Genomic DNA, 54,248 nt, shown 5'->3' on the forward strand with positions numbered 1-54,248 from the left:
CGAGGGCGTCAAGCTGGTCTGGCGCTCTTCGCAAGGCCTGATGGACGAAGCCCTCGACCCCGAGACCCTCGCCACCGTGCGCGCCACGCTGGACACCTTCGTCGCCCGTGTGCCCGAGGGCCCGCAACTGCGCTTCGACGACATGGTGACCCGCAGCGCCGGCCAGCGCCGCTTTGCCGACCTGCACATGCACGTGCCCGGCGATTGGACCCTGCTGCACGCCGCCCACATGCGCGACCAACTCGAACAAGCCCTGATGGACGCCGTGCCCGGCCTGCGCGTCACCATCCAGCTCCTGCCACTCACCATGGAAGCCCGCGCCACCCAGGCCGGGGAACATCACCCTTCATGAAAGCTGTTCTGCAACGCGTATCGAACGCACGCGTCGACATTGCCGGGCGCACCGTCGGTGCCATCGACGTGGGCCTGCTCGTGCTGCTGTGCGCCGAGCGCGGCGACACCGACGCGCTGGCCGACCGCATGCTCGCCAAGATCCTCAAGCTGCGCATCTTTTCCGACGACGCCGGCAAGATGAACCGCAGCGTGCAGGACATCGGCGGCGGCCTGCTGGTGGTGAGCCAGTTCACGCTGGCGGCAGACGTGAGCGGCGGCAACCGCCCCAGCTTCACCCAGGCCGCGCCGCCCGACGAAGGCCGCAGGCTCTACGACTATTTCGTGGCGCAGGCGCGCGCCGCGCACCCGGTGGTGGCCACCGGCGAGTTCGGCGCCGACATGCAGGTGCACCTGCTCAACGACGGCCCCGTCACCATCCCGCTGCAGATGACGGCGTAGCTGTCGATTTACTTGCCGTACGGGCTGCGAATGCCCATTTCCGCGAGGATCTCGATCTCGTAGGCTTCCATCTCGTCGGCGTCGGCCTCGCTGGTCTCGTGGTCCCAGCCCTGCGCATGCAGGGTGCCGTGCACCAGCAGGTGGGCGTAGTGGTGGGCCAGGGTCTTGCGGTTTTCCTTCGCCTCGCGCGCCACCACCGGCGCGCACAGCACCAGGTCGGCCATCACCAGCGGGCTTTGCGCGTAGTCGAAGGTGAGCACGTTGGTCGCGTAGTCCTTGCCGCGAAACTCGCGGTTCAGGCGCTGGCCTTCGTCGGCATCGACGATGCGCACGGTGATCTCGCCGTCGATGTCCAGCGCATGGCGAATCCAGCGCGTCACGCTGTGGCGCGGCAGGGCGACGCGGTGGCGCTCCACGCCCTTGAAACGGCCGAACTGCAGCGACAGCGACAGCGCCGGAAGCCTGGATGCCGCCATCTCAGTGGACCCCCGTCCGCTTGCGCTGGCCGTCGTAGGCGTCCACGATCTTCGCCACCAGCGGATGCCGCACCACGTCCGCGCTCGTGAAGTGGGTGATGGCGATGCCGCTCACCCGCTTGAGCACGCGCTCCGCATCGATCAGCCCGCTCAGCTGCTGCTTGGGCAGGTCGATCTGGCTCACGTCGCCGGTCACCACTGCGCGCGCGCCGAAGCCGATGCGCGTGAGGAACATCTTCATCTGCTCGGGCGTGGTGTTCTGCGCCTCGTCGAGGATCACGAAGGCGTTGTTCAGCGTGCGCCCGCGCATGAAGGCCAGCGGGGCAATTTCGAGTGCGTTGCGCTCGAAGGCCTTCTGCACCTTCTCGTGGCCCATCAGGTCATACAGCGCGTCGTACAGCGGGCGCAGGTACGGGTCGATCTTCTGCGTCAGGTCGCCCGGCAGGAAGCCCAGGCGTTCGCCCGCTTCCACCGCCGGGCGCGTCAGCACGATGCGCTGCACCGACGCCCGCTCCAGCGCATCGACCGCGCAGGCCACCGCCAGGTAGGTCTTGCCGGTGCCGGCCGGACCGATGCCGAAGGTGATGTCGTGCTTGGCGATGTTGTCGAGGTAGAGCGCCTGCGTGGGCGTGCGCGCGCGCAGGTCGGCGCGGCGGGTGACCAGCATGGCCGCGTCGTCGTCGCCCTCGGTCATCGAACCGTCGCCCGCCAGCGTGAGCTGCACCACGGCCGGGTCGATCGTGCGCTGGGCTATTTCGTAGAGCGCCTGCAGCACGTCCATGGCGCGCCGCGCCGTGGCCTTGGGGCCGTCGACCTTGAACTGCTCGTGGCGGTGGGCGATCTTCACGCCCAGGGCTTCCTCGATGCGGCGCAGGTGCGCGTCCAACGGTCCGCACAGGTGGCCGAGGCGCGCGTTGTTCAGGGGGGTAAAGGTGTGTCGCAGAATCACTCGATATCCATTTCCATCTATTTGGCAGACCTATGCAAGACCAGCCGTGCTCGAAAAAACGCAATCCAGCGCGGGCAACACTGCGGAACCGGCTTTGCCGGGCCGCCGGTGTTGCCCCCTCTAGGGGGGAGGCGGCTACACGAAGTGAGCAAGCAACGGGGGTGGGCCGATGATAGGCAAACTCACCGGCATCCTCGCCGAACGCAATCCACCGCAGGTGGTGGTCGACTGCAACGGGGTCGGCTACGAGGTCGACGTGCCCATGAGCACGTTCTACAACCTGCCCAGCCTCGGCGCGAAGGTGTCGCTGCTCACCCACTTCGTCGTGCGCGAGGACGCGCAGATTCTCTACGGCTTCGGCAGCGCCGAGGAGCGGGCGGCCTTTCGCCAGCTCATCAAGATCACCGGCGTGGGCCCGCGCATGGCGCTCGGGGTGCTCTCGGGCATGAGCGTGGGTGAGCTGGCGCAGGCCATCACGCTGCAGGAGCTGGGCCGGCTGGTGAAGATTCCGGGCATCGGCAAGAAGACCGCCGAGCGCCTGCTGCTCGAACTCAAGGGCAAGCTGGGCGCCGACATCGGCATGCCCGCGCATGCGGCCTCCGACGCGCAGGCCGACATCCTGCAGGCGCTGGTCGCTCTGGGCTACAGCGACAAGGAAGCCGCGCTGGCGCTGAAGGCGCTGCCGAAGGACGCGAGCGTGAGCGACGGCATCAAGATGGCGCTGAAGGCGCTGGCGAAGTGAACCTTCGCGGGGCGTGGTCGCGCGTGGAAGCGCTGCGCCACGAGTCGGTGCGCAGCGACGAACTGCTGCTGCGCGCGGCCCAGATCGGCTGCGTGCCGATTCTCCTGGCCTACGGGTGCGCGGGCCTCGTGTACGGCAACCTGCCGATGTTCACGCCGTTCGGCCTCATCGACATGCCGGGCGCCTGCGCATGGCTCACTGCCGCCATGGCCTTTGCGCTGGCGATCTTCGCCGCCGACTGGCTGGTGCGTGGCGAGCTGGCGGTGGCACCGCCGCCGGTCACGGTCGTGACGCGGGTCTGGCGGCCGGGGAGCTTGCCGTCGCCCGCGTTGCCGCCGCATGTCTTTCTGCAGCCCCGCTCGTCCGTGTTGCGCATCGCCTGCCTGGGCGTCGCGGCCGTGGCTTGCGCGTCCGCGCTGGTGGGGCGCGCCACGCTCGCGCTGGGCTGGCAGGCCTTTGCACGGCCGGGCGGCATCGCGCCGCAGGCCGAATGGCCGCTCTTTCCGCTGCAATGGGCCTGGCCCTGGCTGCTGCCGCTGACGCGCCGGCCCGTGGTGCTCGGCCTGCTCGGCGTGGGCGCGGTGCTGCTGGCCGCGGCCTATCTGATGAACTGGCGCAAGGTGCGCGGCGCGTGGTTCCCGTTTTTCACCGTGCTGCCGATGCTGGTGACGCTGAACTTCCTGGGCGACGCGGGCTTCGACTACGCCGCTGCACGGGGCTTGGGCGGGCTGGACGAGCCTGAGCTGGTGCGCGCCCTGGCCCAGTACCCGGGGCGTTACAACGTCTTCACGTTCCTCAGCCTTTGGGGTGCCATCGGCTTCGGCACCGTCGGCATGATCCTGGGCTTCTGGTTCGGCCGGTCGCGGGTCATGGACGAGGACTGACCGGTCATTCGAGCGGTTTCATCGCATTGCCGCGGGCACCCGAGGGCGCTCAGGGATGGATCTTCTCGCCCCTGGCCAGCATCTCGACGAACTTCCCGATGCGGCGCGCGCGGGTCTCGGGCTTCTTCGCACCTTGCGTGCGGAACAGCACCGCGAAGCGGTTGCGCGCGTCGAGTGCGGCGAAGAACTGCGCAGCCTTGCGGTTGGCGTCCAGTGCGGCCTGCAGGTCGGGCGGCACGGTGGCCGTGCGGCTGGCCTCGTAGGCCGCTTCCCAGCGGCCATCGGCCTGCGCGCGTTCCACCTCGGCCAGCCCGGCCGGTTGCATGCGGCCTTCCTCGATGAGCCTGAGCGCCTTGTCGCGGTTGATCTGCGACCAGGTGCTGCGCTTGGTGCGCGGCGTGAAGCGCTGCAGGAAGTACGTGTCGTCGTCGCTCTTGCGCTGCCCGTCAATCCAGCCGTGGCACAGCGCCTCCTCCAGCGCCTGCGGATGGTCGATGGAGGCCACGCCGGAGCCCTTCTTCGCCATGCGCAGCCACACGCCGGCGGCGCTCGCATGGTGCTTGCCTAGCCATCGCTTCCATGCGGCGACGTTGGCGCACTCGACCGGGTCGTCGTGCGCCACGCGCGCCGCCGGGCTCACGGCACCCACCAATAGCGCAGCGCGTGAAAGTAGATAGGCGCCGCGAAGATCACCGAGTCCAGCCGGTCGAGCATGCCGCCGTGGCCCTCGATCATCGAACCCCAGTCCTTCACGCCGCGATCGCGCTTGATGGCCGACATCACGAGCCCGCCGAAGAAGCCCATCAGGCAGATGGTCAGCGCCATCAGCGCGGCCTGCCACGGGTTGAAAGGCGTGGCCCAGTACAGCGCCGCGCCCAGCGCGGTGGCGCTCGCCACGCCGCCGACCAGGCCTTCCCAGGTCTTGGAGGGCGACAGCTCGGGCGCCACCTTGCGCTTGCCGAACAGCTTGCCCCACACGTACTGCAGCACGTCGCTGCCCTGCACCACGATGACGAGGAATGCGATCAGCAGCAGGTTGCGGCCCTCGAAGCCCGGAATCTGCAGCGTGAGCAGCGCAGGCACGTGGCTGATGCAGAACACGCACACCATCAGCCCCCACTGGATCTTGGAGGTGCGCTCCAGAAAGCGCTGCGTGTCGCCGCCCACGGCTGCCAGGATGGGCAGGATCAGGAAGGCGTAGACCGGGATGTAGATCGAATACAGCCCGTACCAGTCGATCCAGATCAGGAAGTACTGGCCCGGCAGCGCCACGAAGAAGGCCAGCGCGATCGCCCCGTGGTCGCCGCGCCGCGTGTAGGCCAGGCTGATGAACTCGCGCAGCGCGTAGAAAGAAATCAGATAGAACAGCACGATCACGCCGCCCTTGCCGAAGGCGAACGCCAGCCCGATGACCGCCACCATCACCCACCACGCGTTGACGCGCGAGTTGAGGTTGTCGATGACCGAGTGCGGCTGGCCGTGCGCCACGCGCCACTTCAGCACCGCGCCGATGGCCGAGGCCAGCACCAGCACGCCGAAGACGCCGCCGAAGAGCTTGAGCGTGGTCAGCGCGAAGGGAGAGAGGTCGATCATGGCGCGGTCCCACCGTTCTGGCTGTTGTGGCCGTTCGTGTCCGGCCGGTCGTATTCGGGGCGCATGTCGAGCATGGCGGCGCGCGCGCGGGCCAGGAACGACACCTTGTCCTCGCCCTCGGCCAGCGTGATCGGCGCGCCGAAGCGCACCGTGCAGGCCAGCGGAATCGGCACCAGCACGCCCTTGGGCAGCACGCGCTTGAGGTTCTCGATCCACACCGGCACCAGCCGCACGTGGGGGCAGGCGCGCGCCAGGTGGAAGAGCCCGCTCTTCAGCGGCAGCAGGATGTCGTCGCCCGTGTTGCGCGTGCCCTCGGGAAACATGATGAGCGAGTCGCCGCCCTCCAGCGCCTCCTTCATCTGGTCGACCGGGTTGCCGCCCTGGCCCGATCCGTCGCGACGGATCATCAGTGCGTTGAACACGTCGCGGCCGATGAAGTTGCGCAGCTTCGAGGCCTCCCAGTAGTCCTGCCCCGCGACCGGCCGCGTGAGCGCGCGCAGGTCGGGCGGCAGCGTGGCCCACAGCAGCACGAAGTCGCCGTGGCTGGTGTGGTTGGCGAAGTACAGCGTCTGCTCGGCCTTGGGGCTCGTGCCAGACCAGATGGCGCGCACGCCGGTCAGCAGCCCGGCCGCGCCGATGATGAGCTTGCCCGCCACGATGGCGAGCCCGCGCCGCAGCACGGTGCTCTGCGGCTTGTCGTCGTTCTTGTTGTTGTCGTCGGTCAAGAGAGGTCCTGTGTCATCAAGGCGAGGAGAAACATGGCGCTCTGGCAGGCGACCACGATGCCGTGGCGCTGCAGGAGCTGGCGGGTGCCCTGCACGCGCGCGTCGAGCGGGCGTGTGGCTTGCTGGGGTGCCGGTTCGCGCAGCCCCAGGGAAGAGAGCGCCTTGTCGAGCGCGTCCAGCGAGGTGACGGTGCTGCGCGCGAGCCCGTCGAACAGCGCCTCGTCGAAGCGCAGGCGAAAGGCGAAATAGCGCTCCAGCGCACCCAGGACCACGACCGCGCCGAAAGCCATGGCCGAGGTGCTCGACAGCGAGCGCAGCGTCAACGCGAGCACCAGCGCCGCGATGCAGCTGAGCGCGAAGCCCCACAGGGCCAGCAGCGCCGCGGCGCGCAGCAGGCCGGCCAGTGCGGCGCAGGTGGTGCGTTCGGTGTCAGTCATGGCGCGGAACCTCCGGCAGTTTCGAAAGAGGCTCCAGCGAGGCCAGCCATGCGCCGCGCAGCACGATCTGCGGTCGTGCGCGGCGCACGGCGGCTTCGGCCTGCGCCACACCGCCGGCCGCGCCGTAGCGCCCCAGCCAGGCGATCGCCGCCGCCGCGCTGCGCGAAAAGCCGAGCGCGCAGCAGACCCACACCGGCGCACCGTCGGCGTTGCGGCGCTGGCCCTCGATGACGGCCGCCGCGCGATGCAGCCGCACCGTCGGCGGCACCGTCAGGTCGAGCAGCGGCACGCAGCGCGCATGCGGCACGCCGGCCGGCACCTGCAGTTCGGCGCACAGGCTCACCAGCCGGGGCTGGCCGGCGGCCAGCCATTCGGCGCGCGTCGGCCGGCGGCCCAGCCGCAGGCCCGGCACCACCTCGACCGAGGCCGGCAGCTTGCGGGTCCACAGCCGGGCGTTGATGGCCGCACCGAGCCGGTAGGGCGCGAACAGCCAGCGCGCCGCCCAGCCCATGCGGCCGTGCCCGTCCATCTGGAAGCCGCGCGCGCCGAAGCCGATGTAGTTGAGCGCCACCAGCGCCAGCGATGCGGCCGGCCAGCACAGCCACAGCGCGATGCCGCCGCCGTACAGCGCGGCCGCCAGGCACAGCGCCGCACCTGCCGCATAGAGCCCCGCCAGCTTCCAGCGCCGGGCGTCGTGCGTGCGCTGCCAGGCGCGCGGCATCGACACCACGCGCTCCAGCGGCCACAGCCACACGCAGAACAGGCCGAGCAGCGCGCCGGTCGGGATGTCGATGAAGTGGTGCTGCCACGTCGTGAGCACCGACGCGCAGATGGCGAAGGCCCACACATGAAGCACCAGCCGCGCCCACAGCGGCCCGATGAACTGCCGGTACCAGTCCCACAGGATCACGGCCAGCGCAATGTGCAGCGAGGGCGCCTGGTTGAACGGCTGGTCGAAGCCGCGCAGCGCGTTGAACAGGAAGGCCGGCGCGCCCTCGACCGGCGGTTGCCCGAAGCTGAAGTGCAGCGGCCACGCGATGAAGCAGGTGCAGGCCACGAGCGTGGCCGTGACCAGCCGCAGCGCATGCCGGTCGAGCGTGTGCCGGCTGCGCGCCAGGAACAGCGACAGCGCGTAGAAGACGTTGATCGTCCAGTACGGAAAGATCGTCCACGGCCAGAACGGCACGTGCCGCTCCCAGTCGAAGGCCATCGACGGCACATTCGCGCGCGTGGTGGCCCACCAGTTGGCGAAGCCGTAGGTCGCGTAGAACAGCGGCCCGAGGAACACCAGCCATGCGGCGGCGCGCTTCCAGGGGCGCTGTGCCAGCCAGGCGCTCATCGGAAAGCCTCCGTGCTGCGCACTGCGGCGCGAGCTTGCTTGGGGCGGCCCGGCGCGGCGCTCATCGCCCGGTGCGCACCGCCAGGGAGACCGTGAAGATGCCCCACTCGTCGACCCGCTGGTCGATCTTGCGGAAGCCCGCTTCTTCCACCAGCTGGTCCATCTCGACCTGGGTGCGGCGGCGCATCACCCAGGCCTCGCCCTGGCGGTGGCTGGTGAGGGCGCGCGCGATCATTTCCAGCTGCGGATGCCACGGCTGCCCGGTGTACACGAGGTAGCCGCGGTCTTCCACCGCGTCGCCCACGCCCGCGAGCGAGCGGCGCACCATCTCGTTGTCGGGGAACAGCTCGTACAGGCCCGACACCACGGCCAGCGTGGGCCGCGGCATGACGCTGGCCAGACTGATGCGGTCGAAGGCGTCGGCCTGCACGAACTGCGCAACGTCTTCCAGGCCCTTCTCGGCGATGAGCGCGCGGCCGTCGCGCACGTTGATGTCGCTGTAGTCCCGCAGCAGGATCGAGGCGGCCTTCACCGGGCTGGCCAGCACCGCGTCGAGCACGTAGCGGCCGTGGCCGGCGGCGATGTCCATCACGCGCACCTCGCGGTGCATTTCGGCCAGGCGTTCCATGGCGATGCGCAGCAGCTCCTCGACGTGGATCTTGCGCTGGCGGATGCCGCGCCAGCCGATGGAGTTCAGGTAGGTGTTGTCGATGGAGCGGCCGATGGCCGAGCTGCCCCTGGGCTGGTTGCGGTACACGTAGTCGAGCGTGCTGCCCGAGTCGAAGCCGGTGTCGTGCCCCAGCTTGATGCCTTCGGACATCGTGCCGCCCAGCTTCAGGCTGGCGCGCGTCACGGCCCAGTAGGCGCCGCGTGGCGACAGCGTCGACAGCGGCTCGGCCAGCGCGCGCGACTCGTCGGCGGTGTCGCCGCTCAGGTGGGCCTCGCGGCGGTCGACCGGCACGGCCGGTTCGTCGAAACGCTGCAGGATGAATTCGCGGATCTGCGCCACGGCGCTCGCGCGGTCTTTCTCGCCGAGGGTGTCGTGGAAGAAGCCCGGCAGTTCGGTCTTGGTCTTCACCGCGCTGCCCAGCCGCTCGAAGAACCGGTGCTGCGGCTTGTGGTGCACCACCCAGTCGGCACCCGAAATCAGCAGTTGCACCGGCAGGGTGATGGCGTTGGCGTCGGCCACCACGCGGTCGGCCGCTTCGTACAGGCCCAGCAGGATGTTGACGGCGATGGGCCGCGAGATGAGCGGATCGCTCTCGTAGCTCGCGATGCGCGCGGGGTCGTGCGTGAGGAACTTGGCCTTCACGTAGCTGTTGACGAAGAACAGGCCGCGCAGCTTGTGCATCAGCCCGAGCCCTGCGCGCGCGAAGGGCACGTACAGCTTCACCTTGAAGGCCGGCGAGGCCAGCGTGAGGCCGCGCACCTTGGGGGCGTAGTCGTGCGCCCAGGTGGCGATCAGCACCGCGCCCACGCTCTGCGCGACCACGTGCATGTCCTGCTCGGGCACGCCGTGCGTGGCGGCGATGTGCTGCACGAAGGTCTGCACGTCGCGCACCGAGGTGCCGAAGCTCGGGCTGTAGCCGCGCTGGCCGGGCGAGCGGCCGTGGCCGCGGGCATCCCAGGCGTAGAAGTCGAAGTCGGGCAGGTCCAGCTCGTCGACCAGGTGCGCCATGCGCGCGCCGTGCTCATGGCCGCGGTGGAACAGCAGGATGGCGCCGCGGCGCGTGGCGCCGGTGGCGGGCCATCGGCGGTAGAACAGCGATTCGCCGTCGTGTGTCTGGAACTGGCGTTCCTCGGGAACGCGTGAAGTGATGTCTGTCATTGAACCCCTGTGAATTTTTTATTGGTTTGTGCCGGATGGCGTCGGGTCAGCGTGGCGTGACCGGCTTGGCTTCGGCTTCCGCCAGCGCCCGGCGGACGCGGTTGACGACCGTCCAGGCCACCAGCACCGCCAGCAGCGGCATCAGCCAGGCGGTCCAGCCCGGCAGCGGCCAGCCCAGCGCCACATAGAGACCGAGCGCGCCGAACACGAAGGCCCGGTCGCTCTTGCCCAGCGGGCCGTCGTAGCGGCGCGAGGCCCCGACCGCGGGCCCCAGCGCGCCGGCGAATTCGCTCAGGCCCGCGAGCACGATCACCGTGCCGACCCAGAAGCCGCTGAACGGCGCCACGAGCGCAAATGGCAGGTACAGCGCCGCGTCGGAAACCACGTCGGTCAGTTCGTTGAGGAAGGCGCCCAGCCTGCTTTGCTGGTGGTGCTCGCGCGCCAGCATGCCGTCGATGGCGTTGAAGGCCATGCGCAGGAACATCCACAAGGGAATGAGCGCGAAGGCGGCCGGCGATGAAAAGGAGGGTGCCGCGAAGAAGAGCCACAGCCCGAGCGCGACCGACACGACGCATGCCGCCATCGTCACCTGGTTGGCGGTGACGCCCATCGCATGCAGGCGGACCACCATCGGCCGCAGCAGGGCCTGGAAACGCGGCTTCAGTTCGTAGATCGACACGTGCTGGCTTCCCCTCGTTTGTTATATGGCCACACAGGTGGCCGGAGCATTCTGCCAGTGTGGCAGGCACTAAACTCGTAGTCGAAGAACCCCTCTCATGACCATCCAGACCGACGATTTCGCACCCGCCCCCCAACGCGTGGTGTCCGCCGCGCCCGCCTCGCCCAACGAAGAGGCAATCGAGCGGGCCTTGCGTCCCAAGCTGCTCGACGAGTACGTCGGCCAGGCCAAGGTGCGCGAGCAGCTCGAGATCTTCATCGGCGCGGCGCGCAAGCGCAAGGAAGCCCTCGACCACGTGCTGCTGTTCGGCCCGCCCGGCCTGGGCAAGACCACGCTGTCGCACATCATCGCGGCCGAACTGGGCGTGAACCTGCGCCAGACCTCGGGCCCGGTGCTGGAGAAGCCCAAGGACCTGGCGGCGCTGCTGACCAACCTGGAGCCCAACGACGTGCTCTTCATCGACGAGATCCACCGGCTGAGCCCGGTCGTCGAAGAAATCCTGTACCCCGCGCTGGAGGACTACCAGATCGACATCATGATCGGCGAAGGCCCCGCGGCGCGCAGCATCAAGCTCGACCTCCAGCCCTTCACGCTGGTGGGGGCCACCACCCGTGCCGGCATGCTGACCAACCCGCTGCGCGACCGCTTCGGCATCGTGGCGCGGCTGGAGTTCTACACGCCCGAAGAGCTCGCGCTCATCGTCACCCGCAGCGCGCGCCTGCTCAAGGTTGAGACCGACGCCACCGGCGGCTTCGAGATTGCCCGGCGTTCGCGCGGCACGCCCCGCATCGCCAACCGGCTGCTGCGCCGCGTGCGCGACTACGCCGAGGTGAAGGGCAACGGCCGCATCACCGAAGACATTGCGCACAAGGCGCTGGCCATGCTGGACGTCGACCCGCAGGGCTTCGACCTGATGGACCGCAAGCTGCTCGAGGCCGTGATCCACCGCTTCGACGGCGGTCCGGTCGGCCTGGACAACGTGGCCGCCAGCATCGGCGAAGAGCGCGACACCATCGAGGACGTGATCGAGCCCTACCTCATCCAGCAGGGCTACCTGCAGCGCACGCCGCGCGGGCGCATCGCCACGCTGGCGGCGTACCGCCACCTGGGCGTGACCCCGCCGTCGAGCCGCGCCGACGGGCAGGATCTTTTCGGAGCCTGAACACACCATGCACACCCATGACCTGAGCGCCTGGAAGCACGACCACCACTTCGGCGCCGACACCGCCTCGGCCGAACGCAGCACGCGCCTGGTGATGTGGATCACCGCCGTGATGATGGTGGTCGAGATCGGCGCGGGCTGGTGGTTCAACTCGATGGCGCTGCTGGCCGACGGCTGGCACATGAGTTCGCACGCGCTGGCCATCGGCCTGAGCGCCTTCGCCTATGCCGCCGCGCGGCGCTACGCACGCGACCCGCGCTTCGCCTTCGGCACCTGGAAGATCGAGGTGCTGGGCGGCTTTGCCAGCGCGCTGGTGCTGCTGGGCATCGCGGCGCTGATGGTGGTGGGCTCGCTGGAGCGGCTGTGGTCGCCTTCGGCCATCCACTACCCGGAAGCCATTTCGGTCGCGGTGCTGGGGCTGGTGGTGAACCTGGTCTGCGCGCGGCTGCTGGGCGGGGCGCATCACCACGACCACGGGCATGACCACGGGCATGACCACGGGCATGACCACGATCACGCCCACGGGCACGGGCACGGGCACGGGCACGACGACCACGGGCACGACCTGAACCTGCGCTCCGCCTACATCCACGTCGTGGCCGATGCCGCCACCTCGGTGCTGGCCATCGCGGCGCTGCTGGGCGGCTGGTTCTACGGCTGGGCCTGGCTCGACCCGGCGATGGGCATCGTCGGCGCGGTGCTGGTGGCGGTGTGGGCCAAGGGTCTGCTGAAGGACACGGGCAAAGTGCTGCTGGACCGCGAGATGGACCACCCCGTCACCGAGGAAATTCGCGAAGGCGTCGAGACGATGCTGGCCGCGTCCGAAACCCGCGTGGCCGACCTGCACGTGTGGCGCGTGGGGCGCGACGCCTACGCCTGCGCGCTGACGGTGGTGACGCATTCGCTCACGCTGACGGCGGACGAGGTGCGGGCGTGCTTCTCGATGCACGAGGAAATCCGCCACTCGACGGTCGAGATCCAGCGCTGCGTCGATTAGGTATTCGCTCCTTCCCCCGCTGGGGGAAGGTCGGGATGGGGGCAGGCAGTGCGTTCATCGCGATCGCCGCTTGCCCCCACCCCAACCCTCCCCCAGCGGGGGAGGGAGCAAGACAAAGTCAGGCGGCCGGACGCACGTGCCGCACGATCAGTATCTGCGCCGCGTAATACGTTCCCAGCACCCACAGTGACGCCAGCGGCAGCGGTGACACGAACCGGTTCGTCGCCAGCAGCGCATCGCTCAGCATGAAGAAGCCCGCGCCCACGGCCACCCAGCGGGAGGGCGCATCGCGCAGCACCGCCGCGCGCCCGACGGCCTGTGCCGCCATGCAGGCGATCACCACCACATACACCCCGACCGGAATGCGCAAGGCCACGGGCAGCCCGCCCTGCCAGAGAAACGCGTACATCCCGGCGCCGATCAACAGCGTCACCGCCAGCGCCCCGCGCCGCGGAAACGTGCCCACGCCGATGCGGAACAGCGCGATGTAGGCCAGGTGCGCCAGCAGAAAGCACACCAGCCCCGGCACGAACAGCTTCGCCGGGCCCATCAGCAGCACGTCGCCCGCCAGGGAAGCCACCAGACCGGTCAGCAGCAGTCCGTCGAAGGTCTTCACCCCACCACTCATCTTCGCCCGCCGCGCAGCGAAGAAGATGGCGATCGCCAAGGCCAACGGCTTGCAGACGTGGTGCAGCCACGCGATGTCCAGCGCCGCACTCGCCGTGGCCAGCGCGGCCGCCTCGACCAGCAGCACCTCGGTGACCGAAATGCGCCCCTGCAACACCGCGCCGATGGCCCACAGGCTGGCCGTCAGCGCCGCAAGCCACACGGCCGCACGCGGCAGCGGCACGGCATCGGAGAACCACAGGAACACCGCCACGCCTGCCAGCAACAGCACGAACTGCACGCCCGCAAACCACTGCGCGCCCCGGCTCACCTCGGGTTCGTAGCGCGTCACCTGCGCCATGTCGAAGGCCGGCTTCGGAAACCGCGCCGCCACGTCCGCCGGCCGCCAGCCCGGCGGCTTGAACCACACGCGCAGCTTGTCGGCCCAGCGGCGCGTGTGCCATGAATCCTTTGCCAGCGCCCAGTACACCTCGGCATTGGCCCACAGCGGGTCCCAGCTGCGCAGCGCGCCGCGCGTGCCGTACACGCAGCGCTCGTCCTCCTCGCGGAAGGTGCCGAACAACCGGTCCCACACGATCAGCACGCCGCCGTAGTTGCGGTCGAGGTAGCCGTCGTTCACCGCGTGATGCACCCGGTGGTTCGACGGCGAGCAGAACCAGCGGTCGAACCAGCCCAGCTTGCCCACCTGCTCGGTGTGCACCCAGAACTGGTAGAGCAGGTCGACGAGCGCCACCACGCCGAACACCAGCGGCGGCACGCCCGCCACCGCCATCGGCAGGTAGAAGAGCCAGCCGAACAGCGCGCCGCTTGACGTTTGCCGCAGCGCGGTCGACAGGTTGTAGTGCTGGCTCTGGTGGTGCACCACGTGCGCCGCCCACAGCACCGCCGACTCGTGGCCCATGCGGTGCAGCCAGTAGTAGCAGAAGTCGTAGAACACCAGGGCCAGCAGCCAGCCGTACCAGGTGGTCCAGAAGTCGCGCGCCGCCTCCTGCGGAAACAGCGCGACCGCCGAATACACCGCCGTGTAGATGCCGATGCGCAGCAGCCCCGTGAGCACCGCGCTGATCTGGCTGAGCATGCCCAGGCCGATGCTGTTCACCGCGTCGGCCAGCCGGTAGGTGTCGTGGCCGGTGCCGCGCCGGGCCCGCACGCGCCCCACCGCGAACTCGATCGCGATGAGAAGAAAGAACACGGGGGTTGCAAGAACGATGATCTGTCCGGGGCGCATCGCGGCATTGTGGCGTTGCCTGCCGGCCACGCGTCATCGGGATGTCACGGGTATGCCATTGCGCCGTCATGCGTCAGTGGGAGCCTACTGGTCCATGCAACGCGACGACGCTTTCCTTCGCGCATGGCGCGACACCGCAAACCCGTCCACGGACCCGGAGGACGAGGAACGCCTGCGTCCACCGCTGCAGTTCCGCACGCTGTGGATCTCGGACCTGCACCTGGGAACCCCGGGCTGCCAGGCCCGCGCGCTGCTCGACTTCCTGAAGCACACCGAGTGCGAAACGCTCTTTCTTGTCGGCGACATCATCGACGGCTGGCAGCTCAAGCGCCACTGGTACTGGCCGCAGGCGCACAACGACGTGATCCAGAAGCTGCTGCGCAAGGCGCGCAAGGGCACGCGGGTGATCTTCATTCCGGGCAACCACGACGAGTTCGCCCGCAAGTACCTCAACCACAACTTCGGCGGCATCGACGTGGCCGATGAATGGATCCACGAAACGGCCGACGGCCGCAAGCTGTGGATCATTCACGGCGACCTGTTCGACGGCGTCATTCAATGCGCCAAGTGGCTGGCCTACGTGGGCGACTCGCTCTACGAGTTCACGCTCAAGCTCAACCGCCACCTCAACTCGCTGCGCGCGCGCATGGGGCTGCCGTACTGGTCGCTGTCGAAGTACCTCAAGGGCAAGGTCAAGCGCGCCGTGAGCTACGTGGGCGACTTCGAGGCCGCCGTGGCGCGCGAGGCCCGCAACCGCGGCGCGCAGGGGGTGGTGTGCGGCCACATCCATCACGCCGAGATGCGCGACATCGACGGCATTCTTTACTGCAACGACGGCGACTGGGTGGAAAGCCTGACGGCGCTGGCCGAGCATGCGGACGGCACGCTGGAAATCATCGACTGGGCAGAGCACATGCCGGTGGCCTCAAAGGCGACGCCGTCGCGCGAAGCCGTGGCCGCCTGAGCCCGCGAAAACGAATTCAGCCGCGGCGCGTCGGGCCTTTGGTCGAGTGGTCGAAGTGCTCCCGCCAGGCGTCGTAGTGGCGCCACATGCTCTTGTTCACCTCGTCCATCCACAGCCACCAGTTCAGCGCGAGCTTCCCGGGGTCGTGGGTAACGGGTGACACAGGCGTGGCTGGCGCATTGCGGGCCGGCGGCTCGGGCAATTCGTAGTCGCACAGCCGCTCGACGCTGGCGTGCGAGAAACCGGGTGTGTGGGTCGCGTGCATGGTGCTCTCCGTTGAGCGCAGCGCATTCTCTGGCGCACAGAACAACTCCCGACTGGCAATTTTGCGTGGTCGTCCGGCGGCGCCGCTGAGGGCTATCCCGGGTGTGCACACAACCTACGGAAAGCGGTGAGCCCTCGTCCGATCCGACGATGCCGTCGCCTCGCCCCCGGTGCACACTCGCCGCTGCATTCCAACGGAACCCCACCATGGCCTGGACACTCAGCGCGGCTGAAACAGCATTCCGGAACGATGTTCGCGACTTCCTCTCGCGTGAGCTGACGCCCGCGCTGCGCGCCGCCGGCCGTCGCTGCTCGGGCATCTTCACCGACTACGAATTCGGCAACCGCTGGCACCGCATCCTCGCCACGCGCGGCTGGAGCGTGCCCAACTGGCCGGTCGAGCACGGCGGCACCGGCTGGACGCCGATGCAGCACTACCTTTTCGCCAGCGAACTGGCCGCCGCCGACGCGCCGCCGCGCGCCCCCATGGGCCCCGGCATGGTCGCGCCGGTGATCATCGCCTTCGGCACCGAGGCTCAGAAGCGCGCCTGGCTGCCCGGCATTCGCTCGGGCGAGGACTACTGGTGCCAGGGCTACTCGGAGCCGCAGTCGGGCTCCGACCTGGCCTCGCTGCAGTGCAAGGCGGTACGGGACGGTGATCACTACGTGCTCAACGGCACCAAGATCTGGACCACCCACGCGCAGTACGCCAACAAGATGTTCTGCCTGGTGCGCACCACCTCGGGCGGCAAGCCGCAGCAGGGCATCAGCTTCCTGTGCTTCGACCTGCCGGCGCCGGGCGTCACCATCCGCCCGATCATCAGCATCTCGGGCGACCACGAGCTCAACCAGGTGTTCTTCGACGACGTGCGCGTGCCGGCCGATGGGCTCATCGGCGAAGAGAACCAGGGCTGGACCATCGCCAAGTACCTGCTGCAGCACGAGCGCGGCGGGGCCTGGGCGCCCATGCTGCGCGCGCGCCTGCGCCGTCTGCAGGCGGCGGCCGATGCGGCCTTCGGCGCGGCGGCACACGACGCGCACGACACCCACGAGGCTCAAGACATGGCGCTGCGCTTGGCCGATGCGGCCTGCGCCATCGACGCCATCGAGGCGACCGAGCTGCAGTCGCTGCGCGCACAGGCCCGCGGCGAGCAGCCGGGCATCCGCCCCTCCATGGGCAAGGTGCTGGGCTCCGAACTGCGCCAGCGCCTGACCGAGCTCGGCGTGGAAATCGCCGCCCACTACGCCGCCGCCGACCTGCCGCTGGACGACAGCCTGCAGGGCGATCTGCCCATTCCCGAAGAGGCCGTGTTCGCCATGTCGGCCTACCTCAACGACCGCGCTGCGTCCATCTATGCGGGCTCCAACGAGGTGCAACGCAACATCATCGCCAGCAGCCTGCTGGCGAACTGAGGTTCCAGCCATGCGCATCCTCACCGAACAAGACCACACCCTCGCGATGCTGCGCGACAGCCTCGCGCGCTACCTCGACGACCGCCACGGCTTCGAGCAGCGGCTGCATGCGCTGCGCCACGCCGACGACGCACCGCCGCCGTTCTGGCAGGGTCTGGCGCGCGAACTCGACCTGCTGGGCGCGGCATTGCCCGAAGCGCACGGCGGTCTCGGCGGCGGCATGCCTGCGCACCTGGCCCTGATGGAAACGCTGGGCGGTGCGCTCGCGGCCGAGCCCTACCTGTCGACCATGGTGATCGGCGCGGGCCTGCTGCAGCGCCACCCCGGCGCGCAGGCCGATGCGCTGCTCGCGCGCATCGTCGCCGGCCAGGCCGTGCTGGCCTTCGCCCACGCCGAGCCGCAAAGCCGGCACGACCGCGCCGACGTGCAGGCCGAACTCGTGCGCGACGGCGAAGGCTTCGTGCTGACCGGCCGCAAGTCCGTGGTGCAGGCCGCGCCGTGGGCCAGCCACCTGATCGTGAGCGCGCGCAGCGGTGCCGGCCTGTCGCTGCTCGTGGTGCCCAGCGGCACGCCCGGCGTGCGCCTGCGCGCCTACCCGACCCGCGACGGCGGCCGCGCTGCCGACATCGCCTTCGACCGCGTGCGCCTGCCCGTGGATGCCCTGCTGGGCGGCGAGGGAGGTGAGGGCGGCGCGCTGCCGCAGATCGAGCAGGCCCACGACGAGGCCACGCTCGCCATCTGCGCCGAGGCCATCGGCGTCATGCGCCGCCTGATGCGCGACACGCTGGCCTACGTGCGCCAGCGCAAGCAGTTCGGCGTGCCGATTTCCAGCTTCCAGGTGCTGCAGCACCGCCTGGCCGACATGCACATGGCGCTGGAGCTGGCCGCCGCGCTCACCGCCAGCGTGGGCGAGGGGGTCGATGCCGCATCGCCGCTCGAGCGAGCGCGCGCCGTCTCGTCGGCCAAGGTGGCCGTCGCCAAGGCCTGCCGGGCGGTGGGGCAGGGCGCGGTGCAGCTGCACGGCGGCATGGGCATGACCGAGGAACTGGCGGTGGGCCACTATGTGCGCCGCGCCACGCTCATCGAGGGCCAGTTCGGCTCCGCCGCCTGGCACCTGCGCCGCGTGGCCCAACTTCGCACGGCCTGAGCGGCCCCGGGCCCCGCATTCGTCGCTTTCGACGATGCACCCCCGGCGCCCGCGCGCCAAGATGCCTCCACACGGTGGCCGCTGTTGCGGCGCCCAAGGAGACACACATGCCAGGTCCGTTGCAGGGGTTGCGGGTGATCGAGATGGCGGGCATCGGCCCCGGGCCGTTCTGCGCGATGCTGTTCGCCGACATGGGCGCGGAGGTGGTCCGCATCGAGCGCCCGGGCACGCGCACCGCGCCGCACGACATCCTGGCGCGCGGGCGCAGCACGCTGCAGGTCGACCTGCGCGCGCAGGGCGCCTCGGCATCGGTGCTCGGCGCCATCGAGAAGGCCGACGTGCTGATCGAGGGCTTCCGCCCCGGCGTCATGGAGCGCCTGGGCCTGGGCCCCGCCGAATGCCATGCGCGCAACCCGCGCCTGGTGTACGGCCGCATGACCGGCTGGGGCCAGCACGGGCCGCTGTCGCACGCGGCGGGCCACGACATCAACTACATCGCGCTGAGCGGCGCGCTGCACGCCATCGGCCGCGCGGGCGAGCCGCCGGTGCCGCCGCTCAACTACGTGGGTGACTTCGGCGGCGGCGCGATGCTGCTGGCCTTCGGCATCCTGGCCGCGCTGCACGAGGCCAAGGGCTCGGGCCAGGGCCAGGTGGTCGACGCCGCCATGACCGACGGCGCGGCGCTGCTGTCGGCCATGATGTACGGCTTCAAGTCGGCCGGCCAATGGAGCAACCAGCGCGGCGAGAACATGCTCGACGGCGGCGCGCACTTCTACGACACCTACGCCTGCGCCGACGGCAAGTACGTGGCCGTGGGCGCCATCGAGCCGCAGTTCTACGCGCTCATGCGCGAGCGCTGCGGCATCGCCGACGACCCCGCCTTCGACGCCCAGATGGACGCCGACCGCTGGCCGGTGCTCAAGCTGCGCATGGCCGACGTGTTCCGCACCCGCACGCGCGACGAATGGTGCGTGCTGCTCGAAGGCAGCGACGCCTGCTTCGCGCCCGTGCTCGACTGGGACGAGGCCCCGGCGCACCCGCACAACGTGGCGCGCGGCACCTTCGCCACCGTGGGCGGCGTGGTGCAGCCCGCGCCGGCGCCGCGCTTCAGCCGCACCGCGCCCGTGGTGCCGCCGGCCACGGCAAGCGACGACGGCCCCACCGTGCTGCGCCGCTGGGGCGTGGCGGCGCATGCCACGGCGCCGCTGGGCGCTGCCTGAACCACGACAAAGACGGAGACGACACCCATGTTCCTCACCCAAGCCCTGCACAAGGGACGCCGGGAAAAAGCCAGGGCCACCGCCGTGGTCTGCGGCGACACGCGGCTCGACTACACCGCCTTCACCGACCGCGTGGCGCGCCTGGGCGCTGTGCTGAAGCAGCTCGGCATGGCCTCCGGCGAGCGGGTCGGCATGATGAGCCTCAACTCGCACCGCTTCGCCGAGTACTTCTTCGGCACCTGGTGGGGCGGCGGCGTCATCAACCCGGTGAACATCCGCTGGAACCCGAAGGAGGTCGCGTATTCGCTGGACGACTGCGACACCCGCATCCTGCTGGTGGACGACCTGTTCGCGCCCATGGTGCCTGCGCTGCGCGGGCTGTCGAAGTCGCTGCGCACGGCGGTGTATTGCGGCGGCGGCCCGGTGCCCGACGGCATGCTGGGCTACGAGGCGCTGCTGGCCGCCACCGCACCCATCGACGATGCGCCGCACAGCGGCGACGAGCTCGCCGCCATCATGTACACCGGCGGCACTACCGGCCAGCCCAAGGGCGTGATGCTCACGCACGGCAGCCTGTGCATCAACGCGCTGGGCACCGTGGCCGCGCTGCCGCGCGACACGCAGGACGCCGTGGCCATCGTCGCCGCGCCCATGTTCCATGTGGCCGGCTGCGGCATCGCCCTGCAGAGCGTGCTGCGGCTGGTGCCCATGCACGTGGTGCCGATGTTCGACGAGCTCGCGGTGCTGCAGACCCTGCAGTCGGCCCGCGTGACCGAGATGTTCCTGGTGCCCACCATGATCAAGCGCGTGATCGAGCATCCGCGCTTCGCCGAGTTCGACCTGTCGGCCCTGCGCCTGCTGTCCTACGGCGCGGCGCCCATCGATGCCGTGCTGCTCGACCAGGCCATGCGCGCCTTTCCAGGGACCGCGTTCGCGCAGGTGTACGGCATGACCGAGCTGTCGCCCGTGGTCACCGCACTGCCGCCGCACTGCCACCTGCCCGGTCCCGACCGAGAGCGCCTGCTGCGCTCCGCCGGCGTGCCCATTTCGATCGCCGAGGTGCGCATCGTCGACGGCGAAGACAACGAGCTGCCCCCCGGCCAGGTCGGCGAGATCGTTGCGCGAGGCCCCATGGTCATGAAGGGCTACTGGAACAAGCCGACGGAAACCGAGGCGGCGCTGCGCGGCGGCTGGATGCACACCGGCGATGGCGGGCGCATGGACGAAGACGGCTTCGTCTACGTGGTCGACCGCATGAAGGACATGATCGTCAGCGGCGGCGAGAACGTGTATTCGGCCGAGGTCGAGAACGCCATCGCGCAACTGCCGCAGGTGCTGATGTCCGCCGTCATCGGCGTGCCCGACGACCGGTGGGGCGAGCGCGTGCACGCGGTGATCGTGCGGCGCGAAGGCATGGCGCTGGAGGCCGCGCAGGTCATTGCGCACTGCCGCGAATTCATCGCCAGCTACAAGTGCCCGCGCAGCGTGGAATTTCGCGATGCGCTGCCGCTGTCGGCGGCGGGCAAGCTGCAGAAGTTCCAGTTGCGCGAGCCCTTCTGGGCGGGCAGGGAGCGCCGCGTCGGCTGAGCTTTTTTCTCTGATTTCTCTTTCCACGAATACAAGCAAGGACGACAACATGGCCCTCGATTTCCGCCGCTCCTGGAGCGACGAAGACCTCGACCTGTACCGCGACAACGTGGTGCGCTTCATCGAGACCGAGATGGTCCCTACCGACGAGGCGGCGCGCAAGCGCGGCCACGTCGGCCACGAGATCTGGCGCAAGGCCGGTTCGCTCGGCCTGCTGTGCGCGGACATTCCCGAAGAGTTCGGCGGCGGCGGCGGCGACTTCCGCCACGAGGCCGTGTTCTACGAGGAGGCCGCGCGCCGCGGGCTCAACGGCATGAGCACCTCGGTGCATTCGATCGTGGCGCACTACTTCCTGAACCACGGCACTGACGAACAGAAGCGCCGCTACCTGCCGCGGCTGGCGCGCGGCGAGCTGGTCGGCGCCATTGCCATGACCGAACCCGGCGCCGGCTCCGACCTGCAGGGCGTGCGCACCCGCGCGGAGAAAGACGGCGAGGGCTACCGCATCAACGGCTCCAAGACCTTCATCACCAACGGCTTCCTGGCCGGCGTGGTGCTGGTGGTGTGCAAGACCGACCCGGCGCAGGGCGCCAAGGGCACGTCGATCCTCATCGTGGAGACCGAGGGCTGCAAGGGCTTTCGCGTGGGCCGGGTGCTCGACAAGATCGGCATGAAGGCGCAGGACACCTCCGAGCTCTTCTTCGACGACGTGCGCGTGAACGAAGACGCGCTGCTCGGTGGCCAGGAAGGGCAGGGCTTCTTCCAGCTCATGAGCGACCTGCCGTACGAGCGCACCATCATCGGCCTGAGCGCGCTGGCCACCATGGAAGGCGCGTACCAAGCCACGCTCGACTATGTGCGCGACCGCAAGGCCTTCGGCAAGCCGATCGGCGAATTCCAGAACACCAAGTTCAAGCTGGCGGAAATCGCCACGCAGATCAAGGTGGGGCGCGCCTTCATCGACCGCTGCGTGGAAGACCTGGTGGCCGGCACGCTCGACACCGCCACCGCCTCCATGGCCAAGCTGTGGGGCTCGGAAACGCAGGGCCGCGTGCTCGACGAGTGCCTGCAGCTCTTCGGCGGCTACGGCTTCATGAGCGAGTACATGGTCGCGCGCATGTACGCCGACGCGCGGGTGCAGCGCATCTACGGCGGCACGAACGAGATCATGAAAGAGGTGATTTCGCGCGCGCTGTGAACCCGCGTGCCGGCCTCTTCAAACTCAGGACAGCCGGCGGATCTCTGCGCGTGCGATCTCGCGGTGCGGGTACGACGGCGACAGGCCGATGAACTGCGTGTACTTCTCGCGCGCGGCGTCGGTGTCGCCCGCATCTTCCAGCGCCAGCGCTTCGATGGTGAACTGCGTGAAGAGCCGGCTGGCGTCGTCCTCACGCGCCGAGGCGGCCAGCGTCTTGGGCTGCAGCTCGGGCACCTCGGCATAGAGTTTCCGCTGCACTTCGAGCACCTCGATCAGGGCGCGCCCGATGCGCTGGATGTTCTGCGGCACGGGGTCGAGGTCCGACGCGCGGATTTCCGTCGCCGCCTGGTCGAGCAGGTGCGACGCCACGCGCAGCAATTGGTGAAGGGACTTGTGAGTCATGGAGGAGCCGCCGCCGGGGCGGGCTGGAAGAGGAATGAGGCAGGCGATGGCCGAGCCGCTTCGCCGGGTCGGCGAAGCCGTGGCTGCGTGTGGCCAGGCCATGGGTCAGTTGCGGCGCTTGACGCCGGAGGGACTGCGCCCGGCCGTTGTCCTGGTTGTGCGGGTCTTCGCCGTTGTGCGCCGCGGGGCCGGCGCCGAAGCGTCGGCCTGCAGTTTTTCCGCCAGTTGCCTGTGCCGCTCGGCAATGGCCAGCGCCTTGGCGACGTCGTGGCCGTGGTCCTTCACGGAGAAGGCCTTGCTCACGCTGCCCCGGTGGCTGCTGAAAGTGATGGCCAGCCAGTAGCCCGGATGGTTGGGGTTGGGCGTCTTGAAGTGCACGCCGCTCACGCCGCTGGTGTTGTTGCGCCGGGTGATTTCAGACTTCGAGCGCTTGCCCTGCCGCAGCCCCGGTGCATGGGCCGACAGACCCATGCGGATCGCCTCTTCGGCCGGGTGCAGCCGCGACAGTCCCGTCATGCGATCGAGCTGCTGCGCGCGCTCGCGAACGGCCAGCGTCCGCGCGGCGTCGCCCAGCCCGTCGACCGGAAAGTCCGCGCGCAGGATCTCGTCGGGGGCGATGTAGGTCTTGGCGAACCAGCCGCGCACCCGGCCCGCCGGCGACAGCCGGTGAATGACCCCGGGCACGCCCGTGCTGTTCGCGCGGGGCTTTTCGGCGCGCGTGCGGCGCGGCACCGGGTGCACGCTGCGCACGATGTGGTCGCGCCAGTCCTGGGCCTGGAGCAGGGCCTGGTCTTCGCCGCCGTAGCTGGCCTTGCCGAACTGCTTGTAGTGGCGCTCGCCATTGCGCACCAGCGACACCTCGAAACCCCACGGCCTGGCGCAAATGCCATACATGGCGGCGGAATTGGGAACACCTTTGGGCATGTTCGACGTACTGCGTTGCTTGTCGGCGGCGGTGCGGCGGCCGATGTCAGTGGGCTCCCTGACGCGTTCGAGGCTCGTTGGCGCCCGTTTCTGGCCGCCATTCTGGCCCAAGACGCATGACAGGCCCGCCACGGCGTTCCCGTGGCCCCCCCGCCTCACTGCCCCGGCCTCGCCTCTGCGGCGGCCGCGCCGTGCGGGCGGCGGTCCTTGCTGGAGGGCATGGCGAGCGCGTCCGCAGCGTTGCGGGTGTACATCAGCTTCTGCTCGAGCTGGCGTTCGCGCTCCTCGATCGCCATCTGCTTGGCCAGCTCGGGGCCGTGTTCCTTGATGGAGAAGGCCTTGCTCACGCTGCCCTTGCCGCTGGTGTAGGTGATGGCCAGCCAGTAGCCCGGGTGGCCGACGTTGGGCGACTTGAAATGCACGCCGCTCACGCCGCTGGAGTTGGTGCTGCGCTTGATCTCGGACTTCGAGCGCTTGGGCGAGCGTTGCTCGTCGCTGGCCGACGCCGGCGCCGTGCGGATCATCTCTTCCGCCGGGTGCAGCCGGGCCAGCCCCGCCATGCGCTCGAGCTGGCGTTGCCGCTCCTCGATGGCCAGCGCCTGCGCGGCGTCGCCCAGCATGTTCACGGCGAAGTCGGTGCGCAGGATCTCTTCCTGCCCGAGGTAAGTCTTGGCCACCCACGCGCGCACCTTGCCGCTGGACGCGACCTGCGCGAACACGCCGGACACGCCCGTGGTGTTGTTGACGCGAAGCTTCTCCGCCCGCGTGCGCCGTGGCACCGGCGGCACGCTGCGCACGATGCCGTCGCGCCAGTCCTGCGCCTGCAGCAGGGCCTGCGCCTCGCTGCCGTAGCTGGCGCGGCCGAACTGCTTGAAGTAGCGGTTGCCGTTGCGCACGATCGACACCTCGAAGCCCCACGAACGAGGATAGATGCCATACATCGCGGCCGGGTTGGGGATTCCTTTGGGCATGGTGGCTTCCGCTCGACGGCGCTCTCTGTTGACGTGGCTCCCTTCCCGGCGGGCTCTGTAACCTCGCCGGGCGCAAAGCCCCTCCAACGTCGTGTGCCAGGGGCTATCGCGGCTGTTGGAAGTCTTTGAACTCTTGGAGGGAATGCTAGGGATTGCGCGGCGTCGCGGATATCACCGGAATCGGTAGTCGTGGGGCTTGCCGGCCACACAGGCCCAAGGGCGTTCCCGGGGTGCGCTAGCGAATCACACCCAGCTTGCGTGCAATGGCCACCGCCTGCGTCCGGCTCTTCGCGTCGAGCTTCATGTTGATGTTGCGCAGGTGCGTGCGCACCGTGCTGTCCGACACGAACAGCTTCTCGGCCATCGCGCTGTTCGAGTAGCCCTCGGCCAGCAGCTGCAGCACGCGGATTTCCTTGCGCGTGAGCGGCTCCGCCATCGTGTCGCCGGTGGGCGCCTCGGCTTCGCCGGCGGCCGGCGGCCCCACGGCCTGCAGCAGCCGTTGCAGGCAGTCGGCCAAGATCGGATCGTTGCTGCTGCCGCGCGAGCCTTCATGCTGCGCCGCCGCATACCGGTGCACCAGCGGCCCCACGGCCGGCCCTTCGTCCAGTATCAGCCGCATGAAGCCTTCCTGGCTCGCGGTCCGCAGCACCTCGCGGATCTCGTCGATCGCCGCGGCCATGTCGCCGGTGCGCTGCAGCGCCAGCGCGCGCAGCACCTTCAGCGACAGCGCGCGCCGGCTGCGGGCAGAGGCCAGCGCGGCGTGCAGCTCGGCGTCGATCACGCCCAGCGCGGTGCGTGCGTCGCCGAACGCGATGTCCCAGCGAGCGCGGGCCAGCGCAAGGTAGTCGAGGTCGTGCGCGGGCAGGCGCTGGCGCCGTTCGCGCGCCCACAGCGCGGGGTCTTCGGCGCGCAGCAGTTCGTCGTGCGACGCGGGCCCGTTGCCCTGCAGCAGCAGCATGCGCGAGCGCTCCAGCTTGGCGCCGGCCACCACGCGCGGCAGCTGGCGGTGGTGGCCCAGGTATTCGAGCTCGGTCAGGGCCTGGAAGGCCGCGTCGATGTCGCCCGCATGGAACGCCAGGCGCGAGCGCATCACGTGGCTCAGGATCATGTGGTCGGGCAGGCCCACGTCGCGTGCCAGCGGCAGGTACACGTTCAGCAGGTGCTCGGCCTGCACGAGCTGGTTGGTCTCGTACACGGCGCCCGCGTACAGCACGCCGGCCCAGGCGTTGCCGTGGCTGTGGTTGTACGACACGGCATGGGTCGAATCCACCGCCATGCGCAGCCGTGCGGTGGCCTGCCGCAGCCGGCCTTCCTGCAGGTCGAACAGGCCGGCCAGCGACTCGGTGTACATGCGGTTGAAGGCGCTGTCGCCCTGCTCGCGCCGCGCCACCTCGAGCATGCGGCGCGCCTCGTGCGGGTCGCCGCGCACGGCCAGGATGTGTGCCATGGCGTTGAGCAGCACGCTGTCTGCAAAGGCCAGGCCGGTGGGCAGGCGCGCCATGGCGATGCGCCCGGCCTCGTAGGCCTCGTCGTGCCGGTCCTGCATGGCCAGCAGCAGCGGCACCAGCGTGTGGGCGCTGGCGCGCACTTCGGCGATGGGGCTGTCGAGGCAGCCCGACGCGTCGAGCTGGCGCATCGCGTCCCACGGGCCGTGCGTGAAGCAGGTGGCCCACAGCGCGATGGGCTGCAGGAACGGGTGCGCGCGCAGCTGGTGTTCCGGAATGGCCGCGAACCAGCGCGCCAGCATGCGCATGCGGCCCTGCTCGAGGAACCGGGCGGCATGGCTGTCGAGCAGGGTCAGCGCATACGGGTGGTCGCCGCCTTCGATGGCGTGGTCGATGGCCGGCACCGGGCGCCCGTTCGACTCGTACCAGCCCGAGGCCGCAAGGTGCAGGCGCGCCAGCTCGCCGGGCTGCTCGCGCACCAGCTGCGCGCGCAGGAAGTCGGCGAACAGGCTGTGATAGCGCCATGCATCGCCGCCGTCCTTGCCGTCACCCTTGCCGTCTTCGCTGCCGCCCACGCGCGTGACGAACAGGTTCGACGCAGCCAGCCGCTCGAGGATGGCCGCGCAATCGGCGCGCGGGCACAGCGCCTGGCACACCGATGCGTCGAGCTGCCGCAGCACGCTGGTGCGCAGCAGGAAGTCGCGAACGTCCTGCGGCTGGTGCGCGAGCACGTCTTCGGCCAGGTAGTCGGCCACCGCGCGGTCGGAGCCCGAGAAGCGCTCGACAAAGCCGGTCTCGGTGCCGTGCCGCTCCAGCGCCATCGACGCGAGCCACAGCGCGGCCACCCAGCCTTCGGTCTTGCGGTGCAGCTGCGCGAGCATGTCGGCGGGCAGCGCGCTGGCGGCGTGCGCCATGCGCAGGCTGAAGAAGGCGCTGGTTTCCTCGAGGCTGAAGCGCAGGCGGTCGGTGTCGATCTCCATCAGCTGCCCGCGCGCGCGCAACCGCCCCAGGGCCAGGTCGGGCAGGCTGCGCGAGCCGATCACGATCTGCCCGCGCCGCGGCAGGTGCTCGACGATCTCGCGCACCAGGCCCAGCACGGCCGGCTCCTGCACGCGCTCGAAGTCGTCCAGGAACAGGGTGAAGGGCGAGTCGTGCGCGGCCAGCGCCGCCACCGCGTCGAACGGGCCGTGGGGGCCGGGTGTGCGGGGCGCTTCCACGCCCAGCCGCTGCACGGCCTCGGCCAGGCAATGGAGAAAGCGCGAGACGTCGTTGTCGGCCAGGTCGAGCGTGAGCCACGCGGTGGCGGTGCCCTGCGCCTCCATGCGCTCGCGCATCTGCGCCATGGCGGTGGTCTTGCCGAAGCCGGCCGGCGCGCGCACCAGCACCAGCTTCACGGCCGCCGCGGCCATGCCGTCGCCGAGCGCGGTGCGCGGCACCTGCGTGGCGACGAAGGCGGGCGGGTTGAGCTTGGTTTCCAGAACCCGGGGGATCGGGGGCGTGGCCGGCAGGGAGGGCGCGGTGTGTGTGGGGGACTGCATGCGGGGCGGCTGAAATCCCGTCGTTTCCGACGATGCGTGCGGGCGATTCTGCTTCCTAAACTGGCCCCGGACAAACCCGCACAAACCCCGCATAGCCTTCGCCGGACACCTCAAGGACATTCAAGAGATGCAACTCGATTCCAGCATTGCCGCCGTCGTCACCGGCGGCGCCTCGGGCCTGGGTGCCGCCACCGCGCGCCGCCTCGCCAGCCACGGCGTGAAGGTCGCGCTGTTCGACCTGAATTCGGAACAGGGCGAGGCCCTGGCCAAGGAGCTCGGCGGCGTGTTCTGCAAGGTCGACGTCACCTCCGACGAACAGGTGGACGCGGCCTTCGCCAAGGCCCGCGCGGCGCACGGCCAGGAGCGCGTGCTGGTCAACTGCGCGGGCACCGGCAACGCGGTGAAAACCGCCAGCCGCGACAAGGCCACCGGCGAGATCAAGCACTTTCCGCTCGCCAACTTCGACCGCATCATCCAGATCAACCTGGTGGGCACCTTTCGCTGCATCGCCAAGTCGGCCGCCGGCATGCTCACGCTCGACATGGGGCAAGACGGCGAGCGCGGCGCCATCGTCAACACCGCGTCCGTTGCCGCGCAGGACGGGCAGATGGGCCAGGCGGCCTACACCGCGTCGAAGGCGGGCATCGTCGGCATGACGCTGCCGATTGCGCGCGACCTCATGAGCGAAGGCATTCGGGTGAACACCATCCTGCCGGGCATCTTCGACACGCCGCTGCTGCAGGGCGCGCCCGACAACGTGAAGGCCGCGCTGGCCGCATCGGTGCCGTTCCCCAAGCGGCTGGGCAACCCGGCGGAGTACGCAACGCTGGCCGAACTGATGATCACCAACGGGTACTTCAACGGCGAGAGCGTGCGGCTGGACGGGGCCATTCGCATGGCGCCGCGCTGAGCGTCGGTCCGCGGGTGTTGGCCGGCGTTGGCCGGCGTTGCGGAACCCCGAGGGGCAATGCCAACATAATCGGGCTTCATGGGAGCCTCGCCATCCATCCTCGATCCCCGCTCCGTCATCGTGCTGGCCGGCGTCATGGGCCTGATGATGGCGCTCGTGGTGTTCTTCATGCGCCGCAGCTACCCGCCGAGCATTCGCGGGCTGAGCGAGTGGGCGCTGGCACCGCTGGTGGCCTTCGCGAGCACCATGCTGTTCGCGGGGCGCGACTTCCTGCCGGACTTCGTCACCATCGTCGTCGCCAACTTCGTGCTGTTCCAGGCCTGCATCCTTTATTACGCAGGCAGCCAGAAGTTCCTGCTGGGGCGCAGCGACACCCGGGGCTGGACGCTGTTGAACGGTTTCCTGGGGCTGGCGATGTTCTGGTTCAGCGCCATCCAGCCCGACTTCCAGGCGCGCCTGCTGCTGGTCACGCTGGCGGTGTCCGCGCTGTTCTTCTTTCATGCCTGGCTGTATATCGGCCACAAGGGCCGGGTGTTCGGCAAACGGCTGATGACCGGGCTGCTGCTCGTGCAGTCGATCGTGGCCGCCTTGCGCTTCGCGTCGGCTGCGATGGGCATGGCCGGCAGCACGCTCATGGACGCCAGCTGGATCCAGTCGCTGTACATCAGCATGTACTCGTTCACCGTGCTGCTGCTGTCCATCTCCGTCATCCTGATGGCCACGGACCGCGTGCACACCGAGTTCGAGTACCTGGCCTCGCGCGACCCGCTCACGGGGGCGCTCAACCGCCGCGCGCTGCTCGACGCCTGCAGCGCCGCCTTTGCCTCGGGCCGGCGGCGCGCGGCCTTGCTGATGGTGGACCTGGACCACTTCAAGACCGTGAACGACCGCTTCGGCCACCTGATGGGCGACGCGGTGCTGCGCGAAGCCGTCGGGCGCATGCAGCGGGCCGTCGGCGATGAGGGCGTGCTCGGGCGCTATGGCGGCGAGGAGTTTGTCGTGCTGCTGCCCGATGCCGGCAAGCCCGAGGCGATGGCCATCGCGGCGCGGCTCAAGCAGGCCATCGACGAGCCGTTCGCGGCCGATTCGCCGATGGCCGTGGTCGGCGGGATCGCCGTCAGCATCGGTGTGGCGGCCAGCGAAGACGGCACGCGTGTCGACGAAGTGCTGGCCCGTGCCGACGCCGCGCTGTACCGCGCGAAGGCCATGGGGCGCGACCAGGTGATGGCGGCCGCCTGAATCGTTGCGGGGGGGCTTCAGCCGATGTTGTTCCAGTCGCAGCGCAATCGGCGTTGCGCGCCTGCGTAGGTCAGCGTGCCCCTGGTCTTCGACACGTTCAGCGTGACCTTGCGCGACGGCCTTTCGAGTGCCGTGCCCGTGATGCGCATGGCCTGGCGCTTGTGGTCGACGAAGCGGTGCCGCAACGCGAAGCGTTCGGACGAGGGTTCCGCGCCGTCGGTTCGCGCAATGACCAGCTCTGTCGGTTCGCCGGTGGACAGGCGCAACTGCACTTCGGCTGAATAGGGCGCGCCTTCGCATTGCATGCTGCCGTTGGCGAAGGCGCAGGGTGCGCACAGCAGCCACGCGGCGCAGGCCAGCGAACGCATCGGCGTGACGCGCCTTGCCGACGGCCATGCCGTTGCCATTACCGCTTGTCTCCCCAGCGCCACCGCGGCGGCTCACCCTTGAGCCAGCAGACGGCGACGAGGGTGGCACTCAGGCCCATGACGGCCAGCACGAAATGAACCGGTTGCCGTTCCGGGCGAATGGCCACGATCGCGCCGACGAGCAGCACGAGGTACACCGCGATCACCGCCCAACCCTGCCAGCAGGTGGGCATGCCCCAGCCCCAGCCGTAGCGCTTGGCAGGGAACCAGTAGGACCGGTCGGGCATGGTGTTCACTCTTGTTGGGTTGGTGGTGTGCTGTCGCCGAAAGGCGCTCAGACGATGCGCAGCATTCTGCCCGCCGCACGAACCGCTCGACCCCCTTACATCGATGGCAGCGACCTCTTCGCGCCGACCCGCACCGCACCACTCGCCAGCACGATCCCCGGCACCACCAGCGCCAATGCCACCAGCACCGCACCGGTGAGCGGCTCGTTCATCCAACATGCGGCGCCCAAGGTCGTCAGCACTGGCACCGCCGCGGCGGACAGCGACGCGCGCGACGCACCCAGCCGGGCGACCGCCACCATGTAGACCACCAGCCCCAGCAAGCCCGCGACCACGCCTTGCGCCGTGGCCTGCAGAGCGACGTCGGCCCACGGTGCGGTGAGCAGGCGCGGCGCGCCGGCAAAGGCCAGCACCGGCAGCAGCAGCAGCGCCGACCAGCCGTTCACGAACGCTGCGCCTTGCCACGGCGTGAGCCCGCAGTGTGCGAACGCGAGCGAGTGCATCGCCCACAGCATGGCCGCCGCCAGAAAGAGCAGGTCACCGCGCCAACTGAGCGAACCGCCGCTGAAACTGCCCGCCGCGAACAGCACCATGCCCAGTGCGATGCAGCCCAGCCCCAGCAAGCGGATGCCGCCGACCTTCTGCCCCTTGTGAAGCCACGCGCCGATGGCCGTGAACAGCGGCAGGCTGCCTGCCATGAAGATGCCCATGTGGCTCGCGGGCGCCCATTGCGCGCCGGCCAGCACCAGCAACCCGAAGGGCAGGCCGCCGCCGACGACCAGCAGCATGCGCGCCAGGCGCGACGCCTTGGGCGCGATGCGCTGGCGGCCGAACCACAGCGGCGCCAGCAGCAACGCCGGGATGCCGTAGCGCATCAGCGCCAGTTCCATCGGCCCGAGCGTGGTGGTCACGCCGTGGCGCGAGACGAGTTGCCATGCGCTGCCGACAAGGGCAGCGGCCAGCGCGGCGAGCAGGCCGGTGGAGAGATTGCGATCCATCGCGGCGAGTCTCGCGACCGCGCCGCGCGGCGGCTATCAAATTCGTGCGGCCAGCGTGCGCCGGGCTTCGCCCAGCGTCACACCCACCTCGCGCCGGAACACCGCGCCCAGGTGGCTCTGGCTGCAATAGCCGAGGTCGTGCGCGATGCCGGCGAGGTCGGCGTCGCCTTCCACCAGCCGCTCCATGGCCGCGGCCAGCCGCAGATGCTGGCGGTACTGATGCAGGCTCAGCCCGGTCTGCTGCCGGAAGCTGCGCGCCAGGTGAAACGGCGAGCGCGACACGGCGTCGGCCACCTCGTGCAGCGACAGCCGCACCTCCCTGTCGGCGGTTTCCGCGAGCAGCCGCTTCGCGCGTGCAACGGCACCCCTCGACGGCCCCTGTTGGCGCGACATGCCGAGTTCATCGACCAGCGCAGCGATGGCGTCAGCGCCCGCGTCGCCCGCGCGAAGCAGCCGTTGCGCCGCATGAACCCGGTACAGCGACCGGGGCGACAGCAGGCAGAACAGGGGCGCTGCGTTCGCGCGGGGCGCCGGATGCCTGCATGACCACCATGCTGCGACGCACCGCGCGCGCCGCGAGACGCAGCTGGTAGACCGTGGCGTCGCCGAAGTGCATGGCGGTCAGGTCGTCGACGAGCCAGGTGCTGTCGCCTGAACGCACGTCGAGCAGCGTGCGCCCCGTCGGGAAGATGATGCGGCGCGACGCCAGGGTGTAGGGCGCGCTCCAGTCGGCCCCTTCGTGCGCATGGGCGCGCACATGCTCCACGGTGAACTCGTGTCCGGTGTAGAGGAGGGTGCGTTCCTGGGGCATGGGGTGTGCGGTGTTCGGCCGCATTCTGCGCGCCTGAAGGCCGGCCGGCCGGCCGCTTCGTCAGGCAAATGGAAACGGCCCCTCCATCGTTCCGATGTGGCTCACATGGCTCACCATGCCGTGCGCCTCGCTCCACAGATGCAGCATGCAACCCGGGCGACCCATGTAGGAGGTCGGTGCGGCATCGGGGGCCAGCCGCAGCGCAATTTCCGTCGTGCTGCTCGGGCACGAACACACGACCGTGCCCGCCCAGCGCCGCAGCATCGTGCGGTGCACGTGGCCGCACAGCACCAGTTCGATGTTGTCGAACGCGCGCAGCACGGCCTCCAGCGGCGCAGGGTTCATGTAGCGGTAGGTGTCCATGTACGCAATGCCGCTCACGAAGGGCGGGTGGTGCAGCATCAGCAGCGTGGGCTTCGTGCGGTCGGCCTCCAGCGTGCGCTGCAGCCATGCGAGCCCTTGTGCATCGACATCGCCATGGTGAAGCCCCGGCACGCAGGAATCGAGCGCCACGATGCGCACCGGGTAATCGTCGATGCAGTAGTGCAGCGCGCCTTCGCCCGGCAGGTACGCGTGGTCCGCGAAGGCCGCGCGAAAGTTCTCGCGGTGGTCGTGGTTGCCGGGAATCACCAGGTACGGAATGGCCAGCTTCGCCAGCAGGCGCCGCACCTGTGCGTATTCGGCGGGCCGGCCTTCGTCGACCAGGTCACCCGTGAGCAGCACCAGGTCGGGCCGGCGGTCGAGCGCGTGCAGGTGGTCGATGGCGTCTTCGAACATGCGGTTCGAATCGGCCACGCCCTGGTAGAGCTGCCCGGCGGGGCGGACATGGGCGTCGGAGATATGGGCAATGAGCATGGGCGCCTCGGGTTTGCAGTGCAGCAAGCAGGTTTCGTTCCCTTCACGCCTTCGAGCGCGCTCAATCGTCCGTTCCGACGATGCGGCGCGCCGTGGCCGCTGCCTACGATGCAGCGCGCGTCGCGCCCAAAGAAGGAGACAGGCCATGTTCGGATTGATGCAAGACCGCCCGCTGCTGATTTCGTCGCTCATCGATCATGCGGCCACCTTCCACCCGCACGCCGAGGTCGTGGGCCGCTCCGTGGAAGGCCCGCTGCACCGCACCAACTACGGCGAGATACAGCGCCGCGCCAAGCAGGTGGCCCATGCGATGAAGGCGCTCGGCATCCAGCCCGGCGACCGCGTGGGCACGCTCGCGTGGAACACCTGGCGCCACCTGGCGCTGTACTTCGGTGTCTCGGGTGCGGGCGCGGTGCTGCACACGGTGAACCCGCGGCTCTTTGCGGAGCAGATCGACTACATCGTCAACCACGCCGAAGACAAGGTGCTGTTCTTCGACGCCAACTTCGCGCCGCTGGTCGAGAAGCTCGCGCCGCAGCTGAAGACGGTGCGCGCCTTCATCGCCATGACCGACCGTGCGCACATGCCCGCCATCGACGTGCCCCAGCTGCTGTGCTACGACGAACTGGTGGGCACGCAGAGCGAGGTGTATGAATGGCCCGAGTTCGACGAGCGCACTGCCTCCTCGCTTTGCTACACCTCGGGCACCACCGGCCATCCGAAGGGCGTGCTGTATTCGCACCGCTCGACCGTGCTGCATTCGCTGATGGAATGCGCGCCCGACACCTTCGGCGTCAACTCGCAGATGACGCTGCTGCTCGCCGTGCCCATGTTCCATGCCAACGCCTGGGGCATGCCGTATGCGGCGGCCATGGCCGGCGCCAAGCTGGTCATGCCCGGCCCGCACATGGACGGCCAGAGCCTGTACGAGCTGATGCGCGACGAGAAGGTCGGCTTCTCGCAGGCGGTGCCCACCATCTGGCTGATGCTGTTCCAGTACTTCGATGCGCATCCCGAGATCGACACGCGCGCCATTGGCCTCAAGCGCATCGGCGTGGGCGGCGCGGCCACGCCGCGCAGCATGATCGAACGCTTCGAGCGCGACTTCGGCGCCGACTTCGTGCAGGGCTGGGGCATGACGGAGACCAGCCCCATCGGTGTGATCGGCAACCTGCTGCCCAAGCACCTGTCGATGCCCAAGGAAGAGCAGCTGCGCGTGAAGATGCGCCAGGGCCGCGGCGTGTGGGGCGTGGAGCTGAAGATCGTCGGCGAGGACGGCCAGCGCCTGCCGCACGACGGCAAGGCCTTCGGCCATCTGCATGTGCGCGGGCCGTGGATTGCGAGCGGCTACTTCAAGGGCGAGGGCGGCTCGGTGCTCGATGCCGAGGGTTTTTTTCCGACCGGCGACGTCGCCAACATCGACGAGGACGGCTATGTGCAGCTGGTCGATCGCGCAAAGGACGTCATCAAGTCGGGCGGCGAATGGATTTCTTCCATCGACCTGGAGAACGCCGCGAGCGCGCACCCGGCGGTGGCCGAGGCGGCGGTCATCGGCATCGCGCATCCGAAGTGGCAGGAGCGGCCGTTGCTCATCGTGGTGAAGCGCGCAGGCGCCGAAGTCACGCGCGAGGAACTGCTCACTTTTCTTTCAGGGCGCGTGGCGAAGTGGTGGCTGCCGGACGACGTGGCTTTCGTCGACAGCCTGCCGCATACAGCCACCGGCAAGTTGCTGAAGACGAAGTTGCGCGAGCAGTTCAAGGGTTATGTGGCCGCGACGTCTCTTTGACAGTTCCGTGACTTGTTCGATTTTTCTGTGGACAACTCTGTGGGTTGTGCGGGGAGGCGACCTGGCGAAGCCACGGCTGGCGTGGGTTTCCACCACGTTGCCTGTTGAATAGGCAGTACCTCGACGAGGGTCGAAAAGAGGGCTATCGCGGCGTGGGGAATGCGAAAAATCGTGTTAGGTCCTGGGCGTTCGTGTAGTCGTGGACGTGTGCGTTGTTGCGTTGCGCTTGTCGGTTGACTGCGGCGGTGCGCGCCGCTACATTCCAGTCCGCCTTGCGATGAGTGGGGCCGGGTTTGACAGCCTGAAAGAACCGCGGTGAAAGCCGCATACCGCAATGGTGTTGCGGCTTTTCTGTTCCAGCTTCCTTTCAGGCGGCTCGGATGGGAGGGCTCGCGCCCTGCCGGTTTCGCCTAGCGGTTCCCGGTCTGTCAACCTGTTCGAGCCGCCGCCTTCGTTTGACAGCGTGGGCGACGGTTGTAGCAAAGCTGAACCGACAGGGAGGGCCACATGGCCGATTCAAAAAGTGCTGCGCATGACAGCGCGCAATTCAAACCGTTCGTCTGGAATTGCGTCGAAGGACTCGACCACGAGGCACGCGCGCGTGCTTCTTTTCTCAACGACGCGCGCGATGTGGTGGACGGTGCGCATACGCTGATGCAGTTGCTCGCGTGGGATGAAGAGCAACGCGATGAAGCGAACGCCGCCAATGCACGAGCGCCTCTTCTCGATGCCGTGCATCGCGCCTCGCTTCAGCGGTTCGTGGTGGCGGCGCTGGGCAGGTTGCACGCCGACATCGAAGGCCAGTGCGAATCGCTGGACGCCATGCGGCGCTAGCCGCGCCCGACGCCGCGCCATCCGCACAGGGTGCGCAGCGCGCTCAGGCTACTTGCGCCCTGCCAAGCGCGCCCGGCCCAGCGGTGTGATGCGCTTCACGATCGCCAGCTCCTGCGGATGGTCGCTGCCCTTCCACATCAACGCGGCGCTGATCGCTGCATCGACGAAGCCGGCGAGCTTCAACGCCTCGATGCAATTGATCTCCTCGTGGTCTTCCACGCGAAGCGGGAACGACGCGTCCTTGATGCGGCGCAGGTAGTCGAGCGGCTCGATGCCTTTCATGTCGACGGCCTGCCTCGGTGCTTCGCTGCGGCCTGTGCGCATCTTCTCGATCTCGGTATGCCCGTCGTCGGTGATGCAGATGATCAGCGCCGCTTGCGCGAGCCGGTAGTTGCCCCCCGGGTCGAACGCGGGGTCGATGGCGGCCTCGATGAGGCCCGTTGCTTTCAGCACGGACACGCGCCTGACGTCTTGTGGGTCGGTCACGTGCATGGGCAAGCGGACATGCGCCAAATGGAGAAGGTAAGTAAGCGGCACCAAAGATCCCTGTCTACGCCTCCATGCTGTCGTCGATCCCGCCGCGAGCCGCCCAGCCGAAGCAAGGCTTTCCTTGGTGAGACCGCCGCCCCCTCTCCTGAGCAATCCATCGCCCGGACGACACCACCCGCGAAGGGGTGGTCGCCGAAGCCCGAATTGTGAGCATTTGTTATCAGTTGCCCATTTTGTAGGCAAAGGGACTGTGCGCTATCCCCCGAACTGGGTATTTAGGGGGCCTTTCGCACACTTTCGGTGCCTTCTTCGTGCGGACTCGTTACCTTTCTGGCCGGCCCATGGGGTGCCGGCATTGCCGTTTCAGTGCTTGTGCTCGCCGTGCCCGGCCGCCGGCTGCGCGGATGCATTGAGCGCGCGCACCGGCGCCTTCACCTCGACGGTTTCGCGCCGGCCGTCCTTGCCCTCGAACACCAGCGTGAGCGGCACGGTGTCGCCCTCCTTCACCTGCTGCTTGAGGTCGAGCAGCATCACGTGATAACCGCCGGGCTTGAGCTCGACGGTCTTGCCGGCGGGCACGTCGAGCGCGGGAATCTGCCGCATGCGCATCACGTTGTCCTGCATGGCCATCTCGTGCACTTCGACGAGGGGCGTGACGCTCGAGCTGGCCGACACCAGCCGGGTGTCTTTCGCGGCGCTGAGCTGCATGAACGCGCCTGTGGCCTTTTGCTGCGGCACGGTGGCGCGCACCCAGGCGTCCTTGACGGTGACCTGGGCGTGGGCGTTGGCTGCGAGCAGGGCTGCCGAAGCGATGAGGATGCGTGCGATGGGTGTCATGAATGAGGCTCCTTGGTTTTGAAATGAAGGTCAGGCCGCTGTGGCCGCGAGGATCTGGCGAAGGTCTTGCGCGCATTCCTCCGCGCTCTGCTCGTGGCGCAGCACGAGGCGGATCTTTCCCTTGGGGTCGAACACGTAGCTGAAGGCCGAGTGGTCCATGGTGTACGACGAGCCGGTGGGCACTTTCTTGTAGAAGACCTTGAAGGCCCTGGCGGTCTCCGCGGTCCTTTGCAGGTCGCCGTACAGGCCGATGAAGCTCGCGTCGAAGGCCTGGGTGTAGGCCTTGAGCACCACGGGCAGGTCGCGCTCGGGGTCGACGGTGACGAAGATCACCTGCAGCCGGTCGCCCTGCGCACCGAGCAGCCGCTTGATCTCGGCCGCGCGCACGAGCGCGGTGGGGCACACGTCGGGGCACTGGGTGAAGCCGAAGAACATCATCACGGCCTTGCCCTTGAAGTCGGCGAGCGTGCGTTCGCGGCCGTCGGGGTCGGTCAGGCGGAAGTCCTGCGCGTAGCTGGCGCCGGTGATGTCGACGCCGTTGTAGCTGGCGGGCAGCACCTTGTCGCAGGCTGCGAGGGAAAGCGTGGCGAGGCCGCCGCCGGCCAGCAGCAGATGGCGCCGCGTGAGATGGGGTGTGTGGGTCATTGAAGCAAAACTCTCTTGGCGGCACCGCTGCGGGCGCCGCCGCATGACAGGAGCGCGTGCGATGCGCCTCGCCCGGAGGTCGCATCCCATGCGCACGAACTGAAGAAGCGTCAGGAGAGCGAAGGAGGCCCGCGCGCCGGCATGGGCGCGGCGGTGGCCGCGGCGATGCGCGCAGATGGAATCGGCTGCACCGCATGGGCCAGCGGCAGGGGCGTGGGCAGCGTGACGGTGGGCGTCGCGGGCGGGGCGCCTGCGAGCACGCACAACGGGCAGTCCATGTGGCCGGCGCCTAGCTCTTGCGCGCCGTCGTCGGTGTGCACGACGGCCTTGACCGAGCCGGTGCTGGCGCACACCAGTTCCAGCGTCTGCGGATGCACCACCGGCGAGGCGATGGCCGCGCCCAGCGACAGCGCGAACCACAGCAAGACCCAGCGGATCAGGCTTGCACCCGGACGCCGCAGGCTCGCGCGGGGCGTTGTGAGCGTTGTGGGCTTCGGTGCGGTGTGCGGGGGCATCGGCGCGGATTATCGGCCAGCCACCGTCAGGCAATGAAAAAAGCCTTGCAAGTCGTTGACCTGCAAGGCTTTTGTTGTTGGTGGCTCTTCACGGATTCGAACCGCGGACCTGTGGATTATGATTCCATCGCTCTAACCGACTGAGCTAAAGAGCCGTTGGTGCTGTGCAGCACCAAGCCCAAAATTATAGCCCAGCATTTGGGCTCATTTCAACCACCTGTGGGCAACTTGCCCAATTCCTCGGAAACCAGGCGCACGATCAGCTTGTCCAGCGTCTGCACCGAGTAGTTGCCGACGTCGTGCACGGTCTGCGTTCCGGGGCCGCTCGCAGGGTTCGCCGCCTCCTTGTAGGTCAGGAAAACGAAGCGCCCGCCGGTGTACTGCGCGATCTGGCGCTGGATGTATTCGCCCTGCTTGTCGAGCCCCGACGCGCCCACGCCCAGCACCTTGATGCCCTTGCCCAGCGCGGCCACCATGTCGTCGTCGTACTGGGGGCCGCCGTAGTCCAGGTGCGGCGGCGCGTCCGCCAGCAGCACCACGAGGCGGGTGGTGCCGTTGCCGCGCCAGCTGAGCCGGTGCACGGTTTCGTTCAATGCCTCGTTCATGGCCTCGGGGTAGTCGCCGCCGCCTGCGGCCTGCAGCTTGTCGAGCACGCCCTGGAAGGCGTCGAGGTCGTTGGTGAAGTCGTGGCGCCGCACCAGGAAGTCGTCGCTGCGGTCGCGGTACGCCACCAGGCCGAAGCAGGTGTCGGGGCGGCTCGGCAGCCGCGCGACCTGGTCGGCGATGGTGCGCAGGGTGGTCTTGAGCCTGGCGATCTCGTCGTCCATGGAGCCGGTGGCGTCGATGAGAAAGACCAGGTCGAGCTGCGCGCGCTTCGGCTGGGCGCCGGGCTTGTCGAGCACCACCTCGACCGCGTTCTTCTGGCCGCGCTGCAGAAAGGCGGTGCTCTGCCGGCCGTTCTTGCGCACGGTGACTTCGTACACCGGGCTGCGCGCCTTGTCGAAGGCGTTGGGATGCAGCCAGGCGCGTCCGCCCGCATCGGTGCGGGCCCACATGGCGGCGCCGCTCGCAGCCTGCACGGCCACTTCGGCGTCGGGCACGACCGCGCCGCGCGCGTCGCGCACCTGCAGCAGATAGCGCGCGCTGATGTCGCGCTCGCGGTGCGTGACCTGGGTGCGGTCGCGGAAGGCGAGGTACTCGCCGAAGTCGGCGTTGTCGTCGACCATGCCGGCGGTGACGGGCTCGTTGGCGGGGCGCGGGGCCTGCGCCGGCGGAGGGAGGGCGACGCGTGGCGTGGCAGTGGCGGCAGTGGCGGCAGGGGCGGCAGGGGCGGCAGGGGAGGCAGGGGAGGCAGGGGAGGCAGGCGCGGGCACGGCGATGGCGGCGGGCGCAGCTTCGGCGATCGGCGCGGCGGGCGCCACGGACGCAGCCAGCCCGCCGCTGGCGCCAGCGTAGGCCGCCGAAGGCGACGGTTTGCGCAATGCATGCGGCACGGGCGCCTCGTCGGCGAGCGCCCGCCTGTCGCGGCCCTCGCTTCTTTCAAGCCGCGCGGCGCGCGGGAGGCCCGGCGTTTCATGCGTCTGGATCGGCCGCGCGCAGTTCGTGGCGGACGGCGCCTCGAAGTTCGGCACGGCCTGCGTCATCTGCGCGTGGCTGTCGGGCGCCGGCGTTGGCCATCGCACGCCGGAGGGAGCGGCTGAAACCGCAAGGGGCTCGGTGGCGCCGCAGGCCGTGAGCAGCAGTTGGGCGCACAGCAGCGCGGCGAGCGGGCGGCGAAACCGGGGAGCGAAAGGCTGGGTCATGGAAGAACTCCGGGTGGTTGGATGCAGGCTGATACGGCGGCCCACCGGCAACGGGGTTAAACCCGTGTCGTCTTTTTTTGCCGGCCCGAACCCCGATGCCTTCGGCCGCCCGTACAAGCTCGGGTGAGAATCCCTCGATGTCCGCGCTTCCCCGCGCCCCTTCCGCCAAGAACGCTCCAGAGCGCCAGGCCATGCCCGACGACCAGTTGATGCTGGCCTACGCGCAAGGCGACGCCGCCGCGTTCGACGTGCTCTACGCGCGCCACGAAGGCGGGCTGTTCCGTTTCGTCAAGCGGCTGCTGGGCGCGCGGCTCGCGGCGCAGGCCGACGAGGTGTTCCAGGACACCTGGGTGCGCATCATCTCGGCGCGCGAGAGCTTCTCGCCGCAGGGCGCGACCTGGCGCACCTGGGCCTTCACCATTGCGCACAACCTCGCCATGGACCGCCTGCGCGTGAGCGGGCGCGAAGTGACGCTCGACGCGCATGCGGACGACGGCGGCGACGCCGTGCCCACGCTGGAGCGCGGCGTGCGTGGCGCGCTCGATGCGGCCGCGCATCCGTCGGCCGAAGAGCTTGCGTTCTGGCGCGCTGCCGGCCGCCGCCTGCTGGCCTGCCTCGACGAACTGCCGGCCGACCAGCGCGCGGCCTTCCTGCTGCACCATGAAGACGGGCTGACCGTCGAGGCGCTGGCCGCGAGCCTGGAGATCGGATTCGAGACCGTGCGCAGCCGGCTGCGCTACGGGTTGCAGAAACTGCGCGGCTGCATGGCGCGCTATCTGTTGGTGCTGGAGCAACGGGCATGAGCGGCAATCGCACCGAATTCGACGAAGACGATGACCTGCGCGACCCGGCATTACGCCGCGCGCTCGACCACGCCCCCGACCGCGATGCGGCGCCCGATGCGCGCACGCGTGACGCGATCCTGAAGATGGCGCACAACCTGGCTGTGGCGCCGGTCTCGGCAACGGGCGCTGCCGCCAACAGCGCGCGTGCGGTGTCGTGGTGGCGTCGCCTGTTCGGCGGCGGGGGCGAGCCGCGTTCGCGCATGCCGTGGAACGCGGCCTTCGCCACGGTGCTCGTCGCCGCGTTCGTCACGGTGCTGTGGCGCAGCGAGCCGGTGCCCGATGCGCGGCTCGATGGCGAGGCCCGTGTCGGCGGGGCCGCTGCGCCTGCAGCTGAAGCACCTGTGGCACCTGTCGCGCCTGTGGCACCTGTCGCGCCCGAACCCGTGCCGCCGCCGCCGGTGGCGGCACAGCAGGCACCGACTGCTCCGGCCCCGGCTGCGCCCGCGGCCGAACAGCGCGCCAACGTGCTGCGTGATTCATCGTCCGCCAAGGAAACTGGGCGTGCCCAGCCGGCGCGCAAACAGGCGGCTCCGGCGCCCGCCGCGGCGGCACCTGTCGCGCCTTCTGTGCCTTCTGTGCCTTCTGTGCCTTCTGCGCCCCCCGCCGTCGTGGCCGAGCCCTCCGTGCCCGCACCTGCACAGGACGAACGTCGTGAGGAGCGCGTGGAAAACGAACGCCGCCGCGCCGTCGCGCCGCCAGCGCCTGCTGCGCCCGCTGCATCCGTCGCGCCGCCGCCGGCCATCGCCGCCGCACCGCTCTCGCGCCCATTGCCGGATGCATCGGCGCTCGCCAGCCAGGGCGGTGCCAATGCGGACGCTTCCGGTGCGTTGCGCGATGCCGCGCCGCGCGCAGTTGCCAAGGCTGCACCGTCCCGCGTCGCTGTGCCGCCGTTCGCCGCATTGGAGCGATGGACGTCGTTGAGCTTCACACGCGCGGGCGCCGAGATGCGCCGCGAGCGCGGCGATATCGAAGGGTTGCCCGCGTTGGTGGGCACGGTGGCGCGTTCTGCCACGGCACCCGATGCATCGCTGGACGCACCGGTCGAGGCGCGCCTGGCCCTCTACCGCGGCGGCGCGCTCATCGCCGTGCTGGAGATCGCCGGCGACCAGGTGCGCTGGACACCGCAGCCCGGCGGCGCAGCGCTGGTCGGCACGCCGCCAGCCCAGGCGCTCGACGCCTTGCGCTCGGTATTGACGCGTTGACCGGCGCGCCGCTCAGGCGTTCTTGAAATCCGGTGCGCGCTTGTTCAGGAAGGCGTCCATGCCTTCCTTCTGGTCGAGGGTGGCGAACAGCGCGTGGAACAGCCGGCGCTCGAACATCACGCCGTCGCTCAGGCCGCTCTCGAAGGCGCGGTTGACCGACTCCTTGGCCGCCATCACCGAGATCTGCGAGTAGCCGCAGATCACCAGCGCCGCGCCCAGCGCCTCGTCGGCGAGCTTCTCGAAGGGCACCACGCGGCTCACGAGGCCCGCGCGCTCGGCTTCGGCGGCGTCCATCATGCGAGCGGTGAGCACCATGTCCATGGCCTTGCTCTTGCCCACCGCGCGCGGCAGGCGCTGCGTGCCGCCGGCGCCGGGGATCACGCCGATCTTGATCTCGGGCTGGCCGAACTTGGCGTTGTCGGCCGCGATGATGAAGTCGCACATCATCGCCAGCTCGCAGCCGCCGCCCAGCGCGAAGCCGGCCACCGCGCCGATCACCGGCTTGCGAATGGAGCGGATGCTTTCCCAGTTGCGCGTGATGTAGTCGCCCTTGTACGTGTCGATGAAGCTGTACTTGGCCATGGCCGCGATGTCGGCGCCCGCCGCGAACGCGCGTTCGCTGCCCGTGAGGATGATGCAGCCGATGGCGTCGTCCGCGTCGAAGGCCTTCAGGGCCTGGCCCAGTTCGGTCATGAGCGCGTCGTTCAGCGCGTTCAGGGCCTTGGGGCGGTTGAGGGTGATGATGCCGACCTTGCCTGCTTCGGTGCGTACTTCGATGTTTTCGTAGCTCATGGTGTCTCCGGGGGGGTATCTGGGGATCGGGGGAACTGGGGGGAAAACGCGCTTCACTATACCCAGCATGCCGGTGGGCCGCACGTGTGCGCACAGCCGCGAGAGGGCGTCAAATTCCGCTGCGAGTCCCTGCGCAAGGCGCAGGGACTCCCTGGGCGCAGGTGGCGCTGCGCACCGGGTTTCCCTAGAGTGCCCGGCCATGACATCCAACTACGCCTACCTGTTCGTTGCCATCGTGGCCGAAGTGATCGCCACCAGTTTCCTGAAGGGCTCCGACGGTTTTTCGAAGCTCTGGCCCACGCTGGCCGCGGTGGCCGGCTATGCGGTGGCCTTCTTCTTTCTCTCGCTGACGCTGCGCACCATTCCGACGGGCATTGCCTATGCGATCTGGTCCGGCGTGGGCATCGTGCTGATCTCGCTGGTGAGCTGGCTGTGGTTCGGCCAGAAGCTCGACGGGCCGGCCATCGCGGGACTCGGGCTGATCATCGCGGGCGTGGTGGTGGTGAACGTGTTCTCGAAGTCGGTTTCGCACTGAGCGGCAACGTTCTTTAGTTGAGAATTGTTCTCATCTAGAATGCCCGCCATGGAGTTGCCGATGCAAGAACATGCCGTGTTGCTGCGGGCCTATGCCCGCGTGCAGGAGCGATGCTCGCGCCTGCTGGTCGAGCAGGCCGCGCGGGTCGAGAGGCTCGAGGCGCAGATCGTCCGCTTGCGCGGCGCGCTGGTGGCACGCGACTCGGCCATTGCCATCGTGCGCGAAGAGCTGGCGGTGCGCGCAGCCGTGGGCGGGGCGCTGCCCAAGCGGCTGAACACCTTGCTGTCGCCGGGCAGGCGCCGTCATCTGATGGCGCCGCCGCAGGTGCAGGTGCCGGCCGACCTGCGTGAAAAGGCCGTGCTGTGCGTGGGCCAGGAAGAAGAAGCGCCGTCGCTCGCACGGCAGCTGGTCGAGATCGCCGGCGGCCGCTACCTGCACCACGACGGCGGCGACAACGCGGACGACCCCGCGCTCGAAGCCAGCCTGCGCGCGGCCGACCTCGTGATCTGCCAGACCGGCTGCGTGAGCCACGGCGCCTACTGGCGCGTGCAGGACCACTGCCGGCGCACCGGCAAGCCTTGCGTGCTGGTCGGCGAGCCGCAGCCGATGCGCTTCGTGCGGCACCCTGCCGCCGCTGAAAACGCCTAGCCCTTCAGCCAGCCCGCCAGCTTGGTGGCGTCGTGCGCGAACAGGCGCCAGGTGGTCACGCCGGCCGGCAGCACCAGCGGCAGCCTGATCAGCTTGCGGTCGCGCGCCACGATGGCCGTGAACTTGGTCGTGTCGCCCAGGTACAGCGCCAGGTCGTCGAGCTTGGCGATGCGCCAGGCCTGCGCCGGCCGCTGCTGGCCGCGCTTGGCGACGGCGGGCAGCTCGATGCCGATCCACTCGTCGTTCGCGGAAAAGCCGGCCTTCTCGGCCGCGCCGCCGCGCAGCACCACCTTCACCTGCACGCTGCCGCCGGTCTCGGCCACACGCAGGCCGAGCACCTGGGCCTGCTGCGACGGGTCTTCCAGCGTGGCCACGCCGTGCGCGCGCAGCAGTTGCGCGAGCGGAAGCTCCTCGGTCGAATGCACCCAGCGCGCCAACTCGTCGGCGTACGAGCGGCCGCTTACGGCCTCCAGCGCGGCGGCAATGTCGGCCTCGCTGATCGGGCCGCCGTTGCCGCTGTGCGTCCACAGGTGGCGCATCACGTCGTCGAGCGTGCCCTTGCCTTCGTGGCGCAGCGTGAGGTCGAAGCACAGCGCCACCAGCGCGCCCTTGGTGTAGTAGCTCACCGTGCTGTTGGGCGTTTGCTCGTCCTGGCGGTAGTACTTGACCCAGGCGTCGAAGCTGGCGTCGGCCACCGGCTGCACCAGGCGTCCCGGCGTCTGCATGACCTGGTTGAGGGTCTTGTTCAGCAGGCGCAGGTAGGCGCCGTCGTCGATGCGTCCGGCGCGGCGCAGCAGCAGGTCGTCGTAGTAGCTGGTGAAGCCCTCGAAGAACCACAGCAGCTGCGTGTAGTTCTCGCGGCCGTAGTCGTAGCGCGCGAACTCGGCCGGCCGCATGCGCTTGACGTTCCAGGTGTGGAAGTACTCGTGGCTGATGAGGCCCATCAGCGTGATGTAGCCCTCGGGCTGCTTCTTGGCGCCGCGCTGCGGCAGGTCGCGGCGGTTGCAGATGAGCGCCGTGGAATGGCGGTGTTCGAGGCCGCCGTAGCCGTCGTCCACCGCGTTGAGCATGAACACGTAGCGGTCGATGGGCAGCTTCGGCCCGCCGCGCTTGCCGGCCTTGTCGCCGTGCCAGAAGCGGATTTCGGCTTCGCAGATGGCCTGGGTGTCGGCAATGAGCTTCTCGCCGTCGAACGAGGCGGCGGCGCCAGCGATCACGAAGCGGTGCGGCACGCCGCAGGCCTCGAACTCGGCGCTCCAGAAGGCGCCCAGCTCGACCGGGCTGTCGGCCAGCTCGTCGTAGCCCGAGGCCCGGTAGCTGCCGAAGCCGTGCCCGTCGGTCTTGACCGGCACCAGCGCGGTGGCGCAGGACCAGCGCGCGGCGCCGGCGGCCAGCGCCGGCGCGACGATGTCCAGCGCATGCGGCGCTTCGGTCTGGCCTTCCACCCGCAGGCACACGCTGGTGCCGTTGAAGAAGCCGCGCTCGGCGTCGAGCCAGGCGGTGCGCACCGAGTTGTCGTAGGCGCAGACCTGGTAGTTCAGCACCAGCGGCTGGCCGGGCGTGCATTCGACCAGCCAGCTGCATTTGTCCAGCTGCGTCAGCGCGGGCTTGCGGCGGCCCTGCGTGGCGCGCAGGCCCTGCAGGTTCTTGGAGAACTCGCGCACCAGGTAGCTGCCCGGAATCCACACCGGCAGCGTCAGGCGCTGCTGGGCGTCGGGGGCGTCGATGGTCAGCGTGACGTTGAACAGGTGCGCATGCAGGTCGGCGCACGCCACTTGATAACGCACGCCTGCCTCAGGCGCTGCCACGGCCGCGCGCCGAACGGGGGTTTTCGTCGCCATCAGCTGGACGAGGCGGCGAGTTGCTTCTCGACCTGCTCTGCGGGAATGGCGCCGGGGGTGCGCGTGCCGTCGCTGAAGATCAGCGTGGGCGTGCCGGTGATGTTGTACTTGCGGCCGAACTCGACGTTGCGCTGCAGCGCGGTCACGTCACAGCTGCCCGAAGCCGTGGCCGGCTTGGCGCTGGCTTCCATCCAGTCGCCCCAGGCCTTGCCCTTGTCCTTGCTGCACCAGATGTCGCGCGACTTGACGGTCGAATCGGGGCCGAGCACCGGGTACAGGAACAGGTACACGGTGACGTTGTCGACCGTCTTCATGTCCTTCTCGAAGCGCTTGCAGTAGCCGCAGTTCGGGTCTTCGAACACCGCCAGCTTGCGCTTGCCGTTGCCGCGCACGATCTTGATCGAGTCTTTCAGCGGCAACTGGTCGAAGGCGACGGCGGTGAGCTTCTCGACACGCTCCTCCGTCAGGTTCTTGCGCGTCTTCACGTCGATCAGGTTGCCCTGGATCAGGTAGTTGCCCTGTTCGTCGGTGTAGAAGATCTGCGAGCCGTTCACGCGCACTTCGTACAGGCCCGGCAGGGGCGCCTTCGACACCTCGTCGATGGCCGGGAACTGCGGAATGCGCAAGGGCAGGTTCTTGCGGATCTCGGCTTCGCCGGCGGTGGCGGCCACGACCGCGCCCAGCGTACAGGCGGCGAGAAGGAGGTTGCGTGCGAGTGTCATCGGGGAGATCCGTTGGTGCTGTGCGTAAAGAGGGCGAAAAGAGAACGGTCAGGCCTTCAGGCCCATGGCTTGCGCCGTGATCCAGTGCTTCACCAGGCGCGTGCGGTCGAAACCGCGCATGCCCCAGTTGCGCAATGCAGGAAGTGGACCCAGGTTGTGCGAGAAAAGTTGCTGCAAGCCGTCGGTGGCCAGGCTCATCTGCAGCACGTCGGCGCGGCGCTCGCGCTCGTAGCGGCGCAGCAGGCGCGCGTCGCCCACGCTGCGCCAGTAGTCGCGGTTTTTGATCACCCCGGCCAGCGCGGCCGCGTCGGCCAGGCCCAGGTTCAGGCCCTGGCCCGCGAGCGGGTGCACGGTGTGGGCGGCGTCGCCCGCCAGCGCCCAGGAGCGCGTCGGCTGCCCGGGCATGGCGCCGGTCCAGCGGTCGGCAATGGCGCGGGCCAGCGGCCAGGCGCCGCGTTCGCTCGTGAGCTGGAGGGCGCCAAGCGCGTTGTGGCTGGCCTCGGTCACGGCGGCGTTGAATTCCTCGTCGCCCTGTGCCAGCAGGGCCGGTGCGCGCAGCTGGTCGACCGACCACACCAGCGCGACCGTCTTGCCGTGCATGCCGCCCAGCGGCAGCAGCGCGAGCACCTCGCCCTTGTCGTTGAACCACTGGCGCGCGATGCCGTCATGCGACTGCCCGGCCTCCATGCGCGCCGCGATCGCGTGCTGCGGGTAGCGCGTGACCTCGTAGCTCACGCCGAGCGCCTCGCGCGTGCTGCTGGCCTTGCCTTCGCACACCACGGTGAGCGGTGCGGCCACGGGCTCGGCGACGATCTCGATCAGGGGCTGGAAGCGCACCGCGTCGACCAGTTGCTGCTCGAGCGCGGGCACGTCGACGATCCAGGCGAGCGCATCGACCTTCTGGCGCGCGGCGCTGAACTGCACGCGTCCGCCTTCGTCGCCGTGCACCAGCATTTCGCGCACCGCGGTCGCGTGGGCCGCGTCGGGCCAGGCGCGCAGCGATTCGAGCAGGGCCCGGGAGGCGGTGTTGAGCGCGTACGCGCGGATGTCTTCCTTGCCCTGCGCGGCCGTAGGCACGACCAGCGCGACGCGCACACGCTCGCGCGCGAGCAGCAGGGCCAGCGTGCGGCCGACGATGCCGGCGCCACGAATGCAAACTTCTGGGGGGAGGGCCATGAATTCATTGTAAGAACATGGACGGCCCCCGGTCTTTGCGCACTTCGTGCCGCTTCGCCAAGCCCCGCGCGGGGGCGATACCCGCGGCCCGGCAAGGCCGGTCGGGCGGTCTCCCTGGCCTGGGCTGCCGTGGTCTTGAAGCTGCGGGACAATTGCGGCCGCCTTCCAAGCAACCAAGGAACCCTCACCGTGTCCCAGCCCGCTTTCGACCTCGAAGCCACCATCGCGCGCCTGTTCATCTACCCGGTCAAGTCGTGTGCCGGCGTCGAGCTCCCCGAAATGCTGCTGACCGAGACCGGCCTGGAGTTCGACCGTGCGTGGATGGTGGTCGACGCGCAAGGCGAATTCGTCACCCAGCGACAGCTGCCGCGCATGGCGCTCATTCGCCCGCAGATGAAGCACATGGAAGTGGTGCTGCGCGCCCCCGGCATGCTGGCGCTGCACCTGGCCTTCGACCGGGTCGAGCAGCCGGTGCGCGTGCGCGTGTGGAAGGACGAGGTGGCCGCCTACGACATGGGCGACATCGCCGCCCAGTGGTTCAGTGACTTTCTCTCGGAGCCCGGCAAGCCGCAGACGCTGCGCCTGGTGCGCTTCGACCCCGAGCACAAGCGCCTGTCGAGCCTGAAATGGACCGACGGCGTCGAGGCGGAGAACCAGTTCGCCGACGGCTTTCCGGTGCTGGTGGCCAGCGAGGGCTCGCTGGCGGACCTGAACGAGCGGCTCGTCGCGGCCGGCCACGGTGCGGTCGGCATCGAGCGCTTTCGCCCGAACATCGTGCTCGCGGGCATGGAGTCGCACGACGAGGACCGGGTCGACGCGCTGCACATCACCACCGGCGAAGGCCAGGCCGAGCTGCGCCCCGTCAAGCCCTGCACCCGCTGCCCGATTCCGGACATCGACCCGGCCACGGCACTGAGCAGCCCCGAAGTGGGCGACATGCTGCGCACCTACCGCAAGGACCCGCGCGTGGACGGCGCCATCACCTTCGGCATGAACTGCATCGTGATCCAGGGCGTGGAATACACGCTCAAGGTGGGGCAGGCCGTGGGCGCGAACTACAGGTTCGAGTAACCCGCCGCCGGCGGGCGCCTCAGAAGCTCACGCCGGCGATCAGGATGATGTTGGCGTAGGGCGTGCATTCGCCCGTGCGCACCATGGCGCGGGCCTTGGCGGTGCGGCGCTTGAACTCTTCGTGCGACACGGCCTGCGGCGCGATGCCGAGCGACTGCGGGTACCAGCCCGGCAACTGCCCGGCGTCGCCCAGTGCCTCGCCGGCCACCACGATGCCTTCGACCTGCATCTCGGACAGCACGGCCTTCAGCACGTCGTCGAGCTGCGGCACGCCGCGCGCCACGGCCAGGTCGATGCGGCGCGGGCCGTCGGGAATCGGCAGGCCGGCATCGCCGAGCACCAGCATGTCGCCATGGCCGAGCGAGGCGATCACCTGGGACAGTTCGGCGTGCAGCAGGGCGGTGCGTTTCACAGCGCGGTCCAGTCGGGCGGCAGGGGGCTTTGCAGCACGGCGTCGCGCCGCGGAATGGAGGGTTGGGCGCCGGGCTGCTGGATGCACAGCGCCGCGGCGCGAATGCCCAGGCGCACGGCCTCGTCGAAGGACTGGCCTTCGCCCAGCGCCACGGCAAGCGCGCCGAGGAAGGTGTCGCCGGCGGCGGTGGTGTCGACCGCCTGCACTTTCGGCGCGGGATGGTGGCGCGCCCCGTCGGCGTCGACCGCCACCGCGCCGCGCGCGCCCAGCGTCACGACCACGCGCGCAATGCCCGTGGCGCGCAACGCATGGCCGGCCTGCGCGGCCTGCTGCGGCGTGTCGGCGGACTTGCCGCACAGCGCCTGCGCCTCGATTTCATTGACCACCAGCGTGTCGATCTGCGGCCACAGCGGCTGCGCGATCGGCTGCATCGGCGACGGGTTCAGCAGCACCTTGCAGCCCGCGCCGTGCGCCACCGCGATGGCGCGCGCGACCTGGTCCATCGGCGTCTCGAACTGCGTCACCAGGAAGGCGGCGCCCTGCACCTGCTGTGTCAGCGCCGCCTCGTCGAGTGCGACCCGGGCGTTGGCGCCGGGAATCATCACGATGCGGTTCTGTCCGCTGTCCTCCACGAGGATCAGCGCGGTGCCGGTCGGCTCGCCGGCCACCGTGCGCAGCGCCGTGGTGTCGATGCCGTCGCTGCGCAATGCGTCGCGCAGGGCCGTGCCGTGCGCGTCGTCGCCCACGCAGCCGATCATCTGCACGCGAGCGCCTTCGCGCGCGCAGCTCACCGCCTGGTTGGCGCCCTTGCCGCCGGGAATGGTGGCGATCGAATGGCCGAGCAGGGTTTCGCCCGCGGCCGGCGCGTGCGGCACGCGCAGCACCAGGTCCATGTTGAGGCTGCCGAGCACCACGATGCGCGGCGGCGGGTTGCGGCTGGAAGAAGGCGTCGAAGGCACGGGGGTCACGGGTGTCACGGAGTACGGGACTTTCGGGTCGGCGTGGAAGATGTGGAAGAGGGGAGCGGGCTGTGGTCCGCCGGCACGGTCGCTTCGCGGAAGCTCGCATGGCGTGCCGTGGAGGCGCGCACGCGCAGCTCGGGCTGCAGCACCACCTTGAGCGCATCGCGCCGCTTGCCGCTCACGCGTTCGAGCAGCATGTCGACCGCCAGTGCGCCGATGCGCTCCTTGGGCTGCGCCACGGTGGTGAGCGGGGGGCTCATGTAGGCCGACAGTTCGATGTCGTCGAAACCCACGATGGACAGCTCGTCGGGCACGCGCACACCGCTTTCATGCGCCGCGCGCAGCGCGCCAATGGCCATGAGGTCGTTGCAGACGAACACGGCCGAGGGCTTGCGCTCGGTGCGCAGGATGGCGTGCATGGCCTCGTAGCCGCCCTGGCTGGTGAAGCCGCCGCGCCACAGCAGCGCATCGGCGTCGGCGATGTCGGGGGTGGCGCCGCTCTCGGCCAGCGCCATGCGCCAGCCTTCGACGCGCTGCTCGCTCGGCATCACGCCCACCGGCCCGCCGATGCAGGCGATGCGCTTGTGGCCCAGCGACAGCAGGTGCCGCACCGCGAGCAGGCCGCCCTGCATGTGAGCGGTTTCGACCAGGTCGCAGGCCGGGTCGTCGATCTCGCGGTCGACCAGCACGGTCGGCACGCGCAGGCCGTGCAGCTGCTTGGCCAGGGAGGCGCTGTCGTCGGTGCCGGTGCCCGCGCCGGTCGACACCACGATCAGCCCGTCGATGCGGCGCTCGGCCAGCACTTTCAGGTACACGCTCTGGCGCTGCGGCTCGTCGTCGGTGTTGCACAGCACCAGCGTGTAGCCGGCGGCAAAGCAGCGGTCTTCCACGATGCGCACGATCTCGGCGAAGTAGGGGTTGGAGCTGTTGGGAATCAGCATGCCCAGCGTCGAGGTGGTGTTGCTCTTCAGGCTGCGCGCCATCGCGTTGGGCACGTAGCCCAGCTCGCGGATGGCCAGCTCCACGCGCTCGCGCACCTTGGAGCTCACGTGGCGCGTGTCGTTGACCACGTGCGACACGGTGGTGACGGAGACTTCCGCCTGCAGTGCGACGTCCTTGATGGTGGCCATGGCTGTGTCGGTGTCCTGGATGTGTGGGAGGGCGTCAGGCCAGGCGGCGGTCGGCCCGGCGCTGGCGCAGGGTGTCGATGATGACGGCCACCACGATCACGGCGCCGGTGATGATGCGTTTGCTCGGCTCGCTCGCGCCCACCTGCGCCAGGCCGGCTTCGAGCACCGCGATGATCAGCACGCCGAAGAAGGTGTTGATCACCGAGCCGCGCCCGCCCATGAGGCTGGTGCCGCCGATGACCACGGCCGCGATCACCTGCAGTTCGATGCCGACGCCGGCATTCGGGTCGGCCGCCTCGAGGCGCGCCGACTGCATCAGGCCCGCGAGCCCGGCCAGCAGGCCGGTGACGGCGAACACGATGATGCGGATGGGACGCGGGTCCACGCCCGCCAGGCGCATCGCTTCTTCGTTGGTGCCGATGCCGACCACGTGCCGTCCGAACACCGTGCGCGTGAGCACCACCTGCCCTGCGACGACCAGCACCACCGCCAGCACGAAGGCGGCGGAGATGCCGCCGATCCACGGCGCGGCCAGGCCCGAGATGGCGTCGCCCACGTACTGCGTGCGCGAGTCGGTCACCAGGTAGGCACCGCCGCGCACCGCTTCGAGCATGCCCAGCGAGACGATGAAACTCGGCAGCCGCCAGGCCACCGACACCGCGCCCGTGACCGTGCCGCACAGCAGGCCGGTGACGAGGCCGAGCACCGCGGCCACGGGCACCGAGAGCTTCCATTCGAGGATGGCGGCGGCGGTGACGGCCGCGCTGAGCGCCAGCACCGAGCCGACGGACAGGTCGATGCCCGCGATGATCAGTACGAAGGTCATGCCCACCGCCATCACGGCCAGCGCGGGAATTTCGTTGGCGATGGAGACGAAGGTGTCGCGCGTGAGGAAGTATTCGCTCATGGAGCCGAACAGCGCGATCATGCCCACGAGCACGACGGTGAGGCCGAGGTAGGTGCCCAGCTGGCCCTTGAGCGCGGACTGCGCGGACGGCTTGGTGGGGGTCGGGGAGGCGGCAGCGGTCATGGTGTGTCGGCGGTGGCCGGGACGTTGTCGGTGGGGGCTGAAGCAAGGGCAGCGGCGGAGGGCGCGCGCCCGGTGGCGTCGCTGAATGCGGCGGCCAGCAGCGACTGCTCGCTCCATTCGCCGCGCTCGAACACCGCGACCAGCCGGCCCGCGCTCATCACGCCGATGCGGTCGCACATGGCCATCAGTTCGCGCAGGTCGCTCGACACCATCAGCAGTGCGCGGCCGGCGTCGGTCATGCGGTCGAGTTCGGCATAGAGGTCGGCGCGCGCGCCCACGTCCACGCCGCGTGTGGGTTCGTCCAGCAGCAGCACCTTGCATTCGCGGTGCAGCCAGCGTGCGAACACCACCTTCTGCTGGTTGCCGCCGCTGAGCGTGGCGACGGGCTGCTCGATGCTGCGCGAGCGAATGCGCAGCAGCTCCACCAGGCGCTGCGCAATGCCGCGCTCCCTGGCGCGCAGCAGCCAGCCGCCGCGCGAAACGGCGCCCAGGTCGCTCAGGGTGGCATTGACGCGGATCGACTGCGTCAGCAGCAGACCTTGCGACTTGCGGTCTTCCGTGACCAGCCCGATGCCGGCGCGAATCGCCTGCATCGGCGAGCGCCAGCCCTTGCGCGCGTGCTGCGTAGGCTGGCCGTTTTCGTGGAGGGTGATCTCGCCGCGGTCCGCGCGGTCGGCCCCGAACAACAGGCGCAACAGCTCGGTCCGTCCCGAGCCGACCAGGCCGGCCAGGCCCATGACTTCGCCCGCGCGCAGGTCGATGTCGACATCGCGCACCACCTGCGCCCGGCCGATGCCGCGCGCGCTCAGCAGCACGGGGCCGGCCGCGCGGCGGGCCCGGCCTTCGTGCTCGTGCACCGCGCGCCCGACCATGCGCTGCACCAGCTCGGATTCGCGCACGCCGGCCATGGCGCGCACATCGACCAGCCGGCCGTCGCGCAGCACCGCCACGCGGTCGGCGATGCGCTGCAATTCCTCGAGCCGGTGCGACACGTAGACGATGGCCACGCCGCGCGCCTTCAGCAGGTCGATCTGCTCGAACAGGTGCGAGGTTTCGCGCGGGGTGAGCATGGCGGTGGGCTCGTCGAGCACCAGCACGCGCGTGTCGTCCTGCAGGTTGCCGGCAATCTCGACCATCTGCTGCTGGCCGATGCCCAGCCGCGCCACGGGCGTGGCCGGGTCGATGTTCTGCATGCCGATCTTGGCCAGTTGCCGCGCGGCCAGCTCGTGCAGTTTGCCGCGGCGGATCCAGCCGGTCTTGTTGGGCAGGCGGTCGAGCAGCAGGTTCTCGGCCACCGACAGCGTGGTGACGAGGCCGAGCTCCTGCATGACCATGCGCACGCCCAGGCGCTCGGCGTCGCGCCGCGAGGCGGGCGCGAAGGGCTTGCCGTCGAGCAGCATCTGGCCGCGCGTGGGCTGCACCAGGCCGCACACCATCTTCGACAGCGTGCTCTTGCCGGCGCCGTTCTCGCCCGTGAGGGCCAGCACTTCGCCGGCGTGGAGCACGAGCGAGACGTCGTCCAGCACCGGCGCCGCATAGTCCTTGCCGAGCGCACTCAGCGAAAGCACGGGCGCGCTGCGATCGTTGTCAGCCATCGATGGGCAACCTCATTCATTCCAGAAACACCACGGAACCGGCTTCGCTGGGCCGTGGGTGCTGCCCCCGGCAGGGGTGGGCGTTGCGACACGAAGTGCGCGAAGCCTGGGGGCGAGCAACATTTACTTCGACGACTTGGTGACCAGCACCACGTCGGTCTTCACTTCGGCGGGCATTTCCGACTGCTTCTTCTTGTCGGCGATGGCCTTCAGCGCGGTCTCGATGCCGAACACGGCCTGCTTGGCGGCGAACTGGTCGGCCGTGGCGAGCACGCGGCCGTCGGCCAGCATCGGCTTGATGGCGCCGATGTTGTCGTAGCCCACCACCAGCACCTTGCCGGTCTTGCCCGCGGCCTTGACCGCGGCCACCGCGCCCAGCG

General features: G+C 69.4%; 57 protein-coding genes and 1 tRNA gene (2 of these 58 cut by a window edge). 21 read left to right on the forward strand and 37 right to left on the reverse strand.

The annotated features are described in order from the left end of the window. Positions 1-352: the 3' portion of a cation diffusion facilitator family transporter gene (locus ACSFBM_RS13990; protein ID WP_435484884.1), read on the forward strand. It extends 566 nt beyond the left edge of the window; 352 of the gene's 918 nt are visible here — the last part of the coding sequence; the start codon falls outside the window, past its left edge; its stop codon occupies positions 350-352. Then, entirely contained in the window at positions 349-792 is a 444-nt protein-coding gene (gene dtd / locus ACSFBM_RS13995) for a D-aminoacyl-tRNA deacylase (RefSeq protein ID WP_435484885.1), read from the forward strand. The genes ACSFBM_RS13990 and dtd overlap by 4 nt, the downstream gene beginning before the upstream one ends. Positions 793-800: 8 nt before the next feature. Here the strand turns inward: dtd and ybeY are convergent, their stop codons facing one another. Next, the gene (ybeY, locus tag ACSFBM_RS14000) at positions 801-1,268 is read right to left on the reverse strand and encodes an rRNA maturation RNase YbeY (protein ID WP_435436805.1); all 468 of its coding nucleotides are present in this window, start codon (positions 1,266-1,268) and stop codon (positions 801-803) included. A 1-nt stretch (position 1,269) separates the two neighbouring features. Beyond that, entirely contained in the window at positions 1,270-2,217 is a 948-nt protein-coding gene (locus tag ACSFBM_RS14005; protein WP_435484886.1) for a PhoH family protein, read from the reverse strand. Positions 2,218-2,386: 169 nt separating this feature from the next. Between ACSFBM_RS14005 and ruvA the strand changes: the two genes are divergently transcribed. Next, a complete protein-coding gene (ruvA, locus tag ACSFBM_RS14010) occupies positions 2,387-2,959 on the forward strand; it encodes a Holliday junction branch migration protein RuvA (protein ID WP_435484887.1) in 573 nt (190 codons plus the stop codon). Then, a complete protein-coding gene (locus ACSFBM_RS14015; protein ID WP_435484888.1) occupies positions 2,956-3,843 on the forward strand; it encodes a hypothetical protein in 888 nt (295 codons plus the stop codon). The genes ruvA and ACSFBM_RS14015 overlap by 4 nt, the downstream gene beginning before the upstream one ends. Before the next feature lie 49 nt (positions 3,844-3,892). Here ACSFBM_RS14015 and ACSFBM_RS14020 read toward each other — a convergent pair whose 3' ends face one another. The 7 genes from ACSFBM_RS14020 to ACSFBM_RS14050 all read right to left on the reverse strand — a co-directional run bounded on the left by ACSFBM_RS14020 (position 3,893) and on the right by ACSFBM_RS14050 (position 10,444). Continuing rightward, the gene (locus tag ACSFBM_RS14020; protein ID WP_435484889.1) at positions 3,893-4,483 is read right to left on the reverse strand and encodes a YdeI/OmpD-associated family protein; all 591 of its coding nucleotides are present in this window, start codon (positions 4,481-4,483) and stop codon (positions 3,893-3,895) included. Further along, positions 4,480-5,436: a phosphatidate cytidylyltransferase gene (locus ACSFBM_RS14025; RefSeq protein ID WP_435436815.1), complete on the reverse strand. Its 957-nt coding sequence runs from the start codon at positions 5,434-5,436 to the stop codon at positions 4,480-4,482. Before ACSFBM_RS14025 ends, ACSFBM_RS14020 begins: the two co-directional genes overlap by 4 nt. Then, on the reverse strand, positions 5,433-6,161 hold the full coding sequence (locus ACSFBM_RS14030) for a lysophospholipid acyltransferase family protein (protein WP_435484890.1): 729 nt from the start codon (positions 6,159-6,161) through the stop codon (positions 5,433-5,435). Before ACSFBM_RS14030 ends, ACSFBM_RS14025 begins: the two co-directional genes overlap by 4 nt. Continuing rightward, positions 6,158-6,598: a hypothetical protein gene (locus tag ACSFBM_RS14035; RefSeq protein ID WP_435484891.1), complete on the reverse strand. Its 441-nt coding sequence runs from the start codon at positions 6,596-6,598 to the stop codon at positions 6,158-6,160. Before ACSFBM_RS14035 ends, ACSFBM_RS14030 begins: the two co-directional genes overlap by 4 nt. Beyond that, positions 6,591-7,937 carry a phosphatase PAP2/dual specificity phosphatase family protein gene (locus ACSFBM_RS14040; RefSeq protein WP_435484892.1) on the reverse strand — a complete coding sequence of 449 codons (1,347 nt, stop codon included), beginning with the start codon at positions 7,935-7,937 and terminating at the stop codon, positions 6,591-6,593. Before ACSFBM_RS14040 ends, ACSFBM_RS14035 begins: the two co-directional genes overlap by 8 nt. A gap of 61 nt (positions 7,938-7,998) precedes the next feature. Then, positions 7,999-9,765 (reverse strand): bifunctional alpha/beta hydrolase/class I SAM-dependent methyltransferase, encoded by a 1,767-nt coding sequence (locus tag ACSFBM_RS14045; RefSeq protein ID WP_435484893.1) that lies wholly within the window; start codon positions 9,763-9,765, stop codon positions 7,999-8,001. Between the two features lie 46 nt (positions 9,766-9,811). Continuing rightward, entirely contained in the window at positions 9,812-10,444 is a 633-nt protein-coding gene (locus ACSFBM_RS14050; protein WP_435484894.1) for a CDP-alcohol phosphatidyltransferase family protein, read from the reverse strand. A 97-nt stretch (positions 10,445-10,541) separates the two neighbouring features. On the opposite strand from ACSFBM_RS14050, the gene ruvB reads away from it, so the two are divergent. Together ruvB and dmeF are read left to right on the forward strand one after the other, a co-directional pair. After that, positions 10,542-11,606, forward strand: coding sequence for a Holliday junction branch migration DNA helicase RuvB (gene ruvB, locus ACSFBM_RS14055; RefSeq protein WP_435484895.1), 1,065 nt, complete (start codon positions 10,542-10,544; stop codon positions 11,604-11,606). Positions 11,607-11,613: 7 nt separating this feature from the next. Further along, positions 11,614-12,603 carry a CDF family Co(II)/Ni(II) efflux transporter DmeF gene (gene dmeF / locus ACSFBM_RS14060; protein ID WP_435484896.1) on the forward strand — a complete coding sequence of 330 codons (990 nt, stop codon included), beginning with the start codon at positions 11,614-11,616 and terminating at the stop codon, positions 12,601-12,603. Positions 12,604-12,721: 118 nt separating this feature from the next. On the opposite strand, the gene ACSFBM_RS14065 is transcribed toward dmeF, so the two are convergent. Next, positions 12,722-14,458: a lysoplasmalogenase family protein gene (locus tag ACSFBM_RS14065; protein WP_435484897.1), complete on the reverse strand. Its 1,737-nt coding sequence runs from the start codon at positions 14,456-14,458 to the stop codon at positions 12,722-12,724. A 94-nt stretch (positions 14,459-14,552) separates the two neighbouring features. Between ACSFBM_RS14065 and ACSFBM_RS14070 the strand changes: the two genes are divergently transcribed. Next, the gene (locus ACSFBM_RS14070) at positions 14,553-15,422 is read left to right on the forward strand and encodes a UDP-2,3-diacylglucosamine diphosphatase (protein WP_435484898.1); all 870 of its coding nucleotides are present in this window, start codon (positions 14,553-14,555) and stop codon (positions 15,420-15,422) included. A 16-nt stretch (positions 15,423-15,438) separates the two neighbouring features. Here the strand turns inward: ACSFBM_RS14070 and ACSFBM_RS14075 are convergent, their stop codons facing one another. Next, entirely contained in the window at positions 15,439-15,687 is a 249-nt protein-coding gene (locus ACSFBM_RS14075) for a hypothetical protein (RefSeq protein WP_435484899.1), read from the reverse strand. Positions 15,688-15,893: 206 nt separating this feature from the next. Between ACSFBM_RS14075 and ACSFBM_RS14080 the strand changes: the two genes are divergently transcribed. The 5 genes from ACSFBM_RS14080 (at position 15,894) to ACSFBM_RS14100 (ending at position 22,251) form a co-directional block, all read left to right on the forward strand. Next, positions 15,894-17,099: an acyl-CoA dehydrogenase family protein gene (locus ACSFBM_RS14080; protein WP_435484900.1), complete on the forward strand. Its 1,206-nt coding sequence runs from the start codon at positions 15,894-15,896 to the stop codon at positions 17,097-17,099. Between the two features lie 10 nt (positions 17,100-17,109). Beyond that, entirely contained in the window at positions 17,110-18,246 is a 1,137-nt protein-coding gene (locus ACSFBM_RS14085; RefSeq protein WP_435484901.1) for an acyl-CoA dehydrogenase family protein, read from the forward strand. Positions 18,247-18,353: 107 nt separating this feature from the next. Further along, positions 18,354-19,466, forward strand: a complete 1,113-nt coding sequence (locus tag ACSFBM_RS14090) for a CaiB/BaiF CoA transferase family protein (RefSeq protein WP_435436828.1) — start codon at positions 18,354-18,356, stop codon at positions 19,464-19,466. A gap of 27 nt (positions 19,467-19,493) precedes the next feature. Continuing rightward, positions 19,494-21,053, forward strand: a complete 1,560-nt coding sequence (locus ACSFBM_RS14095) for a long-chain-fatty-acid--CoA ligase (RefSeq protein ID WP_435484902.1) — start codon at positions 19,494-19,496, stop codon at positions 21,051-21,053. 49 nt (positions 21,054-21,102) lie between these two features. Continuing rightward, positions 21,103-22,251, forward strand: coding sequence for an acyl-CoA dehydrogenase family protein (locus ACSFBM_RS14100; protein ID WP_435484903.1), 1,149 nt, complete (start codon positions 21,103-21,105; stop codon positions 22,249-22,251). Positions 22,252-22,275: 24 nt separating this feature from the next. Here ACSFBM_RS14100 and ACSFBM_RS14105 read toward each other — a convergent pair whose 3' ends face one another. The 4 genes from ACSFBM_RS14105 to ACSFBM_RS14120 form a co-directional block, all read right to left on the reverse strand. Continuing rightward, on the reverse strand, positions 22,276-22,653 hold the full coding sequence (locus ACSFBM_RS14105; RefSeq protein ID WP_435484904.1) for a hypothetical protein: 378 nt from the start codon (positions 22,651-22,653) through the stop codon (positions 22,276-22,278). A 105-nt stretch (positions 22,654-22,758) separates the two neighbouring features. Then, positions 22,759-23,547, reverse strand: coding sequence for an AP2 domain-containing protein (locus tag ACSFBM_RS14110; protein ID WP_435484905.1), 789 nt, complete (start codon positions 23,545-23,547; stop codon positions 22,759-22,761). Between the two features lie 185 nt (positions 23,548-23,732). Beyond that, positions 23,733-24,548 (reverse strand): AP2 domain-containing protein, encoded by an 816-nt coding sequence (locus ACSFBM_RS14115; RefSeq protein ID WP_435484906.1) that lies wholly within the window; start codon positions 24,546-24,548, stop codon positions 23,733-23,735. A gap of 235 nt (positions 24,549-24,783) precedes the next feature. Beyond that, complete coding sequence (locus ACSFBM_RS14120) at positions 24,784-27,531, reverse strand: winged helix-turn-helix domain-containing protein (protein WP_435484907.1); 2,748 nt, start codon at positions 27,529-27,531, stop codon at positions 24,784-24,786. 127 nt (positions 27,532-27,658) lie between these two features. Between ACSFBM_RS14120 and ACSFBM_RS14125 the strand changes: the two genes are divergently transcribed. After that, a complete protein-coding gene (locus tag ACSFBM_RS14125) occupies positions 27,659-28,441 on the forward strand; it encodes an SDR family NAD(P)-dependent oxidoreductase (protein WP_435484908.1) in 783 nt (260 codons plus the stop codon). Positions 28,442-28,519: 78 nt separating this feature from the next. Continuing rightward, a complete protein-coding gene (locus tag ACSFBM_RS14130; RefSeq protein ID WP_435484909.1) occupies positions 28,520-29,680 on the forward strand; it encodes a GGDEF domain-containing protein in 1,161 nt (386 codons plus the stop codon). Between the two features lie 17 nt (positions 29,681-29,697). On the opposite strand, the gene ACSFBM_RS14135 is transcribed toward ACSFBM_RS14130, so the two are convergent. The 6 genes from ACSFBM_RS14135 to ACSFBM_RS14160 all read right to left on the reverse strand — a co-directional run bounded on the left by ACSFBM_RS14135 (position 29,698) and on the right by ACSFBM_RS14160 (position 32,999). Beyond that, positions 29,698-30,087: a hypothetical protein gene (locus ACSFBM_RS14135; RefSeq protein WP_435484910.1), complete on the reverse strand. Its 390-nt coding sequence runs from the start codon at positions 30,085-30,087 to the stop codon at positions 29,698-29,700. Beyond that, the gene (locus ACSFBM_RS14140) at positions 30,087-30,335 is read right to left on the reverse strand and encodes a hypothetical protein (RefSeq protein ID WP_435484911.1); all 249 of its coding nucleotides are present in this window, start codon (positions 30,333-30,335) and stop codon (positions 30,087-30,089) included. The genes ACSFBM_RS14135 and ACSFBM_RS14140 overlap by 1 nt, the downstream gene beginning before the upstream one ends. Positions 30,336-30,430: 95 nt before the next feature. Then, positions 30,431-31,333: a DMT family transporter gene (locus ACSFBM_RS14145; protein WP_435484912.1), complete on the reverse strand. Its 903-nt coding sequence runs from the start codon at positions 31,331-31,333 to the stop codon at positions 30,431-30,433. Between the two features lie 36 nt (positions 31,334-31,369). Then, positions 31,370-31,726 carry a helix-turn-helix transcriptional regulator gene (locus tag ACSFBM_RS14150; protein ID WP_435484913.1) on the reverse strand — a complete coding sequence of 119 codons (357 nt, stop codon included), beginning with the start codon at positions 31,724-31,726 and terminating at the stop codon, positions 31,370-31,372. A 31-nt stretch (positions 31,727-31,757) separates the two neighbouring features. Beyond that, positions 31,758-32,144 (reverse strand): hypothetical protein, encoded by a 387-nt coding sequence (locus ACSFBM_RS14155; protein ID WP_435484914.1) that lies wholly within the window; start codon positions 32,142-32,144, stop codon positions 31,758-31,760. Between the two features lie 60 nt (positions 32,145-32,204). Then, positions 32,205-32,999, reverse strand: coding sequence for a phosphodiesterase (locus ACSFBM_RS14160; protein ID WP_435484915.1), 795 nt, complete (start codon positions 32,997-32,999; stop codon positions 32,205-32,207). A 145-nt stretch (positions 33,000-33,144) separates the two neighbouring features. On the opposite strand from ACSFBM_RS14160, the gene ACSFBM_RS14165 reads away from it, so the two are divergent. Continuing rightward, positions 33,145-34,785, forward strand: a complete 1,641-nt coding sequence (locus tag ACSFBM_RS14165) for a 3-(methylthio)propionyl-CoA ligase (protein WP_435484916.1) — start codon at positions 33,145-33,147, stop codon at positions 34,783-34,785. A gap of 507 nt (positions 34,786-35,292) precedes the next feature. Further along, entirely contained in the window at positions 35,293-35,619 is a 327-nt protein-coding gene (locus ACSFBM_RS14170) for a hypothetical protein (protein ID WP_435484917.1), read from the forward strand. Positions 35,620-35,667: 48 nt separating this feature from the next. On the opposite strand, the gene ACSFBM_RS14175 is transcribed toward ACSFBM_RS14170, so the two are convergent. From ACSFBM_RS14175 to ACSFBM_RS14200, 6 genes are all read right to left on the reverse strand, one after another. Continuing rightward, entirely contained in the window at positions 35,668-36,072 is a 405-nt protein-coding gene (locus ACSFBM_RS14175; protein WP_435484918.1) for a hypothetical protein, read from the reverse strand. Positions 36,073-36,471: 399 nt separating this feature from the next. After that, positions 36,472-36,945: a copper chaperone PCu(A)C gene (locus tag ACSFBM_RS14180; protein WP_435436845.1), complete on the reverse strand. Its 474-nt coding sequence runs from the start codon at positions 36,943-36,945 to the stop codon at positions 36,472-36,474. A 30-nt stretch (positions 36,946-36,975) separates the two neighbouring features. After that, complete coding sequence (locus ACSFBM_RS14185) at positions 36,976-37,590, reverse strand: SCO family protein (RefSeq protein WP_435484919.1); 615 nt, start codon at positions 37,588-37,590, stop codon at positions 36,976-36,978. Between the two features lie 110 nt (positions 37,591-37,700). After that, positions 37,701-38,105 carry a DUF2946 family protein gene (locus tag ACSFBM_RS14190; protein ID WP_435484920.1) on the reverse strand — a complete coding sequence of 135 codons (405 nt, stop codon included), beginning with the start codon at positions 38,103-38,105 and terminating at the stop codon, positions 37,701-37,703. 78 nt (positions 38,106-38,183) lie between these two features. Next, positions 38,184-38,260: transfer RNA gene (locus ACSFBM_RS14195), tRNA-Met, on the reverse strand. 54 nt (positions 38,261-38,314) lie between these two features. Then, entirely contained in the window at positions 38,315-39,907 is a 1,593-nt protein-coding gene (locus ACSFBM_RS14200; RefSeq protein WP_435484921.1) for a vWA domain-containing protein, read from the reverse strand. 137 nt (positions 39,908-40,044) lie between these two features. Here ACSFBM_RS14200 and ACSFBM_RS14205 point away from each other — a divergent pair, with 137 nt between their 5' ends. Both ACSFBM_RS14205 and ACSFBM_RS14210 read left to right on the forward strand, forming a co-directional pair. Further along, the gene (locus ACSFBM_RS14205; RefSeq protein WP_435484922.1) at positions 40,045-40,710 is read left to right on the forward strand and encodes a sigma-70 family RNA polymerase sigma factor; all 666 of its coding nucleotides are present in this window, start codon (positions 40,045-40,047) and stop codon (positions 40,708-40,710) included. Beyond that, entirely contained in the window at positions 40,707-41,954 is a 1,248-nt protein-coding gene (locus tag ACSFBM_RS14210; protein WP_435484923.1) for a hypothetical protein, read from the forward strand. Before ACSFBM_RS14205 ends, ACSFBM_RS14210 begins: the two co-directional genes overlap by 4 nt. A 12-nt stretch (positions 41,955-41,966) precedes the next feature. Here the strand turns inward: ACSFBM_RS14210 and ACSFBM_RS14215 are convergent, their stop codons facing one another. Continuing rightward, the gene (locus tag ACSFBM_RS14215) at positions 41,967-42,746 is read right to left on the reverse strand and encodes an enoyl-CoA hydratase (RefSeq protein ID WP_435436851.1); all 780 of its coding nucleotides are present in this window, start codon (positions 42,744-42,746) and stop codon (positions 41,967-41,969) included. A 199-nt stretch (positions 42,747-42,945) separates the two neighbouring features. On the opposite strand from ACSFBM_RS14215, the gene ACSFBM_RS14220 reads away from it, so the two are divergent. Together ACSFBM_RS14220 and ACSFBM_RS14225 are read left to right on the forward strand one after the other, a co-directional pair. After that, positions 42,946-43,281, forward strand: coding sequence for an SMR family transporter (locus ACSFBM_RS14220; RefSeq protein WP_435484924.1), 336 nt, complete (start codon positions 42,946-42,948; stop codon positions 43,279-43,281). 60 nt (positions 43,282-43,341) lie between these two features. Then, positions 43,342-43,929, forward strand: coding sequence for a DUF2325 domain-containing protein (locus ACSFBM_RS14225; RefSeq protein WP_435484925.1), 588 nt, complete (start codon positions 43,342-43,344; stop codon positions 43,927-43,929). Here ACSFBM_RS14225 and ACSFBM_RS14230 read toward each other — a convergent pair. The 3 genes from ACSFBM_RS14230 to ACSFBM_RS14240 are packed head-to-tail and all read right to left on the reverse strand — an operon-like array spanning position 43,926 to position 47,668. Beyond that, the gene (locus ACSFBM_RS14230; RefSeq protein WP_435484926.1) at positions 43,926-45,770 is read right to left on the reverse strand and encodes a M61 family metallopeptidase; all 1,845 of its coding nucleotides are present in this window, start codon (positions 45,768-45,770) and stop codon (positions 43,926-43,928) included. The genes ACSFBM_RS14225 and ACSFBM_RS14230 overlap by 4 nt on opposite strands. Then, complete coding sequence (locus ACSFBM_RS14235; RefSeq protein ID WP_435436853.1) at positions 45,770-46,492, reverse strand: DsbC family protein; 723 nt, start codon at positions 46,490-46,492, stop codon at positions 45,770-45,772. Before ACSFBM_RS14235 ends, ACSFBM_RS14230 begins: the two co-directional genes overlap by 1 nt. A gap of 48 nt (positions 46,493-46,540) precedes the next feature. Beyond that, positions 46,541-47,668 carry an FAD-dependent monooxygenase gene (locus ACSFBM_RS14240; protein ID WP_435484927.1) on the reverse strand — a complete coding sequence of 376 codons (1,128 nt, stop codon included), beginning with the start codon at positions 47,666-47,668 and terminating at the stop codon, positions 46,541-46,543. Between the two features lie 189 nt (positions 47,669-47,857). On the opposite strand from ACSFBM_RS14240, the gene ACSFBM_RS14245 reads away from it, so the two are divergent. Further along, positions 47,858-48,739: an MOSC domain-containing protein gene (locus ACSFBM_RS14245; RefSeq protein ID WP_435484928.1), complete on the forward strand. Its 882-nt coding sequence runs from the start codon at positions 47,858-47,860 to the stop codon at positions 48,737-48,739. A 19-nt stretch (positions 48,740-48,758) separates the two neighbouring features. Here ACSFBM_RS14245 and rbsD read toward each other — a convergent pair whose 3' ends face one another. The 6 genes from rbsD to ACSFBM_RS14275 form a co-directional block, all read right to left on the reverse strand. After that, positions 48,759-49,151: a D-ribose pyranase gene (gene rbsD / locus ACSFBM_RS14250; protein ID WP_435484929.1), complete on the reverse strand. Its 393-nt coding sequence runs from the start codon at positions 49,149-49,151 to the stop codon at positions 48,759-48,761. Beyond that, on the reverse strand, positions 49,148-50,119 hold the full coding sequence (gene rbsK / locus ACSFBM_RS14255) for a ribokinase (protein WP_435484930.1): 972 nt from the start codon (positions 50,117-50,119) through the stop codon (positions 49,148-49,150). The genes rbsD and rbsK overlap by 4 nt, the downstream gene beginning before the upstream one ends. 5 nt (positions 50,120-50,124) lie before the next feature. Beyond that, a complete protein-coding gene (locus tag ACSFBM_RS14260) occupies positions 50,125-51,243 on the reverse strand; it encodes a LacI family DNA-binding transcriptional regulator (protein WP_435484931.1) in 1,119 nt (372 codons plus the stop codon). Positions 51,244-51,277: 34 nt separating this feature from the next. Beyond that, positions 51,278-52,273: an ABC transporter permease gene (locus ACSFBM_RS14265; RefSeq protein WP_435484932.1), complete on the reverse strand. Its 996-nt coding sequence runs from the start codon at positions 52,271-52,273 to the stop codon at positions 51,278-51,280. Further along, complete coding sequence (locus ACSFBM_RS14270) at positions 52,270-53,868, reverse strand: sugar ABC transporter ATP-binding protein (protein WP_435484933.1); 1,599 nt, start codon at positions 53,866-53,868, stop codon at positions 52,270-52,272. Before ACSFBM_RS14270 ends, ACSFBM_RS14265 begins: the two co-directional genes overlap by 4 nt. Before the next feature lie 123 nt (positions 53,869-53,991). Beyond that, on the reverse strand, positions 53,992-54,248 hold the 3' portion of the coding sequence (locus tag ACSFBM_RS14275; protein ID WP_435484934.1) for a sugar ABC transporter substrate-binding protein. Its footprint extends 697 nt past the window's final position; only the last 257 of its 954 coding nucleotides appear in the window; its start codon lies beyond the right edge, outside the window — the gene reads right to left on this strand; the stop codon is at positions 53,992-53,994.

It is taken from the genome of Variovorax pasteuri (genome assembly GCF_051216435.1).
Taxonomy (GTDB): domain Bacteria; phylum Pseudomonadota; class Gammaproteobacteria; order Burkholderiales; family Burkholderiaceae_C; genus Variovorax.

Coding starts and splice junctions, on each gene's coding strand:
- ACSFBM_RS14105 (WP_435484904.1), bottom strand. CDS start 22,653: ATGACTCACAAGTCCCTTCACCAATTGCTGCGCGTGGCGTCGCACCTG.
- ACSFBM_RS14155 (WP_435484914.1), bottom strand. CDS start 32,144: ATGCCCCAGGAACGCACCCTCCTCTACACCGGACACGAGTTCACCGTG.
- ACSFBM_RS14235 (WP_435436853.1), bottom strand. CDS start 46,492: ATGACACTCGCACGCAACCTCCTTCTCGCCGCCTGTACGCTGGGCGCG.
- ACSFBM_RS14120 (WP_435484907.1), bottom strand. CDS start 27,531: ATGCAGTCCCCCACACACACCGCGCCCTCCCTGCCGGCCACGCCCCCG.
- ACSFBM_RS14075 (WP_435484899.1), bottom strand. CDS start 15,687: ATGCACGCGACCCACACACCCGGTTTCTCGCACGCCAGCGTCGAGCGG.
- ACSFBM_RS14065 (WP_435484897.1), bottom strand. CDS start 14,458: ATGCGCCCCGGACAGATCATCGTTCTTGCAACCCCCGTGTTCTTTCTT.
- ACSFBM_RS14200 (WP_435484921.1), bottom strand. CDS start 39,907: ATGACCCAGCCTTTCGCTCCCCGGTTTCGCCGCCCGCTCGCCGCGCTG.
- ACSFBM_RS14085 (WP_435484901.1), top strand. CDS start 17,110: ATGCGCATCCTCACCGAACAAGACCACACCCTCGCGATGCTGCGCGAC.
- ACSFBM_RS14205 (WP_435484922.1), top strand. CDS start 40,045: ATGTCCGCGCTTCCCCGCGCCCCTTCCGCCAAGAACGCTCCAGAGCGC.
- ACSFBM_RS14090 (WP_435436828.1), top strand. CDS start 18,354: ATGCCAGGTCCGTTGCAGGGGTTGCGGGTGATCGAGATGGCGGGCATC.
- ACSFBM_RS14150 (WP_435484913.1), bottom strand. CDS start 31,726: ATGTCGCGCCAACAGGGGCCGTCGAGGGGTGCCGTTGCACGCGCGAAG.
- dmeF (WP_435484896.1), top strand. CDS start 11,614: ATGCACACCCATGACCTGAGCGCCTGGAAGCACGACCACCACTTCGGC.
- ACSFBM_RS14145 (WP_435484912.1), bottom strand. CDS start 31,333: ATGGATCGCAATCTCTCCACCGGCCTGCTCGCCGCGCTGGCCGCTGCC.
- ACSFBM_RS14045 (WP_435484893.1), bottom strand. CDS start 9,765: ATGACAGACATCACTTCACGCGTTCCCGAGGAACGCCAGTTCCAGACA.
- dtd (WP_435484885.1), top strand. CDS start 349: ATGAAAGCTGTTCTGCAACGCGTATCGAACGCACGCGTCGACATTGCC.
- ACSFBM_RS14100 (WP_435484903.1), top strand. CDS start 21,103: ATGGCCCTCGATTTCCGCCGCTCCTGGAGCGACGAAGACCTCGACCTG.
- ACSFBM_RS14070 (WP_435484898.1), top strand. CDS start 14,553: ATGCAACGCGACGACGCTTTCCTTCGCGCATGGCGCGACACCGCAAAC.
- ACSFBM_RS14210 (WP_435484923.1), top strand. CDS start 40,707: ATGAGCGGCAATCGCACCGAATTCGACGAAGACGATGACCTGCGCGAC.
- ACSFBM_RS14265 (WP_435484932.1), bottom strand. CDS start 52,273: ATGACCGCTGCCGCCTCCCCGACCCCCACCAAGCCGTCCGCGCAGTCC.
- ACSFBM_RS14160 (WP_435484915.1), bottom strand. CDS start 32,999: ATGCTCATTGCCCATATCTCCGACGCCCATGTCCGCCCCGCCGGGCAG.
- ACSFBM_RS14025 (WP_435436815.1), bottom strand. CDS start 5,436: ATGATCGACCTCTCTCCCTTCGCGCTGACCACGCTCAAGCTCTTCGGC.
- ACSFBM_RS14170 (WP_435484917.1), top strand. CDS start 35,293: ATGGCCGATTCAAAAAGTGCTGCGCATGACAGCGCGCAATTCAAACCG.
- ACSFBM_RS14135 (WP_435484910.1), bottom strand. CDS start 30,087: ATGGCAACGGCATGGCCGTCGGCAAGGCGCGTCACGCCGATGCGTTCG.
- ybeY (WP_435436805.1), bottom strand. CDS start 1,268: ATGGCGGCATCCAGGCTTCCGGCGCTGTCGCTGTCGCTGCAGTTCGGC.
- ACSFBM_RS14215 (WP_435436851.1), bottom strand. CDS start 42,746: ATGAGCTACGAAAACATCGAAGTACGCACCGAAGCAGGCAAGGTCGGC.
- ACSFBM_RS14230 (WP_435484926.1), bottom strand. CDS start 45,770: ATGGCGACGAAAACCCCCGTTCGGCGCGCGGCCGTGGCAGCGCCTGAG.
- ACSFBM_RS14270 (WP_435484933.1), bottom strand. CDS start 53,868: ATGGCTGACAACGATCGCAGCGCGCCCGTGCTTTCGCTGAGTGCGCTC.
- ACSFBM_RS14125 (WP_435484908.1), top strand. CDS start 27,659: ATGCAACTCGATTCCAGCATTGCCGCCGTCGTCACCGGCGGCGCCTCG.
- ACSFBM_RS14185 (WP_435484919.1), bottom strand. CDS start 37,590: ATGACCCACACACCCCATCTCACGCGGCGCCATCTGCTGCTGGCCGGC.
- ACSFBM_RS14095 (WP_435484902.1), top strand. CDS start 19,494: ATGTTCCTCACCCAAGCCCTGCACAAGGGACGCCGGGAAAAAGCCAGG.
- ACSFBM_RS14140 (WP_435484911.1), bottom strand. CDS start 30,335: ATGCCCGACCGGTCCTACTGGTTCCCTGCCAAGCGCTACGGCTGGGGC.
- ACSFBM_RS14130 (WP_435484909.1), top strand. CDS start 28,520: ATGGGAGCCTCGCCATCCATCCTCGATCCCCGCTCCGTCATCGTGCTG.
- ACSFBM_RS14240 (WP_435484927.1), bottom strand. CDS start 47,668: ATGGCCCTCCCCCCAGAAGTTTGCATTCGTGGCGCCGGCATCGTCGGC.
- ACSFBM_RS14040 (WP_435484892.1), bottom strand. CDS start 7,937: ATGAGCGCCTGGCTGGCACAGCGCCCCTGGAAGCGCGCCGCCGCATGG.
- ACSFBM_RS14260 (WP_435484931.1), bottom strand. CDS start 51,243: ATGGCCACCATCAAGGACGTCGCACTGCAGGCGGAAGTCTCCGTCACC.
- ACSFBM_RS14225 (WP_435484925.1), top strand. CDS start 43,342: ATGCAAGAACATGCCGTGTTGCTGCGGGCCTATGCCCGCGTGCAGGAG.
- ACSFBM_RS14035 (WP_435484891.1), bottom strand. CDS start 6,598: ATGACTGACACCGAACGCACCACCTGCGCCGCACTGGCCGGCCTGCTG.
- ruvA (WP_435484887.1), top strand. CDS start 2,387: ATGATAGGCAAACTCACCGGCATCCTCGCCGAACGCAATCCACCGCAG.
- ACSFBM_RS14165 (WP_435484916.1), top strand. CDS start 33,145: ATGTTCGGATTGATGCAAGACCGCCCGCTGCTGATTTCGTCGCTCATC.
- ACSFBM_RS14115 (WP_435484906.1), bottom strand. CDS start 24,548: ATGCCCAAAGGAATCCCCAACCCGGCCGCGATGTATGGCATCTATCCT.
- ACSFBM_RS14190 (WP_435484920.1), bottom strand. CDS start 38,105: ATGCCCCCGCACACCGCACCGAAGCCCACAACGCTCACAACGCCCCGC.
- ACSFBM_RS14180 (WP_435436845.1), bottom strand. CDS start 36,945: ATGACACCCATCGCACGCATCCTCATCGCTTCGGCAGCCCTGCTCGCA.
- ACSFBM_RS14080 (WP_435484900.1), top strand. CDS start 15,894: ATGGCCTGGACACTCAGCGCGGCTGAAACAGCATTCCGGAACGATGTT.
- ACSFBM_RS14220 (WP_435484924.1), top strand. CDS start 42,946: ATGACATCCAACTACGCCTACCTGTTCGTTGCCATCGTGGCCGAAGTG.
- ruvB (WP_435484895.1), top strand. CDS start 10,542: ATGACCATCCAGACCGACGATTTCGCACCCGCCCCCCAACGCGTGGTG.
- ACSFBM_RS14110 (WP_435484905.1), bottom strand. CDS start 23,547: ATGTATGGCATTTGCGCCAGGCCGTGGGGTTTCGAGGTGTCGCTGGTG.